Below are 47,369 nucleotides of genomic sequence, written 5' to 3' on the forward strand. Positions count from 1 at the left end.
GTTTCTTTGCCGCCAATGTAAAATCCCACGCCAAGCTGGTTTATGACCGCGTATCCGACTGGATTGAAGGCCAGGGTGACTGGGCACCGGCTGAGGATATTGCTGAGCAGCTCCATGCCCTGCGGGACCTCACCGAAGCACGTACCGCCTGGCGTAATGAGCATGCACTGGTATTCAAAGACCGCCCAGACTACGTTTTCGACCTTGACGATGCGGGTAACGTACTGGCAATCCGCACTGAAGATCGTCGCATTGCCAATCGCATGATCGAAGAGTCGATGATCGCTGCAAACGCCTGCTGCGCGGACTTCCTCGCCCAACATATCGGCCACGGTATCTTCAACGTACACCGCGCTTTCGAGCCTGAGAAAGCCGAAGCCGCCCAGGAGTTTCTGGCCACCCAGGAGATTGAGGTAGCTCAGGAGGCACTCACCGAACTGGCTCATTACAAAGCGTTGAAGCGTGCCCTGGAAAGCCGTGACGATGCCTGGCTGGATGCGCGCCTGCGCCGTTTTCAGGGCTTTACCAGTATGTCGGCTCAACCTGGCCCGCACTTCGGCCTGGGGCTGCCTGCTTACGCCACCTGGACCTCGCCAATTCGTAAGTATGGCGATATGGTTAACCATCGCTTGATTAAGCGCGTACTCAAGGGCGAGCAGGCCCCGGCTGAAGCCAGCCAGCAGCTCACCGAACAGCTGACTGAGCGCCGTCGCCTGAACCGTATGGCTGAGCGTGATGTGAAAGACTGGCTCTATGTGCGCTACCTGACACCCGCCGCCCAAAACCAGCAGTCGTTTGAAGCCGAAATCATGGCGATCAACCGTGGTGGCATGCGGGTTCGGTTAGTGGAAAACGGCGCCACAGCCTTTGTACCCGCTCCGTTGATGCATAGTGACCGCGATAAAGTGGTCATTGATGATAAAGAGGGTCGTATTCAAATTGAAGGCGTAGAGCGCTACAAGCTGGGGGATAGCCTGCGCGTTGCACTGACTGAAGCGCGGGAGGAAACCCGTTCGCTGGTGGCCAAACCCGCCGCGTAACCTTGATGAATCCGCGCTAAACCAGTCATCATTCTTAAGTTGAGCGGCGCTTGCAAAAGCGCCGTTTTTTTATGTATGAAGGTATCGAAATAGCGCCCAACAAAAAGAGCACCCGAAGGTGCTCTTTTCAGTCAGCGGTGTCTGGCGTGGTGTTACCAGCCAGTCACTTCTTTCAGCGCATCGCCAATCTGTGCCAAAGAGCGTACGGTTTTAACACCGGCATCTTCCAGGGCAGCAAATTTCTCATCAGCGGTACCTTTACCACCAGAGATAATAGCGCCAGCGTGGCCCATACGCTTGCCAGGAGGTGCGGTTACACCGGCAATGTAGGAAACCACTGGCTTGGAAACATTGGCTTTGATGTAAGCCGCCGCTTCTTCTTCCGCGGTGCCACCGATTTCGCCGATCATCACGATCGCTTCGGTTTTCGGGTCTTTCTCGAACATCTCAAGGATGTCGATAAAGTTGGAACCCGGGATCGGGTCGCCGCCGATACCTACGCAGGTAGACTGACCGAAACCGTGATCAGTGGTCTGTTTAACCGCTTCGTAGGTCAGCGTTCCAGAGCGGGAAACGATACCCACTTTACCCGGCTGGTGAATGTGGCCCGGCATGATGCCGATTTTACATTCGCCTGGAGTGATAACACCTGGGCAGTTCGGGCCGATCAGGCGCACGCCCAACTCGTCGCATTTTACTTTTGCTTCGAGCATATCCAGCGTTGCGATACCTTCGGTGATGCACACGATCAGTTTGATGCCAGCGCTGGCGGCTTCAAGGATAGAGTCTTTACAGAACGGTGCCGGTACGTAGATTACGCTGGCTTCTGCGCCGGTTTTCTCGACCGCTTCTTTCACGGTGTTGAAAACAGGCAGGCCCAGGTGAGTCTGACCACCTTTGCCCGGCGTTACACCGCCGACCATTTGCGTGCCATAGGCAATCGCCTGTTCGGAGTGGAACGTGCCCTGGCCACCAGTGAAACCCTGGCAGATGACCTTGGTGTTCTTATCGATCAGGATGCTCATTACTTGCCCTCCGCTGCTTTTACAACCTGCTGAGCCGCGTCGGTCAGACTGGTAGCAGCGATGATGTTCAGACCGCTGGACGCCAGTTTTTCAGCGCCCAATTCTGCGTTGTTACCTTCCAGGCGTACAACTACCGGTACGTTAACACCGACTTGCTCAACGGCACCGATGATACCTTCAGCAATCATGTCGCAACGAACGATACCGCCAAAGATGTTAACCAGAACGGCTTTAACGTTGTCGTCGGAGAGAATGATCTTGAACGCTTCAGCCACGCGCTCTTTGGTTGCGCCGCCACCTACATCCAGAAAGTTAGCGGGCTTGCCGCCGTTCAGGTTGACGATGTCCATGGTGCCCATGGCCAGGCCAGCGCCGTTCACCATACAGCCGATGTTACCGTCGAGAGCAACGTAGTTAAGCTCCCACTTCGCTGCGTCGGCTTCACGCTGATCTTCCTGGGAAGGATCGCGCATCGCCTGCAGGTCCGGGTGACGGTACAGGGCGTTGCTGTCGAGGCCCAGCTTGGCATCCAGGCAGTGCAGGTTGCCTTCATCAGTGATAACCAGCGGGTTGATCTCCAGCAGCGCCAGATCCTTGTCGTGGAACAGCTTGGAGAGGCCCAGGAAAATCTTGGTGAACTGCTTAACCTGATCGCCTTCAAGACCCAGGGCAAAGGCCAGCTCACGCGCCTGGTAGGGCTGTGCGCCGACCAGCGGATCAATCTCTGCTTTGAGGATTTTTTCCGGTGTTTCTTCTGCAACCGTCTCGATCTCAACACCGCCTTCCGTAGAGGCCATGAAGACAACACGACGGGTGGTGCGGTCTACTACCGCGCCCAGGTAAAGCTCGTCTGCGATATCGGTGCAGGTCTCTACCAAAATCTTGGCAACCGGCTGACCTTTTTCGTCAGTCTGGTAAGTCACCAGGTTTTTACCCAGCCACTGCTCGGCGAAGGTTTTCGCTTCCGCCGGATCTTTAATCAGTTTAACGCCGCCCGCTTTACCGCGGCCACCAGCGTGAACCTGGGCTTTAACAACCCACATGTCACCGCCGATTTTTTTACACGCTTCTACTGCTTCTTCGGGAGTGTCCACGGCAAAGCCTTTAGACACTGGTAGACCATAATCAGCAAACAGTTGTTTGCCCTGATACTCGTGAAGGTTCATCGATTCATGCCATTGGTTGCATGTGACTCGAACGATGATCAGGTTCCATAAAAGAGCTGATCACCACCGTGCTTTCGATACTTGTAACTTACCTGACAAGGCCGAAAGTGTTGCGCCACCTGTCGGTGGCGCCTGGTTGTTGCTTAGCGAATTACTTACGCTTCTTGCGGTTAGCCATATGAATTGCATGGCCTTCCACCGCAAGTGCCGCTTCATGCACCGCTTCCGACATCGTCGGGTGGGCATAGCAGGTCAGGGCGAGATCTTCAGCGCTGGAGCCAAACTCCATCGCAATCACACCCTGGGCAATCATTTCGCCTGCGTGCTGACCGACAATGTGCATGCCAAGGATTCGATCAGTTTCCGCATCTGCGATGATCTTTGCGCTACCTTCAGTGGCATTGTTAGCCATCGCACGGCCGCTGGCCGCGAAGGGGAAGCTACCGGTTTTAACTTCGATACCTTTGGCCTTCGCATCCTGCTCGGTCATGCCAACCCATGCCACTTCAGGGAAGGTGTAGATGACGCTGGGAATAGTGTCGTAGTTCATCTCGGCTTTATGGCCAGCGATGATATCAGCCACCATAACGCCCTCTTCAGACGCCTTGTGCGCCAGCATCGGGCCACGTACGCAATCACCAATGGCATAAACACCCGGTACGTTGGTACGGCACTGGTCATCAACAAAGATGAAACCACGCTCGTCCAGCTCGATACCCACACCATCAGCAATCACGCCTTTGGTGTAGGGACGGCGGCCCACGCACACGATTAGCTTATCGAAAGTGATTTCCTGTTCGCCATTGGCATCGGTGTACTTGACGATGACTTCTTCGCCGTTGGTTTCCGACCCAGTCACACGGGCACCCAGCTTAATATCCAGGCCCTGCTTCTTGAGCAGCTTCTGGGTTTCCTTGGCGATAGTGGTGTCGACCATCGGCAGGAAAGCGTCCATCGCTTCCAGTACTGTTACTTCAGAACCCAGACGGTTCCACACGCTACCCAATTCAAGGCCGATAACACCAGCACCAATCACGCCCAGGCGTTTCGGTGTTTCCTGGAATTTCAGTGCGCCAGTTGAATCAACAACCAGACCTTCAGTCAGCGGTGTCGGCGGAATTTCAACCGGCACAGAGCCTGCGGCGATCACAATGTTATCAGCATCATATGTCGCGGTGTTGCCATCCAGGTCAGTCACTTCAACCTGTTTACCGGAAACCACTTTCGCGGTGCCTTCGATAGCCGTTACGCCATTGGCTTTAAAGAGGCCAGAGATGCCGCCGGTCAAGTTTTTAACGATCTTGTCCTTACGAGCCATCATCTTCTTGACGTCCATGGTGACGTCGCCAGCCTGGATGCCCATATCGTCGAAGTCATGTTTGGCTTCAACGAACTTGTGTGATGCTTCAAGCAGTGCTTTAGACGGGATACAGCCTACGTTCAAGCAGGTACCGCCGTGAACAACGTTACCTTCTTTACCAATCCATTTTTCAACACAGGCGGCTTTCAGACCCAGCTGCGCAGCGCGGATAGCCGCTACGTAGCCACCAGGGCCTGCACCAATAACGATCACATCAAACTTGTCAGCCATGTTGGCTCCTTTAGCTTGGTGCCTCCTCTCGATTCAGATAAAAACCGGAAGGAGGCTGTGTGCAATTGCATAAGAACGCTAGTTAGCGTGCTGGCGTGTATCAACGCGATAGTTTAAACGTCCAGCAGCAGGCGTGCAGGATCTTCCAGCAGTTCTTTAATGGTCACCAGGAATTGCACTGCGTCTTTGCCGTCGATCATGCGGTGGTCGTAAGAAAGCGCCAGATACATCATCGGGCGAATCTCGACCTTACCGTTAACGGCCATTGGGCGCTCCTGAATCTTGTGCATGCCCAGAATGGCGGTTTGCGGCGGATTGATAATCGGCGTTGACATCAGCGAGCCGAAAATACCGCCGTTGGTGATGGTGAACGTACCGCCCTGCATTTCGTCGATGCCGAGCTTACCGTCACGGGCACGCTTACCAAAGTCGACAATAGTCCTCTCGACGTCGGCGATTTTCATGCTGTCGGTATCACGCAGCACCGGCACCACAAGGCCACGGTCGGTAGACACCGCCACGCCGATATCCTGATAGCCGTGGTAAACGATATCGGTACCATCGATGGAAGCGTTAACATCCGGGAATCGCTTCAGCGCTTCAGAAGCCGCCTTAACGAAGAAGCCCATAAAACCGAGCTTGGTGTCGTGGGCCTTCAGGAAGGTGTCTTTGTACTGCGCGCGCAGCGACATGACGGCGCCCATGTCCACTTCGTTGTACGTGGTAAGCATGGCGGCAGTTTGCTGAGCCTGTACCAGCCGCTTGGCAATGGTCTGACGCAGGCGACTCATCGGTACACGCTTCTCAGTGCGCTCACCTTCTACTGCGGGTACTGCGGCCGTTTTTGCCGGAGCGGAAGACTTGGCTGCTTTCTTGGCAGAGCCATCCTTCACTGCTTTTTGTACGTCTTCTTTCAAGATACGGCCACCTTTACCGGTGCCTTCGATCCTGGCAACGTCCAGATCATGCTCAGCGACCATTTTGCGGGCTGCCGGGGCGAGGATTTTATCGCCAACTTTCTCATCGGCGCCTTCATCATCGCTGGAAGCAGAAGCGCTGCTGCTTTCTCCACCGCTGGCACCACCGGCACCTTCAGTAAAGATGGCCAGAATCGCTTCGGATTCCACCTGGCTGCCCTCTTCTGCTTTGATTTCCTCCAGCGCACCGTCAGCAGGTGCGACGACTTCAAGCACCACCTTGTCGGTTTCGATATCGGCCAGTACTTCATCACGCTTAACCGCTTCGCCCACTTTCTTGTGCCAAGTGGCTACGGTGCCTTCCTGGATCGACTCAGGGAAGCTTGGTGCTTTTACATCGTGCTTCTTGCCACCGCCACTGGCTTTTTGCGCGTCTTTCTTTTCGTCACTCTTCTCTTCAGCTTTTTCAGCGCCGCCATCACCAGAAGATTTCTCTTCTTTATTGCCAGAGGCGCTGGCTTCACCAATTTTACCCAGAATTTGCTCGGACTCGACGGTGTCGCCCTCTTCGGCCATTACGTCGGTCAGGGTACCCGCTTCCGGTGCGACGACTTCAAGCACCACTTTATCGGTCTCAATTTCAACAATCAGTTCGTCACGCTCAACGCTGTCACCCGGCTTTTTATGCCACGCGGCAACAGTGCCCTCGGCAACGGATTCCGGAAAGGTTGGCGCTTTGATCTCGGTAGCCATGTCGTTTCCCTTATATGTTCTCTAAATCCAGTGGGCGCTTTTATAGGTTAAAAGCGTCTTCCACCAGCTGGCGCTGCTGTTCAGTGTGGACGGACATGTAGCCCGCTGCCGGAGCAGCCGAGGCAGGACGTCCTGCAAATTTCAACTCGCGTCCAAGGCCATCTTTCAGCATATCGGCCACTGCACGCATGTGGTGCTGACTGGAGTACCAGGCGCCCTGATTCAGCGGCTCCTCCTGACACCACACAATGTCTTCCACATTGGCATACGCCTGGAGCACTTCCAGAAGCTCTTCTTTCGGGAAGGGATAGAGCTGCTCAAGACGGATAATCGCTGTATCGTTGCGCTCGTTTTCAGCACGCCAGTTGGCCAGGTCGTAGTAAACCTTGCCGGCGCACATGATAACGCGCGTAACCTGTTCAGCCGAGAGGTCTGCCTGATCAGGCAGTACCATATGGAACTTGCCATAGGCGAGATCTTCAAGACTGGAGACCGCTTCTTTATGACGCAACAGCGATTTGGGCGACATTACCACCAGCGGCTTGCGCAACGGGCGGATCACCTGACGACGCAACAGATGATAGATCTGCGCGGGTGTTGTCGGTACGCACACCTGCATATTGTGCTCAGCACATAGCTGCAGGAAGCGCTCCAGACGCGCAGAGGAGTGTTCGGGACCTTGGCCCTCATAACCATGGGGTAACAGCATGGTTAAGCCACACAGACGCCCCCACTTGGTTTCACCGGAGGAGATGAACTGATCAACAACCACCTGGGCACCGTTAAAGAAGTCACCAAACTGGGCTTCCCAAATAACCAGGTCATTGGGTGCTGTCGTCGAATAGCCATACTCAAAGGCCAGCACGGCTTCTTCTGACAGGAAGGAGTCGTGAATAGTGAAACGCGGCTGACTGTCAGCCATGTTCTGCAACGGTACGTATGTGGAGCCATCTTTCTGGTTATGCACCACAGCATGGCGGTGAGAGAACGTGCCACGCCCCACGTCCTGACCAGTAATACGAATCGGATGGCCCTGATCCAGCAATGTGGCGTATGCCAGGGTTTCTGCAAAACCCCAGTTAAGCCCCATACCACCCGCCTGCATTTTGCGGCGGTCTTCATAGATTTTGGCAACCTGACGCTGTACATCAACACCGTCAGGGATCTCACACATTTTTGCGGCCAACTGCTGCAGACGCTTCATATCGAAGGTGGTGTCTGCATCACCCGTCCACTCATGACCGAGGTAAGGAGCCCAATCGACAAACAGCGAAGTGTTTGGCTCCTGCACCAATGCGTTAGCCACGTGATTACCGGCCACCAGATCATCGCGATAGGTTTCGATCATCGTCTTGGCAGCTTCTTCAGAAATAACGCTCTGCTCTACCAAACGCTGCGCGTAAAGCGTACGCGAGGAGGGGTGGTCTTTAATCTTGGCGTACATCATCGGCTGGGTGCCGGACGGCTCGTCTGCCTCGTTATGGCCACGACGGCGGTAACACACCAGATCGATAACAACGTCTTTCTTAAACTGCTGACGGTAGTCCAGCGCCACCTGGGTAGCGTGAATCACTGCGTCGGGGTCATCGCCGTTGACATGGAAAATCGGCGCCTGAACCATCTTGGCAATGTCAGTACAGTACTCCGTGGAGCGTGCATCCAGTGGGTTCGAGGTAGTGAAGCCCACCTGATTGTTGATGACGATATGGACGGTGCCACCCGTTTTGTAGGCACGGGTTTGAGACATCTGGAATGTCTCCATGACCACGCCTTGACCGGCAAATGCAGCGTCACCGTGAACGTTGATCGGCAGTACTTTGCTGCCCTCATCGTCATTGCGGCGATCCTGTCGGGCACGCACCGAGCCTTCCACCACTGGCGCCACAATTTCAAGGTGAGAGGGGTTAAACGACATGGCCAGGTGAACTTCACCACCGGGAGACATGACGTTGGAGCTGAAACCCTGGTGATATTTAACGTCGCCAGAACCACGCTCAATGACTTTCTTGCCATCAAACTCATCGATCAGATCAGCCGGGTTTTTACCCAGAATATTGACCAACAGATTGAGACGCCCACGGTGAGCCATGCCAATAACGACTTCTTTGGTGCCATAACCACCAGCACGCTGAATCAGTTCGTCCATCATGGGTACAAAAGATTCACCGCCTTCCAGACCAAACCGTTTGGTACCTGGATATTTGGATGCCAGATAGTTTTCCAAACCTTCAGCCGCAGTCAAGCGCTCAAGGATGTGCTTGCGCACGTCATCACTGAACTTGGGGGCACTGCGAACCGACTCAAAACGCCTTTGTAGCCAGCGCTTCTCTTCTGTATCAACAATGTGCATGATCTCGCAACCAATAGAGCGACAATAAGTCTGCTCTAGCGCATCGACGATTTCACGCAACGGGGCTTTATCAATACCCAAGAAAAATGAGCCAGTTTGAAACTCGGTGTCAAGATCAGCTTTTGAAAGCTGGTGAAATGACAAATCGAGATCAGGGACGGGGGTGGGATTACGCAGTCCCAGCGGGTCGATATTGGCCTTCTGATGGCCACGGAAGCGGTATGCGTTGATCAGCTGCAGGACTTTTACCTGCTTTTTGCTCTCACCACTGTCGGCTGCAACGGCTACCCGACCTGGGCGGTTTTCACGGCCCAGCTGGTAAAACTGATCACGAATGGGGCTCAGTGGAACATCGTGGGAGGCACTGCCCTCAGGACGTGGCAACTGGTCAAAATAGTTGCGCCATTCGTCAGGGACAGCATCGGGATCGGCGAGGTACTGCTCATAAAGCGCTTCCACGTAGTGGACATTGCCGCCACTAACGTGAGAGGAACGCCACATCAACTCCATTATGCCTTGTTGCATCTCTCGGTCACCCTGCACTGATGGGGTGGTATCGGCATCGCTGCACTAACGCAACGACATCGCTATTGCCCTGCCGGCGGGGCGGGACATTTGCCGGCGGCGCCGACCGGAGGCCGGAAGCCCTATTCATAATACTTTTGCATGACGCGTTTCATTATCAGTTCATGCTCAAAAGCCGGTACTCACGGCACCGGCTTTTAAACTTGGCTGATTATGTAGTGCGGCGCGTCGCCACACTACAAACGGCCCCTATGATAACAAGCGAAGCGCCACGATTTAAGTAGCTTTGTAGCACAACTTAAGTGGCACTCGTTTTTTTCTCATACATTAGGCATTTACGTTGCGTCTGCAAGCAACATTTCACGAATTTTACCAATTGCACGCGTCGGATTCAGTCCTTTTGGACACACTGCAACGCAATTCATGATGCCGCGGCAACGGAATACCGAAAACGGATCTTCCAGGCTGGTCAGCCGCTCACGGGTTGCTGTGTCTCTCGAATCCGCCAGGAAGCGATAAGACTGCAGCAATCCTGCAGGCCCTACGAACTTGTCCGGATTCCACCAGAACGATGGGCACGATGTGGAACAGCATGCACAAAGGATACACTCATACAGACCATCCAGCTTGTCGCGCTCTTCCGGTGACTGCAGACGCTCGATGGCTGGTGCTGGGGTATCGTTCTGCAGGTACGGCTGAATGCGCTCGTACTGCTTATAGAACAAGCCCATATCAACCACCATGTCGCGGATAACCGGCAGACCAGGCAGCGGACGCAGCGTCAGCTTGTTGTTTTTTACGACATCGGACAGTGGCGTAATACACGCCAAGCCGTTTTTGCCGTTCATATTCATGCCGTCGGAGCCGCAAACGCCTTCACGGCAGCTGCGACGATAGGCCAAACCACTATCCTGCTCTTTCATCAGATGCAGTACATCCAGCACCATCAGGTCGCGGCCTTTGGTATCAACCTGAAACTCCTGCATGTAAGGCGCGGAGTCGGTTTCCGGATTATAGCGGTATACGGATACCTGAAGATTGGACATTGTGACTCCCTCTCGTCAGTGCGGAGATTAGTAGGTACGAACCTTAGGCTCGAATGTATCAACGGTTTTCGGCTTGAAGTTCACGTCGCGCTGCTTCAGCTCTTTGGTCGCAGGGAAGTAGAGCGAGTGTTTCAGCCAGTTGACATCATCACGGTCTGGATAATCATAGCGCGAGTGGGCGCCACGGCTCTCTTTACGCTCAAGGGCAGCAATCGCCGTTGCTTCCGCCACTTCCATCAGGTTGTCCAGCTCAAGCGCTTCTACACGTGCAGTGTTGAAGGCATTGGACTTGTCAGGCAGGTGAGCGTTAGCAATACGACCACGCAGATCAGCCAGCTTTTTGACACCTTCCTGCATATTTTTCTCTTCACGGAATACACCGAAAGAGTTCTGCATAATATCCTGGAGTTCCGCTTTGAGCTCTGGAATGCTTTCACCGCCTTCCGACTCGTTCCAGCGGGTAATGCGCTTCATCGCAGATTCAATATCTGACTCTGACGCATCCAGGTATTCAATACCTTCATTCAGCGCGCCTTCGATAAACATACCAGCCGCACGCCCAAAGACGACCAGATCCAGCAGCGAGTTACCGCCCAGACGGTTGGCACCGTGTACGGATACACACGCTGCTTCACCACACGCAAACAGCCCATTAACGATCTGATCGTTACCGCTTTCATCCTGCATAATGGCCTGACCATGCACGTTGGTCGGAATACCGCCCATCATATAGTGGCAGGTGGGTACTACTGGAATCGGGTCTTTCGCAGGGTCAACGTGAGCAAACGTTTTGGATAGCTCTACGATACCCGGCAGTCGTTTACCCAGCACCTCTTCACCCAGGTGGTCAAGCTTCAGGAAGACGTGATCGCCTTTCTCGCCACAACCACGGCCTTCCAGGATTTCCATAACCATGGAACGCGCCACTACATCGCGGCCTGCCAAATCTTTGGCATTCGGCGCGTAACGCTCCATGAAGCGCTCGCCATCCTTATTGATCAGATAGCCACCTTCACCACGGCAACCTTCAGTGACCAACGTGCCCGCACCGTAAATACCGGTCGGGTGGAACTGCCACATTTCCATATCCTGCATGGGGAAGCCAGCACGCAGCGCCATGCCGATACCGTCGCCCGTATTGATCAGGGCATTGGTAGTGGATGCATAAATACGACCTGCTCCACCGGTCGCCAGTACCGTTGCCTTGGATTTAACATGTACGACTTCACCAGTCTCGATGCACATGGCGATACAGCCAACGACATCACCGTTGCCATTCTTCACCAGATCAACCGCATACCATTCGTTCAGGAACGTGGTGTTGTTCTTCAGGTTGTTCTGGTAAAGGGTGTGCAGCAGCGCATGGCCTGTACGGTCAGCCGCAGCACAGGTGCGAGCGGCCTGACCACCCTCACCGAAGTTCTTCGACTGCCCACCAAACGGGCGCTGGTAAATGCGGCCATTATCAAAGCGGGAGAACGGCAACCCCATGTGCTCTAGCTCAAAGACCGCTTTGGGGCCTTCTGAACACATATACTCTGCAGCATCCTGGTCAGCGATATAGTCGCCGCCCTTTACTGTGTCGTACATGTGCCAGCGCCAGTCATCGTTCGGGTCTGCTGATGCAATCGCACAGGTAATACCACCCTGGGCAGAAACAGTGTGAGAGCGCGTCGGGAACACTTTTGACAATACGGCTGTCTTTTTACCGGACTTGGCCAGTTCCAAAGCAGCACGCAGGCCAGAGCCACCGCCACCGACAATGATGGCGTCAAACGTCAGGCTACGAAGGTTAGACATTTATTAAGCTCCCCACAGAATTTGAATGCCCCACACCAGATATACGAAGATGGCCAGAATAATCAGCGTCTGGGCACCTACGCGCAGGCGGGTGGACTTGAGATAATCGGTGGTGACAGTCCACAAACCGATCCAGGCATGCGCTGCAATGGAAATAAATGCCAGCAGCGAGAAAATACGCATCCAGGTCTGGCTAAACAGTCCACTCCAGGCGTAGTAATCCAGGTTTGGATTGAACAGCAAATAAGCAACGATGAAAATCGTATAAAGTGCCAGAATCACCGCAGAAACACGCTGCATCAGCCAGTCAGACAGCCCGCTACGACCAAAGCTAGTAATATTGGTTACCATACCCAAACTCCTGCCAGAATGATCAGAACCGCACTGATCACGACGGTGATCTGTGCTTTTTTCACGCCACCCTCAAGGGTCACGCCGATATCCGCATCCATCAGCAGGTGTTTGATGCCTGCCACAAAGTGGAATGCCAAGGCGGACAACAATCCCCAAGCGACAAACTTGGCAAAAAAGTTGTTGGCCAATGCATTGCTGACTGCATCGAAGCCAGCGGGAGACGACAGTGATTTACCCAGCGCCCAAAAAGCGAACATCAGGCCAACGAACAGGATGACACCCGTGATACGGTGTGTAATCGACGTTAGCGCCGGAAGTGGGAAATGTATCGTAGTAAGATCTAAATTTACGGGTCGTTTGCTATTCACGGCGTTATACACACTCTCTTGGCCCGCTCTGCGACAGGTCGGGCATGGCCCGAGCGGGCAGTGGTTGCTGGAAGGGGCTCGGCCGTTGCCAAGTCGGGCACGACCACCTACCTGCCGGTCGCGCGCCGTGGATTATAAGAACCTTCGCCCTCGCTGACAAACCGAACTCGGGATTAACTCGACCATGGTGCAAGAAAATTGCCATAAACCCGAGTCGATTTTGCGTTGCAGCATGGTTATAGTGACAGGAGTTTGGTGGTTTGATAAGCCTATTAACGTTCGTCAACTCTCTGGCACTTCGCTACTATGAACACCAAACCAATCATATACAAAAATTATTCACATAAAAACACTTGTACAACCAAACCTAGCGCTTAGGCTAATTGACAAAATGTTGCACACTTCTATAGTGGGCAAGCCTTTTCGCCGGCGCGGTATGCGAAACACCGACTTTAACGTCCCAAACCGAATTCGAAAGGAGGCCAGCATGGCTGACAGGAAAGCGACATTGACGGTAGACGGTCTAGACAAAACGATCGAACTACCCATGTATTCCGGCACACTTGGCCCCGACGTCATCGACGTACGCAGCTTGGGTGCTGAAGGCCTGTTTACCTACGACCCCGGCTTTATGGCCACCTCTTCCTGCCAATCCGCCATCACTTATATTGATGGCGGCAAGGGCGTACTGCTGCACCGCGGCTACCCCATTGAACAACTGGCCAAAGAGTCTAATTTTGTCGAAGTGTGCTACACCTTGCTATTCGGTGAGCTGCCTAATGACAAGCAATACGCCGATTTCGAATCGCGGATTCGTAATCACACCATGGTTCACGACCAGATTAACAATTTCTTCAAAGGGTTCCGTCGTGACGCGCACCCGATGTCGATTCTGTGCGGTGTTGTCGGTGGGCTTGCAGCCTTCTACCACGATCATATGGACATCACCCAGGAAGAAGATCGTGTTATCAGCGCTATTCGCCTGATTGCCAAAATGCCCACGCTGGCAGCGATGTCGCATAAATATAATGTCGGCCAGCCGTTTAACTATCCGCGCAATGACCTGAGCTATGCAGAGAACTTCCTCTACATGATGTTCAGTAATCCGTGTGAAGAGTACGAAATCAACCCTGTTTACGCGAAAGCCATGGACCGCATTTTCATGCTACACGCGGACCACGAACAGAACGCCTCCACCTCTACAGTGCGTCTGGCTGGCTCCACCGGCGCCAACCCCTTCGCCTGTATTAGTGCCGGTATCGCTGCTCTATGGGGTCCGGCCCATGGCGGCGCGAACGAAGCTGTTCTGAATATGCTTGATGAAATCGGTGACGATTCTGAGGAAAATATTCAGCGCTTTGTCGATAAGGCAAAGGATAAAGAAGATCCGTTCAAGCTGATGGGCTTTGGTCACCGTGTTTATCGCAACTTTGACCCTCGCGCCAAAGTGATGAAAGAGACCTGCGATGAGGTGCTCGCCGAGCTTGGCATGGCTGATGATCCACAGCTCAAAATTGCCAAACGCCTTGAGCAGATAGCCTTGGAAGACGAGTACTTCATCGAACGCAAGCTCTACCCGAACGTCGACTTCTACTCTGGCATCATCCTCAAAGCCATGGGCATTCCCACCAATATGTTTACCGTCATCTTTGCGGTATCACGCACCATTGGCTGGATCTCTCACTGGCACGAAATGCTCAGCGAAAGCTATAAGATTGGCCGCCCGCGTCAACTCTATATCGGCCATGACCAGCGCGATTACCCCAAAAAATAAATTTCAGCTTACGCGCTTATTGATTGGATGACACAAGGCCACCCCAGTGGTGGCCACAGACTGCTGACGAGCCCCACATTTTGTGGGGTTTTGTCGTTGCAAAGCAGTGATAGGCGCGATGAGGGCACGCTGGACTGAATAGGTATAAGGAGGGTCAATATAACTCCAAAGAGGCCACAGAGCCGAATTACCACCTAGTAGACGACTCATCCCTGCTGTATGGGTGACCATCTCCGCTACAGATGACAGCTCATAGGCCGGCTACCATTGGGATACATTTTCTCTGTTTAAATGACTTCGAAAACCTGAATAGCGCTTGACTTTCCCCCACTACCAGCCTGAAAAAGGTTTTCCACACTATCTGTGGATAACCCTGTTTACAACCATTAGAAAACGTCTCGAAATCGCCATGAACAGTGACTCAGTCTTAAATTGGTCATTTTTTGATCTAACGCAACTTATTGTTTTAATTGAAATTATTTTAAATGACTGATTTTTTGGGTAAACACTGGAGAGTTGTACACACCCCTCATAACAAAGAAACAAAAGTGGACAAGTCAAGCACAAAATCACTCAAAAAAGTGACTCAAAAGGGGTAAATGGCCTGACAACAGACAGGAGCTGCCACCCAACTGCCAAGAGCAGTCTGGCATATAAGATAGGAGCAATCTAAGGTGGCGTCCCATAGGGGGTTCGAACCCCTGTTCCCGCCGTGAAAGGGCGGTGTCCTGGACCACTAGACGAATGGGACGTATCTGATTAGAGCAATAACGTACGAGGCCGTTATTGGTGGAGCCTAGCGGGATCGAACCGCTGACCTCAACACTGCCAGTGTTGCGCTCTCCCAGCTGAGCTAAGGCCCCACATGTCGCGAAGACGGAACGTATACTACTGATTACGCTTACCTTCGTCAACCCTCTTCTCTATGTGAAACGCCAACCCCTGGCGACTATCTGCGGTTGGCGTTTCGGTTACAACGACCTATAACGCACGATACTCTTTTTCAAAGCGCTTCGCTTGTTTCTTGGAAACACCGCCCAGCACCTCAATGGCATTGCGAAGACGCGCCCGCGTCACATCTGATCCTAAAATAGCCATGGCATCCATTACCGAGGTGCTTGATGCACTCCCCGTGATAGCAATGAAAACGGGCGCCAGAAATACTTTCATTTTAAGCTCAAAGTGCTCTGCAAGCGCTTTTACCTCTGCTAGCAGTGCCTCTTTATGCCATGCAGGCACAGCCTCAAAACGCCATACCAGAAACTGGAATAGCTTCACCAGCTCTTCTTTCTCCAGTTTTACAGCGTCAAAATCACTTTCCGTGATCGCAGGTAATCCGGAGAAGAAGTGTCCGGCCAGGGGAACCACTTGCGATAGAGTTTCAACTCGCGGACGCACCTGGGGAAGAATCTGCTTCACATAGGCATCGTTAAATGCCCACTCACACAATGCTTGCAGCAGAGCGTCATCGTCAAGATCTTCACGAATATAAACACCGTTCAACCAAGTGAGTTTTTCCAGATCAAACACCGGCCCCCCCAGCGATACACGCTGAATATCAAACTCAGCCATCATATCTGATAGGCTAAATTTCTCCCGCTCATCGGGCATTGACCACCCCATGCGACCTAAATAGTTGGTCACAGCCTGGGGCAAAAAACCCATTCGACGGTAGTAATTGATTGATGTAGGATTTTTACGCTTCGAAAGCTTGGATTTATCGGGGTTACGCAGCAGCGGCATATGGCATAGCTGCGGCATTTCCCAGCCAAAGTACTCATAAAGCAGTTGGTGCTTGGGTGCAGAGTTAATCCACTCTTCACCCCGTAACACATGGGTAATGCCCATTAAGTGATCATCAACCACATTCGCCAGATGGTATGTGGGCATGCCGTCGGATTTCATAAGGATTTGTGCGTCTACCTGCGCCCAATCCACCTCAATAGTGCCGCGCAGCATATCGCTTACCACGCATACACCATCGCTGGGTACGTTCATACGTACGACATAGGGCCACCCTTCCTGCTCACGGCGCGCGTGCTCGGCCGCATCCAGAGCCAGATCCGCAGGCTTTAACGCTAAATGCATGCCGGCAGCTTTGCGTGACTCGCGCAACTCATCCAGTTCCTCGCTAGTGCGGTAACACTTAAACGCATACCCACTATCCAGCAACTGCTGCGCATACTGAGCGTAAATATCGCCACGCTCGCTTTGGCGGTAGGGGCCGTGAGGACCACCTACATCAGGACCTTCATCCCACTCAAGCCCCAGCCAACGCAGCGAGTCCAGAATCATCTGCTCTGACTCAGGTGTAGAACGCACCCGATCGGTATCTTCAATGCGCAGAATGAACTGCCCACCATGCTGACGTGCGAAGCAAAGATTAAACAGCGCAATGTAGGCGGTACCTACATGGGGATCACCCGTTGGAGAAGGTGCGATACGAGTACGTACGGTCATCAAAATATCCTTTTGCCATTAAGCGTGGCGCCATTATACGCACCCAACGTCCAACCAACAGCACCGATCAGGGAACGAGTTTGCCTTAAAAGCGTCAGACCGAATGCTTAACGGTTATAGATGGGAAGATGCGCGTTAAAGCACAATCGCTTAGTATGGCGCAGTACCTATGATTCGTGTTCATGTCTGAAAATGCGTCGCACTATTTTCAGTATGTTCAGAGCGCCACCTGATGCGGTGGAAGTACATTCAACGAGCTTGTTTGGCTCATCGACAGGAAAATGAAATGGAATCGCTAGGCTCACGTATCAAGCAACTGCGGCTTAGGGCCAAGCTCAATAAAGCTGCCCTTGCACGTAAAGTTGGCGTGTCAGATGTCACCATTTCTTACTGGGAGTCTGGGGCGATCAAACAGATCGGCCATGAGCGGTTAGTTGCGCTCGCCGATGCCCTTGATTGCTCATTAGCTACCCTTTTGGAAGGTGACAGCGCGCCACAACTTTTAACACTGACCCACACCGGTCCTCTCCCCTGGGAACAGGTGCAGGCAACGACGATTACGGTACCGCACCATCTGCCGTTACAAATCGATTGGAAAGCACCCTGTGTTATGGCAACACCCGGTAAAGAGACGGATTTCTCGCCGGTTGGTGCAGGTGACCTTTTGCTGCTAGGCCCTACGCATGTGTTTCACAAAGCAGGGCATTACTTAGTTCAGCGTGAAGACCGTTTTGTTATTGAGCACTTTACCAAAGCGCCCAGTGACACGACTATCCATGCTGTTCTGCTAGCTCATTGGTGCCCTGCCTAAAGCATCTTATCTCCCCAACATCCTTAATTGTCCTCAACTACGTCCACCTGGTCACGTGTGCGTCTTGGTTCACTGCCAACCAAGAAGCGGCGTGAGTAGGTGGCAACCTGCCCCAAGCCATGGCGGGACTGAGTCACCAACTCCCCCGTCAGGTGTTCCCCTTGAGACCCTATGCGCTCTTGCACAGCGTTTGGCTGGACACTGGCTTCAGAAAGCTGAACGCGAACAATATATCCACCGTCAGGCAAGCCACTGCCTGAGCCAAAAGGGCCGGTGCTGAACTGGCCAGACAGCACACTGGTTCTCGACTGCCAGCGGACACTACTCAGCTCTCGCTCAACGATGACCTGAATTCGAGCGCCATCCGGCAGGTTAGTTTCACCTTCAATCATTAACCGACGGTCAGGACGTAACATGGCCGAAGTGGAAATGACCACCTCTAAAGGCTCGATAACTTCCTCAACATCATCCATGCGCTCCTGGGAGACGGTTTCCTCGCTAACCGTTTCAGACTGCTCAACGGGTTGCTCCTCCTCCTGGCCTCCACACCCCGCCAGCAGCAATGTACTTACTAACACTATGCTGATACCACTTACTGTTTTATGCATAGAAACTCCTCAACAGCGAAACTCAAGCTTACCACCGCATAGCATCCATCACAGTGATTTAGACCTCGTAAAATGCTCATCACAGCCACAGATGCGGAAATGACAGCAATTTGTTACTCTTCTCACACTCATGGAGGTTCGCCTGCTTCAACCATTCCGGGGAAATATCGAACCGGTATCATGGATTGAAGTTAGTGATACTGGCTGTCTCCCATGCCCCACGTATCTATCGAGTGGCATTAGCCCCTTTCTACGCAGTCTAAAATGACATATCACACTGAAAAAGTTAGCCCAACGTATGCCAACCAGGCACGCTTATTCTCCGTCGCCCCCATGATGGATGGGACCACAAGACCAGTAAAATAGGGCTTTCTGGCTAGCTTGGTACACTGGTGGTGCACTTAGTGACCTCTAAACCTTTCCTCCATTACCATGACAACACCAGGGAAAACTCTACGGGTAAATTCATTAATGTATCGGTAGCCATCAGCAGGAAAGTGAAAAGCATACTGAACTGGCTTCTTACGCAGTTTTTGAAAGTCCTCAATTTCATCTAACCAATTAAGAATTCTCTTTTTTATCTGTTCGCTATTGATTTTATTTGAACCCTCGTCCCAAACCTCTGAGATCGGAAGATAAGGCACGATAAAAGTTACGGCAAAGCGTCTGTCAGCCTCATAAGAATGTAGGTATCCAGCGTCATCCCAAGCCTCCTGCAACTTCTCATTAACGTTACTAGTAATATCGTTGACCCTAACCCCGATACCTTGCCAAGATTGCTTAGCCTCTATAGCAAGCGACACCTCTTTATTACACACGTACAGATCACAACGCCCTACCCTGTCAGTACGCTCTTCATTTTCCCTGTGGCCACGCTTGGTTGCGCCGAATTCCTCAAGTGCTACCCACCCGGACTTCCAGGCAGCACCTGCTAATAAACTGATTGATGCTCTTTCGTTATGCCACCAACCATTCTCAACCAGGTCAAAGCTTGAATGCAGTGCTGAGTACTCATGCTGAGCATCAATCCATGCACGAAGGAGAGCATGCAACTCTTGATCTCCTAGTGATTCAATTTTTTCGATATTTTCTTCTTGAGTAAAAGACATTTAACATCCTGTGCAAGCAAAAACTAAAAGCATAAGTAACGATCTTTAATATTGAGTAAGTCTGCATGAAAATGCATAAAAATACATACCATTATAACCGCCCTTCCGCCCAGCATTGGCGCGGCTTGAGGCACTACCGCAGGGGTGCATAAAAACCTCTACATTTAGCGCGCGGGCGGGGCGGGGTGACGATGGCGCGGCGCGGGTCGCCGCCGGGGTGGGTAGGCGGGCCGTACAGCCGCCACAAGGCGCGTTCTCGGTTCGCGTGAGGTCGGGATAGGGCTATAATTGCGGCGATTACATCGAATAATAGAGCTAATAAAAAGGCTAATGCGTATTATTTTAAATTTGTTTCATGTGTGCGCGCACAAAAAAGCCACCTGAGGCGGCAGCTTATTTAGTCCTTGGGTTCTATCAGCAGTTCGTGATGATCAGCTCACCGCGTGGCTCGGTTGCCTGTTGGCCAACAGTGTAACGAACTAGGGTGGTGCGGATCGTTAACCCCGCGAAGGCATCACGCATTTCGGGTGTGTCGTTGACACTGATTACGAACTGCCCCTGACCTGTTCGTACCAGCTCCCCCATGCGGAAGTACTCTTCTAGCGGGAAGTCGCGGCCATAGCCAGCAGTGCCCCAATACGGTGGGTCGAGGTAGAACAGCGTGCCTTCCCGATCGTAACGCTTGATGCACTCTGCCCAGTCCAGGTGCTCGACCACTGTACGAGCCAGGCGCAGGTGGGCGGCGCTGAGATCTTCCTCAATGCGTAGCAGGTTCATACGTGGTGGGGACATGGCAGAGGTGCCAAACGTCTGGCCGCTGACCTTGCCGCCGAAGGCGAGCTTTTGCAGGTAGAAGAAGCGCGCCGCCCGCTGGATATCGGTCAGGTGGCGCGGATCGATCTCGCGTTGAGTGAGGTACTCTTCCCGGCTGATCAGCCCCCAGCGGAACTGCTTCACCAGCTCATCCGGGTGGTGCTTCACCACGCGGTATAGGTTGACCAGCTCCCCATGGGCATCGTTGATGACTTCCACTTTGCTGGGGGCTTTCATAAAGAAGAGCGCAGCGCCGCCGCAGAAGGGCTCCACGTAGGCGGTGTGCGGTTTGAAGAGCTGTAGGATCTGTTTAGCCAAGCGGCGCTTGCCGCCCATCCAGGGCAAAATCGGTCGATTCATCATCCATGATACCTGTTCAAACATACAGTATTAATATACAGTAATGGGTATCGCTTGCGGGGCCGGGACGCTCCCACTGCTTTCAGGGATGAAACGAGCGATATGCGCCTGGTCATGCCAGGCGCTTTTTTATTGTGGGTCTAGCGAATACTCCCGAAACCGAATCACCTCCTCCCCCAGCACATCATTGATCTCACTGAACACCGCCTGCACCGGCTCCAGCTCGTTGGTGACGAACACCTTGGCGGCTTTCTCCACGTCGCCGAAGCCGCCAGTATTGTTGGGGATAATGCCCATGAGCTGCGGGGGGATGCGATGGCCCGCCAACTGGTCGTCGCGGGTGATGTTCTTGATCGCGGCGAAGTCGTCCTTCGCGGCCACCTCAGAGATCGGGATGATCTGGATGCCGTCTTTCTTCCCGTTGGGGCTATAAAGGAAAAGGTTGCGGAAGTTGCCCACGCCCTTCGACTCTTTCAATGCTGTACGCATGGCATCGATGTCAGTCATATCGTGGGCAGGATCTGAGACGTACATCACAAAGCCCGCATGAGAACCGTTCAGGTAATACTTGCGCCGGAACAGCGTGGAGTTTTCGTTCAAGTAGATCGATTGCAGCGCACCCAGGTAATCCGGCACGCCATACACCTCCTGGTTAATATCCGGTTCCAGCAGGTGGATAATGCTGTCCTCGTCGAACTCGCTGCGCTCCGACCAGTTGGGCACCCAGAAGTAGCGGCTAAGATCCGCCCCGCGGCGAACATACTTCGCCCGCGCCGGTTTCAGTGCCAGCAGTCGGTTCAAGCGTCCATAGATCTTCTCCAGGTAGCAATTGCCAAACACCAGGTAATCGGTGGCCAGCGCACTAAACGCCTGGCGGCTAAGTAGTGGATGAGGAATGAAGGAACGCACCAATATATTGCGCTTCACCTGAATAGCCGAGCCATGGTGCGCCGTGGCGCGGTAGGTCTGGGCCAGCGCCGGAAAATCTACCGGTGGCTCGTACCACTCATTGCCCAGCATCCAGCAGCCGGTATAGAAAAAATCATAGCCATCGATCACCGGCGTCGACTCGCCAAAGCTGAACGCCTCCGCCTTGGCAGGCGCTGCTGTCTCGCCCGCTTCATTCACAACGTAAGCGGGCACGCGCACCCGCGGCTTTTCTGCCGCTTCGCTCATCCGTACATCTCCATTAGGGAACGGCCCATGCCGTGATCGACCGGGCCATCGAGTGGCTCATTGTGTAAGGCGTGCATAGTCGCCCACGCCAGGTCAGCGTGGCCGGTCTGGTTATTGCGCCCGGCGGTGTAGGTCATCTGGCGTCCGGAGGCAGTCAGCTCCCGGCGGATCGCCATAAAAGACTGAGCAAGATCCACCCACCCCGCATCGAATTCAAGACGCCCCTTATTGATGATCTGCTGCGCCTGCATCACCAGGCGCGACTTCATTTCCGGGGTATAGCGGTAACGGGTGACTGTGGGGAAGAACTTCGCCACCAACTGGGCCACGGCCTCCCCCAGGCCCGAGGTATCAATGCCGATAAAGGTCACGTTATAGCGGCGGGTCATGCTGCGGATAAACTCTGATTGGGCCTCATAATCGCGGCCCTTGAGGCGATGGCGTTCCAGAATGCGGTGCTTGCTATCGGTGTTTTTTGGCGGTGCGACCACCACCAGACCCGCCCCATCGCCCTCTTCACCATCGCCGGCCGGATCGTAACCAATCCATACCGGATGCTCGCCATACGGCCTTGGGGCGAAGGGTTTCAGATCCCGCCAGGCATCCCAGCTGTCCACCATGCAGCGTTGCATCATCGCCAGCGGGAAGGCACTTTGCGTATCGTCCACGAACTCGCACATCAGCAGGTTCGCAAACTCATCATCGCTGTACTCAAGGCGCAGCTGGTCGATGTCGAACAGATCACAGCCACCGGCGATAGCATCTTCAATGGTCACGATCTGCCGCCACTGGCCATCCGGCCCCCGCGCTCCATTCTTCAGCGCTGCGTGGCTGATATCGATCTTTACCCGGTCGGCTTTCTTCTGGCGTTTATTGAACCGGTCACCGGTCCAGAACGGGTAAGCCTCATGGGCTACCGACGATGGCGTACTGAAGTAGGTTTGCTTCCACTTCTTGTGCATCGCCATGCCCGACGTCACCTTGCGGAACGTCTCGAAACCATGAATCCAGAAGTATTCGTCTAAATAGGTATCGCCGTGATAGCCCTGCGCCGTCTTGGCGTTGGTGCCTAGAAAGTGAAGCTCAGCGCCGTTGGCGAGAATAATGGGGTCGCCCTTCAGTTCCACCCCGGTGACTTCCTTTACGAACTGCACGATGTAGTGCCGGAAGATGTGCGCCTGGGCCTTCGAGGCGGACATGAATATCTTGTTCTTACCCGTCTCCATCGCATCGGCAATGGCTTCCCGAGCGAAGTACCAGGTAGCACCTATCTGGCGGCTTTTGAGCAGGTTACGAATGCGCTCATGCTGCCCAGCGCGGTACCAACCCCGCTGGTAATTAAATAGCGACGCCTCAAACGCCTCGACAATCTGAATAACGCCTTCATCACCCACATCATTACGTGCAGGCTTACGCTTCGGCCCCGCATTGCGGCGTTCGATGTTGGGATTTAGATCGCTCTCCTTCCCGCTACCCTGGTACTTATGCACCCGCGCTAACCGCTCGATCTGGCGGCCCAGCAGGTCAATCTCCTTAAAATCCTTGCCCTCTTTTTGCTCCTTCCAAATCAACTGCACCAGGCGCGCTTCCAGCGCCCCCTCTACCCGCTGGGTCGGCGTCGCGTCATCCCATGCGTCGCGCTTTTTCCACGAATCAATGGTCGTCCTGGGGATATCCAGGAACTCAGCAATGCGCGCAATCCGCCACCCCATCCAAAAAAGATGGCGGGCAGAAAGGCGGTAGTGATCGTCGTCGATGTGCGCTTGGGGAGTCATGCCGCCAGCGTACCCGCGCAGGCACGGCGGATATCGTCCTGCCCGGTGTAAGTAGCGCTACTTACACCCAGCGCTCATTGAGCCAAGCCGCGTGTGCGGGGAACCTGACCGCAGCCAAACGCCCAACCCACACACCGAGGCCCGCTCATGCCCTGGCACCGCATCGCAAAAGAAGGCGCAACCACCGATGGCCGCACCATCAGCGCCGAATGGCTAACTCAAATGGCCGCTAATTTCGACCCCGACAACTACGGCTGCCGGGTCAATATGGAACACATCAAAGGCATGCTGCCGGATGGCCCCTTCAAAGCCTACGGCGATGTCACCGCGCTCAAAACCGAAAAAGGCGACGACGGCAAGCTGGGCCTATACGCCGAGATCGACCCGACCGATGAGCTAAAAGCGATGGTCGAGAAACGGCAAAAAATCTACACCTCCATGGAGATTGATCTCGACTTTGCCGACTCTGGCGAAGCCTATCTGGTAGGGCTGGCGGTGACGGACTCACCCGCCTCGCTGGGCACTTCCATGCTCAAGTTCAGCGCGTCCGAGGGTAAAAACTCCCCGCTGGCCGCCCGCAAGCAGCGCCCGGAAAACCTCTTCTCTGAAGCTATCGAAACCGAGCTCTCATTCAGCGAGGAAGAAGCACCACAAGACAAAGGCCCGTCCCTGGCCGATCGCGTCAAGGCGCTTTTCAAAAAACAGGACGCCAAAACGGAAGCTGGCTTTGCAGCTTTCCGCGCCGATCTGGAAGAGACCCTCGGCCTTTTCGTGGAAAAACACCAGGCACTCAGCGAAGCACTTAAAAAGCGCCCCACCCAGGCCGCCTTTGCAGAGCTCAAACGCGCCCACGAAACGCTGAAAGAAGAGTTCGACGCGCTCTACACCCAGCTCGACACCACCCCCAATCGCTCGCCGCGCACTCCCGCCACTGGCAACGACGGCTCCATCGAAACCGACTGCTAAGAGACGCCCCTCACTATGCGTACAGAAACTCGCAAGCTCTTCAACAAATACGGCCAGCGCCTGGCACGCCTCAATGGGGCTGAGAATGCTTACTCCTCGTTCGATATCGAGCCGAGTGTGCAGCAAACGTTGGAAACCAAGATCCAAGATTCCAGCGACTTTCTCAGCCGAGTCAATGTGATTGGGGTACGCGATCTTGTCGGCCAAAAGCTTGGCTTAGGCATCAACGGCCCTATTGCCGCCCGCACTGATGTCACTCAGCGAGATCGTAGTCCTATTGATCCCACCACAATGGACAACCATGAGTATCGTTGTGAATCCACTGAATACGATACCTACCTGACCTGGGCAAAGCTCGACGCCTGGGCAAAGTTCCCGGATTTTCAAGCACGTATTCGCGACGCCATTATCAAGCAGCAGGCACTCGACCGTCTCATGATCGGCTTTAACGGTAAAACAGCCGCCAAACAGACAGATAGAGCGGCCAACCCACTGCTACAAGACGTCAACATTGGCTGGCTGCAGAAATACCGTAACCACTCACCTGCACGTGTTACCGGCGGCCACGTGATTGGTAAGGGTCGAGAATTTAAAAATCTCGATGCGCTTGTGTTAGAAGCCGTAAATACAATGATTGAGCCCTGGCACCGCGATTCAACAGATCTGGTAGCGATCGTTGGCCGGACACTCATGACCGAAGAGTACCTACCCAAGGTCAATAAATATGAGCAGCCAACTGAAAGCCGTGCGCTGGACATGATCATGGCGGCAAAACGAATTGGCGGCTTAAACAGCTATCAAGCCCCCTTCATGCTGGAAAAAGGCATCTTCATCACCTCTTTCGAGAACCTGTCGATCTATTGGCAGGAAGGCTCACGACGCCGCTATCTCAAAGATAAACCAGAGCGCAAACGCGTCGAAAACTACGAATCCTCGAACGATGCCTACGTCATTGAAGACTATGGGTTTGGCTGCCTGATCGAGGACATCACGCGAGAAAACGTACCCACCGACGAACCGGCAGGGGAATAAAGCATGACGAGTTCTATCCGCCGTCACTTTGAACGCGTCAGCGCCGCCCAAGCGGCCGCTGATGCGGGCACCCAACCCATGCAAGGCGAAGCTTACGAGCTTATGCAAGCCGCGCTGTTTGAAGACTACCGCCGTCTCAAATCCACCCAATCCATGGAGCGCAAGGCCGAGATCAAACGCGAGATCCTGCCCAACTACACCGACTACGTGGCTGGCGTATTGGAAGCCGGCCAAGGTGCCCAGGACGATGTGCTAATGCGCATTATGCTCTGGCGAATCGATGCCGGAGACCTTGCCGGTGCTATTGCGATCGCCAAATACGCGATCAAGCACGGCCTTACGCCGCCAGATCAATTCGAACGCGGAACAGCCGCCATCATTGCCGAAGAAATCGCCGAGCAAGCGCTTAAGCAGTTGGATGAAGAAGGTGCCGATACCACCGCCCTGCTTACCCAACTGATCGACGTGGAATTACTCACCCGCGATGCCGATATGCACGACCAGATACGCGCAAAGCTGCACAAAGCGCTGGGCTACGCCTGCCGTGCCACCGGCCAGTTAGAAGATGCCCAGGTCAATCTAGAACGCGCCCTGTCACTCAACGACCGCATTGGCGTGAAGAAAGACCTCGAACGCCTGGAACGAGAAATGAAACAAAACGCTGCGCAGCCAAAGGCTGACAGCTAACCGAGTCGACCGCCGACGTCAGGGGGCGCGACATGAGAGCCAGGCGTTAAATTTGCCTGCCGCCCACCCCCTTCTTATTCATCGCGCCCGACCCCGCGCGAAAAACGTTTATCCGCTACCAGGAACCATGATGAGCAGCTTTATCTCCGCAGGCACCCCGTCTAGCGAAACGGCTGAACAGGCAATTCAAAACAACGGATTCTGGCCGGACATTCAGCCCGGCGACTTCCGTGAACGCCACCGGCTGGATAGCACCATCACCAGCGCCCGCATTGAAAGCGCTCTGCTCGCCGCCATGGCCACGGTCAACCGGGTACTGCGTCACTGGCAGCAGGCCAAAGTCGACGCTGGCTACCCCACCATGGAAGCGCTGCCCATTCCCGTTTGGCAAGTGCCGGAAGTGTTTAACGTTCTCTACCTGCGCGCCGTTTACTCCACCGCCCACGCCAACCTGCTGGACCGCTACGCGGATTATGACGCCACCAACAGCGGCCGGGAACGCGGCGAACGCCTGCAAGACCCCGCCGACGGTTACCGCCGCGATGCCGCCTGGGCGATAAGTGAGATCGAAGGCCGGCCGCACAGTACCGTTGAGCTGATATGAGCACCCGGATCACGACTGTCCGCGCTCAGCAAAACGACACCCTGGATGCCCTTTGCTACCGGGTTTACGGCTACACGCAGGGCATAACCGAACAGGTACTGGCTGCCAACCCCGGGCTTGCCGAAAAAGGGCCTTTGTTGCCCCACGGCACGCCGATCAACCTGCCCGCCATCACGCACTCCCCCCAACGCGCGCCCACCGTGCAGTTGTGGGATTGACACGTTTATCCATTGAGGCCCGCATGAGCCACTCCTTCGAAATCACTACCGAAAGCGTCAAGGTCGCCCCGCCGGCCGTGGTCTCGCTGCTGCATGTAGGCGGCATGACGCCTGCTGACTGGGTGACCTTACTCACCCTGCTCTATCTAGCACTGCAAATTGGCCTGTTAGTACCGCGCTACCTAAAACGTATTCGAGAATATTGGGGTCGTCGCCATGAGTCTTAAAAGCCGCATTGCCATTGGTGCCACTGCCGGTGCCTTAAGTATCGCCACCGCGGTGGTCTCTTATTACGAAGGTTATCGCCCCACCGCCTACCGTGATCCTGTGGGTATTCCCACGATTTGCTATGGACACACCGCCACCGTACGCATGGGGCAAACCCTTAGCCAGGAACGCTGCACTGAACTACTGCAGGCGGATCTCGGCATTGCCTTTGCCGCAGTTGATCGGCGCGCCCGTGTTGACCTTCCCCCACCTACCCGTGCCGCGTTGGCATCCTTCGTTTACAACGTGGGGGAAGGCAACTTTGCCCGCTCCACCCTGCTACGCAAGCTTAATGCCGGTGATGTTCGCGGTGCCTGCCATGAGCTATCCCGCTGGGTTCATGCCGGTGGCAAACGGTTAAACGGCCTGGTGAAACGCCGTGCCACTGAAAAAGAACTCTGCCTGGCAGGGCTTGAGAAAGAGCTAGAGAAACGAGTAGATCAGGAGCTCACACCATGAACCGCCTACTCGCCGCGCTGATTATTTTAGCGCTGGTGATCGTGGTCACCTGGGCGCTCTGGCAGCGCACGAATGCTGCCGAGGCCCGCGCCGACCTCGCCGAACAGCAGCTGGCCGAATCCCTGCAGCGCGAAGCGCAACACCAGGTGGTCATCAACGCCCTATGGGCAAACGCCCGCCGCCAAGAAAGCCAGCGCCGTGCCCTCGCTCAGCAGCAGGCAGCCCTCACCCGCACCGCCGCCAACCGCCTCACCACCATCGAGGAGCTACACCGTGAAAACGACACCCTGCGCGCTTGGGCTAACACTCGCCTGCCTGATGCTGTTAGCCGGTTGCGCAAGCGCCCCGCCGTCACCGGCGCCGCTGCTTACCATCAATCAGTGCGCGACGCCGAGCCCCTGCACCCTCCCGGCCAGCCAACCGACCACTAACGGTGAAATGCACCTACAGTTGGAACGCACCGAAGCCGCCTGGGCACAGTGCGCCGCCGAGGTCGACGCCGTTATCGCCTGCCACGCCACCGCAGATGAACAGGAGCCCCCATGAAAAAGCTGCACCTGCTACGCGCCCACCTGATGAACGCGGTGCCCGCGCTTGCCAACGATCCCGAACGGCTGCTCACCTTTGTAGAAGAAGGCAGCATCGAATTTCACCGTGGCCACAATTTTTCTCATGAGTACCAGTTCACCGCCCAACTAGTGCTCACCGACTTTAGTGCGGATCTCGACACCATCATGGTGCCCCTGTTGCAGTGGCTGGCCGAATACCAACCGGATGCCGACCCCACGGAAGCCATCAGCTTCGAAGCCGAGATCCTCAGCCACAACGCCGTGGATGTCGCCCTGCGGGTCAAACTGACCGAACGGGTACTGGCAAAAGTGGACTGCGCAGCGGGAGAGATCCGGGTCGACCACGCCTTGCCCCGTTTTCCTACGACAGGCTGCCCCGACACGCGCTGGCAGCTGCTAATTCGTGATAGCGAGGCCCAGGCGGATTACACGCTGGTCGCCGAGTGGGAAGGCCCGCATGGCTGATAATATGCAGGCGTTGGAAGAGTGGGTTGGCCCGCTACTCGCCAAGCTGGATGTTAAACAGCGCAGGGCATTAACCCGCAACGTGGCCCGGGATCTTCGCCGCCGACAGCGTGACCGCATTCGCGCCCAAACCAACCCGGATGGCACGCCCTACGCCCCGCGTAAGCCGCAATCGTTTCGGGCCAAGCAAGGCAGCATCCGCCGCCGGGCCATGTTCAGCAAACTCTCCACCGCCAAGTGGCTCAAGGCCACCACCCAGGGCGACACCGCCGTGGTGGGCTTTTTCGGTAATGTCGCCCGCATCGCCACCACTCACCAGCGTGGCCTGATGGATCGCGTTAGCCGCGACGGCCCCCGCGTGGAGTACGCCCAGCGGGAACTACTCGGTTTTACCACGCTGGATCGTGAGATGGTTATGGAGTCGGTGCTTAGGCATTTGGGAGAGGAGTAGAGATCTATTTTTCAGATCTGGTACACATATTGTGCGTACCAGCTTTTTTACTTGTCAGGCTTGGACTCTGATTCCGAATCTATCGGCTCCGAGAGCGAGCGGCTGCCAACAAATGCCCTAACGGCTTCTTCAACAGCCAGAACACGCTCTTTCCAATCGGCAGCTTCTTCCGGAGATATCTCGGCGCTTAGTCGATGACCAGCCACGAGATAGTCATCAAAGCTTTCCTCCAGACGCGCAAGTATTTCAGCATTTAATGAGCGGTGATTTTGCTCTGCTGTTTTTTGCAGTGCTTGCCGCAGCTTCTCCGGCATTCGCAGCGGATAGGGCTTCGTTTGATGTCTATCTGTCACGCTATTTCCTCCAAAAAACATTATCAGATTGCACGTGGATTCTATTTGAGTCAAAGAATCCACTTGACATCCACATTAAGTGGATATCAAAATGAATCCACAAGTATTGATAGGAGCCCACATGTCTGAACGTCATCAAAGAGCCCCCTTTCCGCTTCGCGTTAAGGAACCCACCAAGGAATGGTTAAAAAGGAAAGCAGCTCAGGAAGACCGGAGCTTGAACTGGATCATCAATAATTTGATAGAAGCGGCCATACACCGTGAACAGCAAGCAGAAACCTCGAAAGAAGAAGCCCTCGGCGCTGCCACGCCAAGGGCTTCAGAACACAGCCCCAACCTCTATGAAAGGAACTGCCCATGAATCATAGCACTGCAACTGCCGAAATTCTGCCCTTCCGCTTCGAGACTCGCGAAGTGCGTACCCTACTGATTGATGACCAGCCGTGGTTTTGTGCTTCTGATATTTGCCACATCCTTGGTTATCGTAACTCTCGCGATGCACTTGCAAAGCATTGCCGTACAGAAAGTATAGAAAAATACGATACTCCTTCTGTGAAATCTGATGTAGCGAAACGCGACATCACATCTCGGGCTCGGCGCTCGCAAGCAATGACCTTCATCAACGAAGGCAACCTATACCGCCTAATCATCAAGAGCCGTAAAGAAGAAGCGCTACGCTTTGAGTCTTGGGTGTGTGATGAAGTCCTGCCCGCCATACGTAAGCACGGCCATTACCGTGATGCCGAAGGCAGAATGAATACCCTGATCGGCCAGACGATTGGTACCGATGGGTTCCACTGTTTGGCTGCCGTGGTAGAGGGTCGGTTACGCCGCTACCCAAAAGCTACTCAACAGCGCACTCGCTCACACCTCTGGTCACAGGTACGCAAAGCCTTCGGTGTTAGCCGCGGCGAAGACATCCCCGCCAGCCAACTGGATGCCGCTCGCCAATTTATTGCCGCTTATGCCCTGGAAGGCGAATGGCTACCGGCCTCTCCATGCACCCCGGTGGACGCTCCCCTCCCCCTGCCCGATACGCCGGATGAAGCCGATTACGTTAATCTGAAATCGCTATGTCACCACATGTTGCAGATCCGTGAACTCTACCGCCACTACCATCTATACGATGCCCTTACCCAGCTTGGCTCGCCTGCTGGAAAGCGGCTCTATGGTCATGTGGTAGATGGAGCGGCAATTGCCCAACGTTATCAATCAAGGCTTCAGCCTCGTCTACATTGAAACGCCTTCACCCCAAACAAAATGCCCCACCGTAAACGGTGGGGCATTTTCACATGGTGTCGTTAACCCTTAAGCGTTAAGACGCTTCAGCATGTAACGTAAAGCCAAGGGCTTTTGTGACCTTCATAATCGTTGCAAAACTCGGGTTTCCATCAGCAGAAAGCGCCTTGTACAGCCCTTCGCGAGTCAACCCAGTATCACGGGCAAGTTGTGCCATACCACGGGCGCGGGCAATATCGCCAAGCGCTGCCGCCACAAGGGCAGCGTCGCCCTCTTCAAGGCAGGCTTCAAAGTACAAAGCCATATCCTCTTCGGTATTTAGATGGTCAACGACATCCCATTTACGCAGTGTGCTCATGGTGCCTCCTTCAAATCGCGTGCTAACTGCTTCGCGATATCAATATCTTTTGCCTGGCTGGATTTATCACCGCCGGCCAGCAAAATAACCAGCTCGTAACCCCGTTGAACAAAGTAGACGCGATAACCCGGCCCGTAGTGAATCCTCAATTCCGAGACGCCTTCCCCCACCGGCTCACAATCCCCGAAATTCCCCAATTCAACGCGGCGCAGCCGGGCCAGGATTTTTGCCTTGGCCCTGCGGTCTCGCAATTTATTGAACCAGTCCGAATAAGTGTCGGTTTCGCTAATCATCTTCATAGTCTTAATGTAAACCACAGTTTACACCGACGCAAGTAGCCCCTTCGGTGTAAATAGCCCCACTCACACCCGCCGCCGCTTCGCCTTCGCCCAGCGCCGCCGCAGGATAGCGGCTATGAACATTCCCGAACTCCTCCGCCTGCTGCACAACCTGATCCGCCTCGGCACCATCGCCGAGGTGGATCATAACGCTGCCCGCGTGCGTGTGAAGGCAGGTGAACTACTGACCGATTGGCTGCCCTGGATTGAAGGCCACGCAGGTACCACGCGGGATTGGGACCCGCCCACACAAGGCGAGCAGGTGATCCTCTTTTCACCCGGGGGTGATCCGGCTGCTGGGGTCGTGCTTAGCGGCTTGTTCTCAAACGCCCACCCCGCCCCGGCCAACAGCGCAGACCTATGGCAAAGGCTGTTTCCCGATCAAGGGCTGTTTGAGTACGACCACGCTAATAGTGTGCTGCGGATTCATCTACCCGGCTCAATCGAGATCGTCGCCCCAGGCGGCACCACCTGGCAGGGCAACATTCAACACACCGGTGAACTCAACCGCGAAGGCGGCTACGCCCAGCAAGGCGGCGGGCTAAATCACAACGGTAAGAATGTCGGCCATGACCATGTTCACGGTGGTATTCAGCCCGGCCCCGCCAATACCCAAGGGCCCATCTAATGGCAGGCATGAACGCACACACCGGCCGCCGGCTAGATTCGCTGGCCCATATCCAGCAATCGGTGGCGGACATCCTCACCACCCCGCTTGGCTCCCGGGTGATGCGCCGGGAGTACGGCTCGCTGCTGCCAGAACTGATCGACCAGCCTTTGAACGGCCCCACGGCACTACGTGCTTACTCCGCCACGGTAGTGGCCCTGATGAAATGGGAGCCACGCATTCGCGTTCAGCAAATCACTCGCCAGGTTTCTACCCAGCGCCCTGGCCGTTTCGATCTGATCATCACCGCCCGCCGTGTGGATAGCGGTGAAAGCGTAACGCTAGAGGTACCCGTGACATGAGCATTGCCATTGACCTCTCTCAATTACCGGTACCCACCGTTGTAGAAGCCATCGACTTTGAGGCTATTTTTGCCGAGCTGCTCGCCGACCTCATCTCACGTTATCCCGCGTTTGATGTGCCCGCCGAGTCCGACCCGATTTATAAGGTATTGGAGGTCGCCGCATATCGGGAGATGCTGGTGCGCCAACGCGTCAATGAAGCCGCACAGGCCGTCATGCTGGCGTATGCCACCCACGAAGACCTCGACCAGTTGGGCGCGTTGTTCAATGTACGGCGGCTGCTTATAACGTCCGGCGCCCCCAACGCCATTCCCCCTCAACCCGCCGAGTACGAAAAAGACGCCGACTTTCGCCGCCGCATTTTGCTATCGCTCCAGGGGCTCTCTACTGCCGGGCCAGAAGGGGCTTACATCTACCATGCACTCTCCGCCGCCGGGGGCGTTCTGGATGCCAGTGCCACCAGCCCGCAGCCCGGCGAAGTCGTGGTCACGGTACTGGCCCGCGAAGGCAACGGCAGTGCCTCCGCCTCGCTGCTCACGGCCGTCGAACAGGCCGTCAACGCCGAGCACGTGCGCCCTCTGACCGATTACGTCATCGTGCAGAGTGCTGAGATTCTGCCCTACGCCATTGCCGCCACGCTTTACTTCTACCCTGGCCCCGATAGCCAGGTCGTTCTGGCCGAAGCCCAGCAAATGGCTCAGCACTACGCCAACGAACAGCACCGGCTAGGCAAGGACATCACCCTCTCCGGGTTTTACGCCGCGCTGCACCGCCCCGGCGTGCAGCGCGTCGAGCTGGCCAGCCCCACGGCCACACTCACGGTCAACCGACAGCAGGCCGCCTACTGTACTCACATCCACCTGACCGACGGGGGCATCGATGAGTGACCCCAGCCTGCTACCCCCCAACGCCACGCATCTGGAACGCAGCACGGCCAGCACCACCGCCCGCATCACCCAGGTACCGACCCCGCTGCGTGACCTATGGAACCCCGACACCTGCCCCGCCCACCTGCTGCCCTGGTTAGCGTGGACACTGGGCGTGGCCGCCTGGAAAGCCTACTGGCCCGAACGCATCAAGCGCGAACGCATCCGCCAGGCCGTGGAAATCCACCGCCGCCGAGGCACCGCCCAATCCGTGCGCCGCGTGGTGGAGTCATTTGGTGCCGGGGTCGCGATCCGTGAATGGTGGCAAACCGAACCGAAGGGCACGCCCCACACCTTCGAGCTGACCCTCACCATTCGAGACGACAACTACGCCGCCGAACTCCAGGAAGACATCGTGCAGGAGGTCATGCGCGTCAAGCCCGTGCGCAGCCATTTCAACCTGGTCGCAGGCATTGCCGCCACCGGCGCCATCGGCACCTGTGGCACCACCCGACCGGCCATCTACCGCCGCTTACAATTCGAGGAATGACATGGCGTTCAACATCATCATCACCGACGCTGGGCGTGCCGAACTGATCAACGCCAACCACACCGGCACCGCCCCGGTGGCCATCACCCACGTCGCCCTCAGCGCACAGCCCTTCACCCCCACCAAGGGCCTCTCCGCGCTACCCCATGAAAGCCGTCGGCTCAGCAGCATCGCCGGGGAAACCGTCGCCCCGGATACCATCAGCGTGACCGTCAAGGACGAAAGCAGCCACGCCTACACCGTGCATGGCTTCGGACTCATCACCGAACACGGCACCCTGCTGGCGGTCTACAGCCAGGCAGAGCCCATCATCGAAAAGTCCGGCCCCACCACGCTGCTGCTCACCACCGACATCGTGCTGGCCGACATCGATGCCGCCCACCTGAGCTTCGGCGACATCTCCTTCAGCAACCCGCCCGCCAGCCTCACCACCCCAGGGGTAGTCACGCTCAGCAACTCGACCGAGAGCAACGCGCAGAACCAGGCCGCCACCCCTCGCGCGGTGAAGGCCGCCAACGACAACGCCAACACTCGTTTGGCCAAAAGCCAGAACCTCAGTGATATACCAAGCCCAGGCCAGGCGCGCAGCAACCTCGGCCTCGGTGCCTCCGCCACCATGAGCACCACCGCCAGCCGAACCTCGACCAGCACCACGACGGTGCTGCAGGCAAAGGCCATGAACGATCACCGCCAGAGCGGTGATCACGATGGACGGTATGTCCAGCGTAGTCAGAACCTCAGCGATTTAACTAACGCTGCCACTGCTCGAAACAATCTTGGATTAGGGGCCGCCGCGACCAGGGGTGTCGGCGAAAATACACATGACGTAATGGCCGTTGGCGCGTTCGGATTGGGTGATCGCGCAGTGAATCCAGGCAATCGATTTTCGAACGATTTTAACTTTAGCGATATACCATCGGGTTTCTACACAATTGCAGGCGAGTGGGTTAATGGCCCGCTAGGTAATGCGATCCACACTGGCATGTTGTTCCATTTAAAAAGATCATTTAACAATCAAGATATCCAATGGTTTTTTAGAAATGGCAGCGCGGCACATATCTATTACAGAAGTGGTAATGCTAATACAGGAGCATGGGGAGACTGGCAGGAACTCTACCACAACGGCAACCTCTCCCCGGTCGAAACCGAAAGGGTAATCACTACTGGCGATGGTCTCACGGGAGGCGGTAATTTATCGAGTAACCGTACTATCAGCGTTGACGGCACAGTCATAAGGACAACGGGCAGCCAAAGCATATCTGGAGAAAAGCGCTTTACTGGTGGAGTCAACATCTCTAATGCAGGATTCAATCAGCACTTATCCTTACGTCGAGGCGACCTGGGGACTAATGTAACAATCACCACGGCAGGAAACGGTAGACTGCAATTCAACCCTATAGGGGGGGTGGAAGGAGTAGAATTCGCAAACATGTCAGTAGCTGCGGATTCTTTTAGTGGCAACCTGAACGCCTCGGATTTATCGAGCGGTTTGGTATCAATGGCACGATTACCCGTGGGGAGTAGCCGCGGGGAACTAATGGAAGTGGGTGCATTCGGCCTGGGAGAGCCGTGGATGCAACCAGATTATCCACGTAGCAACATAAACGCAGATCCCTCTCTTATACCTAGTGGGATATACCGTGTTACGTCAGGGGTATCAAATACCCCGCTAAATGCCACGGGCGTAGTGCTGGTTGCTCAGTATAATAGTGATACAACTGAGATGATGTTTTTCGCTCGTGGCTCAAGTCCGCGACTATATACGCGCTGGTACAATAACGGTTGGGGGGATTGGGTAGAGCAATACAATACAGGCAATCTAAACCCTGTCGAAACGTCACGCCAGATCAACGCTGGAAACGGCCTGACAGGTGGCGGAAATCTTACAGCCAACCGAACGATATCACTGGATGGCGCAACCATTACGAGCCTTGGCAAAGCAGATAGCGCCGTTCAGCCCGATCGGAGTATTACCGCAGGCAATGGACTCGCGGGGGGCGGCAACCTTGCCGGTAATCGCACAATCAGTATGGGAACCCCAGGTACCATTGGCCATGATACGAATAACAATGCCAGTGGCAGCACCCACACTCATACTGTTAAACAGGCAGCGTTTGGAAACACAAGAGATGGCGTGAACGATGGCGGATTCGTTACCCCGGAAACGCTCCACGGAGCCTTTCTAGGCCCATCCGCATCACATAGCGCTCGCGGTTACCAACGCCTGCCGGGCGGCCTTTTATTTCAGTGGTCCTTCACCAACGCTATCGCCGCCGGTCAGTCACAAACACTCAACTTCCCTATCACCTATCCCTCAGAAGTGTTTTGCATTGGCCTCGCGGTGTACCGCACGGCGAATGCCGCGCACGAAAACAACAGCTGCTCGTTTGCCTTTAACGGCCGCTCATCGGTCATTGTGCGCAACAATGCTGATACCAATAAAACCATCTATGTCACCGCGCTGGGGATTTAAACATGCTATATAGCGCTACTGAAAATGGCTTTTACCCTGAAGAGTTCAAGACCAGTTACGTTACTGCCGGTAACTGGCCAAACGACCTTATCGAGATTACTCCTGATGAGTGGGAGACCTTTCAAAGCTTACCACCGGAGGGCCACGAGCTAGGCAGCGATCCAGAAGGGCGACCAAAGTGGGTACCTCTCCCGCCCGAAAATTTACGCGACCTGGCCGAGCGAAAACGCCGTGAGCTAGACGCCGCCCGCGATGCCGCGTTCGCGGCGGGCCTGGAATACGACTTCAACGGTGAGATCGACGTGGTACAAACCCGCCCCGAAGATCAAATCAATCTGCTGGGCCTCTCCGCCCAGGCCCAACGCCTTATTGCTGCTGGCCAGCCAGATTCCACGCTCACGTTTCGCGGTCTGAAAAACGTCAATCGTGAGCTAACCGCAACAGAGATCGACTCGCTTACGTTGGCGGCACTGGGTCACATTGAAGATATCTACCAGCACAGCTGGGAATTGAAAGATATGTTGCAAGCGGCACTACTGGACGGGGATCGAGAAAAAATCGAGCAGCTTTTTTGGTGAATGTCGTCCAGGATGCCCTTAAGGGCATCGCCGGGGTCGGAGGAAACAAGCACAAGCATGGGAAAATCACGGCTCACCCATCAAAAAAAGGAGTACCGTTATGAACATGCTTGCCGCGATAGTGATTGCAGTCACCATCATTTTCACGTTTTTGTTCGGGCATTTTCCCTTCTAAAAAAACTGACAGCCCGCCTCACCGGCGGGCTTTTTTATGCCCGCTCACACCCCAGGGTGTAAACCACCCCATCCACACCCACCACCGCTACCACCCTCCCCCCAGCCCCCGCACGATACCTGCGTGAATTCACCCTTTTCGTTACTCGAACAGTGAACCTGCGCAGGAGCCACCATGGCACTCGATCAATACCACCACGGCGTACGCGTTGCGGAAGTTAATGACGGCACACGTACTATCCGCACGGTCTCCACCGCCGTTATTGGCGTGGTCTGCACCGCACCGGATGCGGATGCCGCCACCTTTCCCCTCAACCAGCCCGCGCTGGTCACCAATGTGGACACCGCCATTGGCAAAGCGGGCACCCAAGGCACGCTGAAAGACACCCTCACCGCCATTGGCCAGCAGGCCAAGCCCATCATCGTGGTGGTGCGAGTAGAAGAAGGCGACGATGCCGAAGAAACCACCGCCAATGTGATTGGCACCACTACTGAGCTAGGCCAGCGCACCGGGCTGCAAGCGCTGCTGACCGCCAAGCAGAAGCTGGGCGTGACACCACGCATTATTGGCGTGCCTTATCTGGATACCCAACCGGTGGCCACCGCCATGGTGCCGGTGCTGGAGCAGTTGCGCGCCTTTGGTTACGTGTACGCCCACGACTGCGACACTATTACCGATGTGCTGGCCTACCGCGATAAGTTTGGTGCCCGTGAGCTGATGGTGATCTGGCCCCAGTGGCTAGCGTTTGATACCGACGACGCCAAAACAGTGGATATCAGCCCAATAGCGGTTGCCCTGGGCCTACGCGCCAAGCTGGATCAAACCGTGGGCTGGAACAAAACCCTCAGCAACGTGGCCGTGAACGGTGTCACTGGCATCAATAAAGATGTGTTCTGGGATCTGCAATCCCCCACCACCGATGCTGGCCTGCTTAACGCCGCCGATGTCACCACCCTGGTCAACCAAAGCGGCTACCGCTTCTGGGGCTCGCGCACCTGCGCCGGGCCGGAAAGCCTGTTCCCGTTTGAGAACTACACCCGCACCGCGCAGATCCTCGCCGACACCGTGGCCGAAGCGCACCTCTGGGCGGTGGATCTGCCCCTGCACGCGTCACTCGCTCGGGACATCATCGAAGGGCTGAACGCCAAGTTCCGCGAGCTAAAAACCCTGGGGCTGATTGTCGATGCAAGCGCCTGGTTAAACGAAGAGCTCAACACCCAGACCTCGCTCAAGGGCGGCAAGCTACGCATCGACTACGACTACACGCCGGTACCGCCGCTGGAAGACCTCGGTTTTCAGCAGCGCATCACCGATTCCTATCTGGCCGACTTCGCCGAGCGCGTCGCGGCCACCGCCTGAACGGATTAGCGAGAGACTCCATGGCACTCCCCAAAAAGCTCAAAGACCTGAACCTGTTCAGCAACGGCGAAAGCTGGCAGGGCATTGTTGGATCAATCACCTTGCCCACCCTCACCCGCAAAATTGAAGAGTGGCGCGGCGGCGGTATGGACGGCGCCGTGGGTATCGATATGGGCCAAGACGGCCTGCTCACCTGCCAATGGAAGGTGGGCGGCTTGGTCGAAAGCCTGTTCGATAACTTCGGCAGTGCCCGCATCGATGCCGACATGCTGCGCATGACTGGCAGTTTTGAGCGCGACGATATCGAAGACGCCTCTTCAGTAGAGGTAGTGATGCGCGGCCGCCACACCGAGATCGATATGGGTGAAGCCCAGGCCGGCGAAAACACCGAGCACCAGGTCACCAGCACACTCAGCTACTACAAGCTGACCATCGACGGCACCACCAAGATCGAGATCGATCTGGTCAACGGCGTGTTCAAGGTCAACGGCGAAGACCGTCTGGCCGCACGCCGCCGACGCTTGGGTATTTAAAAAACCACGTATAGAACCCGCCCTTAACCTCTTAACCCCCAACACCCAACAGGAACACCACCATGACTAAAGCCACCGTTACTCAGGCTATCGCTGCACCCATTTCCCTCGACACCCCGCTAACACGTGGAGATACCGAGATCACCGAGCTACGCCTGCGCAAACCGAAGTCTGGCGAACTGCGCGGCGTATCGTTGGCCGATGTACTGCAGATGCAAACCGACGCCCTGATCACCCTGATCCCGCGTCTCTCCAACCCCTCGCTCACCGCCACCGAGGTGCGCCAGATGGACCCGGCGGATCTCGTCCAGTGCGGCGGTGAAATCGCCGGTTTTTTGCTGACGAAGCGGGCCAAGGGCGAGAGCGAATAAACCTCCCAAGCCAAGTAGAAGATGCGATGGCGGATCTCGCCATCGTCTTTCACTGGTCACCGGAAGACTGCGCCATGTTCAGCCTGCGCGAGCTAATGGAATGGCGCGAACGAGCGCGTAAGCGCAACACACCAACGGAAAGCGGGAACCAGCGTGGCGCGTAATCTTAGGTTGCAGGTAATTCTAAACGCCGTTGATCAGGCGACCCGACCGCTCCGGTCGATTGACCGCGCCTCCCAAGGCGCGTCTCAGGCCATGCGCGAAAATCGCGATCGCCTAAAGCAACTGCAAACCACCCAAAAAGACGTCAGCTCTTTTCGCAACCTCTCCCGGCAATCCACCAGCACCGCCACGGCACTACGCGAGCAACAAGAGCGCATTCGCCGCCTCTCCCAGCAAATGCGCTCCAACCAGGGCGACACCACAGCCCTCGCCACTGAACGCCAAAAGGCCATCGCCCAGGCCCGCAGGCTTACCCAACGTTACGACAATGAACGCCAACAGCTGCAACGGCTACGCACCTCGCTCAACAATAACGGGGTAAGCACCGCCCACCTCGCCCGTGATCAGCGTCGGCTTTCCAGCGATATACAACAAGCCAACACCGCGGTGGATGAACAACGTCACCGCTTAAAACGCCTGGCAGAACAGCAGCGCAACACAGCGCGGGCACGAGGCCAGTACGACCGCACCATGAACCTGCGCAACAGCATGGCCGGTACCGGCGCAGGCATGATGGCAAGTGGCGGTGCCGCGCTGTATGCAGGTGCACGGCTAATGGCCCCCGGGGTAGCGTGGGCCGAACAGATGAGCACGCTGCAGGCCGTGGGTCGCTTTACCGCAGAAGATGAGCGCTACCAGGCCCTACGCCAACAATCCCGCGACCTGGGCGGCTCCACCGCCTTTAGTGCCAGTGAAGTCGGTAGCGGCCAGGAGTTTCTACTTCGCGCCGGTATGAGCAGCGAGGCGATCCGCGCCTCCATGCGCGATGTACTCGACCTGGCGTTAGCTAATAACACCGAATTAGGCCGCGCAGCGGATATTGCCTCCAACATTGCCGGGACATTCAAAGTGGATATGGAAGCCGATGGCGCCATGGCCCGCGTCGCGGATATCCTCTCCGGCACGGCTAGCCGAGCCAACGTGAATCTGGAGATGCTCGGTGAAACCATGAAGTACCTGGGCGGTGCAGAAGATCTCAAGCTCACCATGGAACAAGCCGCCGCCATGTCGGGCATGCTTGGCAACATCGGCATTCAAGGCAGCCAATCGGGCACCACCATGCGCACCATGATGAACCGGCTCACTAACCCCGCCGCCAAGGGGGCCGCTGCCATTGAAAACATTGGACTGCAAGTAGCCGATGCCACCGGCAATATGCGCGCCATGCCCGAGATATTGCGTGATATCAGCCAGGCCACCGCCGACCTGGGCAACGTTGAACGTAAAGCCATCATGCAGGATATCTTCGGCGTAGAGGCAGGCTCGGGCATGGCGGAACTGGTGGATGCCATGGGTGGCGGCCAGCTAGACGCGATCATCAATGCCCTGGGCGATAACATGGGCGAAAACGCCCGCATGGCCAAAACCATGGCCGACAACATCGGTGGCGATCTCAAAGGGCTGCGCAGCGCCTGGGAAGAGGTGGGCATCTCCATCACCGATACTAACAACGGCCCGCTACGCGATCTTATCCAAAACGTGACCGCCATTACCCGTGGCGTCGGCCGCTGGATCAATGAAAACCCACGGCTGGCCGGTACCATCACCAGAGTGGCGGCTATTCTGGCGGTACTGGTAACCGCAGGTGGCATGCTAACGCTGATGCTCGCCTCCATTCTCGGCCCCATCGCTATGGTGCGGTTTGGTATGGCGATGGTCGGCCCGCAGATCCTTATGGCAGGTAAAGCCATGCTATGGCTGGGCGGTGTGTTCCGCACGGTGAGCATGTTCTTCCTCGCCAACCCCATAGGCATCGCCATTGCCGCGATCGCCGCCGCAGCCTACCTGATCTACCGCTACTGGGAGCCGATCAAAGCTTTTTTTCAAGGCCTGTGGCAGCAGGTAAAGGAGGCGTTCGATAACGGCATTAGCGGCGTAGCGCAGCTGCTGATGAACTGGTCACCGCTCGGCCTGCTTTACCAGGGCATTACCAGCGCGCTCACCGCATTGGGCGTCGAGATCCCCACCCAGTTCCGCTCACTCGGCAGCGCGATGGTGGACGGCCTGATTGGCGGGCTAACCGGCAAGCTGGGCGAGCTGCGCGACCGCGTGACGGGCATGGCAGGTAACGTGCGCGGCTGGTTCGCCAATGTGCTGGATATCAACAGCCCTTCGCGGGTATTCACCCAGCTAGGCGGCTACACCGTAGATGGCCTAAACAAAGGGTTAGATGCCCAGCGCAACGAACCCGCCAGGCGTATTCAGGATATCGCCCGCCGCGTTACCCGCGCAGGCGCCGGGTTAGCGTTAGGTGCTGCTGCGCTACCCGCAGCGGCGATGCCCCACATCGAACATCAGGCACCTATCCAGTTCGATACCCGCCCACCGCTCAGCGCGCCCAGCACACAGGCTGGCGGCGGGATTACGATCGAAGGCGGCATCAATATCCACGTCACCCCCGCCCCCGGCATGAATGAACAGCAGTTGGCCAAATACGTCGCCCAGGAAGTACAGCGCGCCCTGGCCAACGCCCAGCGTGATGCCCAAGCGCGGCGGCGCTCATCACTGCGCGACCTCGACTAACCGGAGCTCTTAAAATGTTAATGGCCCTTGGCATGTTCGTGTTTGAAACCCGCACACTGCCCTACCAGGAACTCAAGCGCATTACCGAATGGCGGCACCCCAGCCAATCCCGCGTGGGGGAACGGCCCGCTTATCAGTTTGCTGGCCCAGGCACCGATAGCATTACGTTAACCGGCACCCTGCTGCCCAGCTTTACCGGTGGGCGATTCAACCTGGACCAGATCCGAGAGATGGCCAACCAGGGCAACGCCTGGCCACTGATCGAAGGCACCGGCCGCCTATACGGCCTGTGGGTCGTTACCCGCGTAGAGGAAACCTCCAGCGTCTTCTTTCGTGACGGCGCCGCCGAAAAAATCGAATTTATCCTTACGCTAGAACACGTCGACGACGAACGCACCGGCCTGATTGGCAGCTTGGTGGTACCCGCCATTGCACGCCTGGCCGGGGGGTATGTGTGAACGTTAACCAGCGCTACCCACGCCCAAGCTACCGCATTACGCTAAGCGGCACCGACATCACCCCACGCATTAATGGCCGCTTAATCAGCCTCACCCTACGTGAACAACGCGGCCTGGAAGCCGACCAGCTGGATATCACCCTGGCCGATCACGATGGCCAACTGGCCATTCCCCCAAACGGCGCCGAGCTGCACGTATCGTTTGGTTGGCAGGATGAAGGGCTAATTGATAAAGGGAGCTTTACGGTAGATGAAGTACAGCACAGCGGCACACCCGACCAACTCACCATCCGCGCCCGCTCGGCAGATATGCGCGGCCAACTACCCGGCAAGCGCACCCAGAGCTGGCATGATCTAACGCTTGGGGAGATCGTCCGCACCATCGCCGGCCGCAATAATTTAGAGCCAGTGGTAGCCGCAGCGCTCAACGGCATCCGCATTGGCCATATCGACCAAACGGAAGAATCGGATTTGAATTTTCTCACCCGCCTGGGCGAACGATACGATGCCATTGCCGCCATCAAAGCCGGGCGCCTGCTGTTCACCGTAGCGGGCGAAGGCCTCACCGCCAGCGGCCAAGCCATGCCCGCCATTACCCTCACCCGCCGCGACGGTGACCAGCACCGCTACAGCGTTACCGATCGCGACGCTTACGATGGCGTAAAAGCCTACTGGAATGACACAAGAGGCGCAGAACGCAAAACCGTACTAGCAGGCAGCGGCGACAACGCCAAACAGCTACGCCCCACTTACGCCACCGAAGCCGACGCCAGCGCCGAATGGCAACGCATTCAACGTGGGCTAGCAGAATTTGAGCTAACGCTCTCCCTCGGCCGAGCAGACATACTGCCCGAAACACCGCTAACGCTTGCAGGCTACAAGCCCCAAATTGATGCCACTGCCTGGCTGGTGAGCGAGGTCACGCACTCGCTGAATGATGGTGGGTTTGGGACGCAAGTGAAGTGTGAGGTGAAAGGCAATTAGCAGCACTGGGGTTATCAGGGTTATAAAATTTGACCTAAAAAACTATCAGAGTTATAGTAACCCCACACTTATATGACAGGGGCAGGAGGTGGATAGCAGAGCACTGATAAAAGAACTGAAGAAGGATGGATGGGAGCTGGTCAGAGTTAACGGCAGCCACCACCACTTCAGGCACCCCGCCAAGCCCGGTACGGTAACCGTGCCACATCCTAAAAAGGATTTAAAAACAGGGCTGGTAAGGGGAATCAGAAAAAGCGCTGGCCTCTTATGAGGCCAGCCACTGCTGCCCCACACCAAAGGAGATCACGAATGTTGTTTCCCATTGCCATTGAACGCGGTGACGAGCAGCACGCCTATGGTGTGGCTGTTCCCGACCTACCCGGCTGCCATTCAGCAGGCGATACGTTTGAAGAAGCCATGACCAACGTGAAAGAAGCGATCGAAGGATGGCTGGAAGTCGCCGTGGATTACGGCGACCCTATACCGGAAGCCACCAGCATCGAAAATCATATGGACAACCCAGATTACGAGGGCTGGATCTGGGCCGTGGTCGATATCGACCTCACCCCGTACCTAGGCAAAAGCCACAAGATCAACGTTACCCTGCCCGATCTACTGGTTAAGCAGATTGATGACTTTGTGGCCAGCCACCCAGGCGACAAAACCCGCTCCGGCTTTCTGTCGCGTGTCGCCATGGCCGAACTGGCTAGGGCACGCAAAGGCGCTTAGTTACGCCTACCACAAGCCCCGGCCACTCCATGGCCAGGGCTTGGTTGCCTACGGTTTTAATCGAAACAACCACCAAAATGACACCTTTCGTGACGGATATCCCTTGCGCTGTTCACTTAAAGTGTCAGACTATAGATATGTATAACAGAGTGAAATACATCAAAAGACATGGAATAATCCGTGTCCCGATGGTTCACAAAGGCTGCAAAAGGAGGCCAAGACCATGAAGACATTATCTTCACGCCGTCAGCGTCTGCTACGCGCCGTTGGTAGTCTTATCGACATCCAGCCCAGTACTAACTATCGTGATTTGATAGACGCTCATAAAACTGATCTTGATCGTCTCAGCTCTGACTGGGATCGTATTGGCAAAGACATGGAACGCGCTGTTGAACGATATGACCAAACCTTCATCAAGCCAACAACCCGCCAGCGGGTCGCAGAAGTCTGATCAAACAGATCACGACAGCGAGCAAATCCCCCCTTCTCAAGATCTTGGAGCGGATCAGGAAACTGATTCGCCCGAAGACCAGAAAGAGCTAGCCCAGCTTGGCACTCTGCTAAGCAAGGAAGACTTGTCAGATGAAGAGCAACAGGCACTAACCCAGCTATTACAACGCCATAAAACAGACGTGGCAGTTGCCATTAGCCGCCGCACAACCGCCGCTTTTCAAGGGCCGCTCCCACCGCCCAGTATCCTACGTGGTTATGAAGATATTGTACCTGGCTCAGCAGCCAAAATTATTGACTGGGCGGATAGCGAACGCGAACACCGCCACCGCACAGAAACGACCATAGTCCGCGCTGAAACCACCCGTGATTTACGCGGGCAAATATTAGCCGCCATTGTGGCTTTAGCGGGTTTTGGCATAGCAGGGTTAGCACTGCTGCTAGATCATGCGGGTGTTGCTGCGCTTATTACAGCCATGGACATAGGTGGCATGGTAGCCGCCTTCATCTACGGCCGCCGCAACACGGAAGAGTGAGCCGTCACTGTTTAAGCACCAAGCGCTAATTACCAAAAATCCCCAGCCATACCACATGGCCAGGGATTTTTATTGCCGCAACCTTCTGGCGAAGCCATCAGCCACGCGTGCTATTAGGCGACACCATCACTATGACAACTATTAGCTCAGTTTAATGTAAGCCATCGTCGATAGAATTTGTAAGAAATAACCTACACCGCCCAGCACCGTGCCTGCCTAACCACCACACCTTTGAACTGCTGCACATTGACGAAATATCCCTGCCCGCCTTCCGGGGGCAGCAACCGACAACGGCTGCCCACTCTGTGGGCTTTGAATAAACGGTACTCCCCTTCCACCTCCGCCACTACCAAATCGGCGTGGCCGAACGATCGCGCTTCATCCACCACCAGCACATCACCCTCCATCCATGGCCCGCCTGGGCGCGCCTCCTCGCTTACTTCCACCAGAAAGCAGCTGGGCGGAAATTTTCGGCTATCCATTTCGGCCACCGCTGGGTGCTCCACGCCCACTACTGCTGGCCCCAAGTAGGTCACTCTCATGCTCTTACCCCGTGCTTGCTCCACATTAAGCGACGTACATTAGCGTTTGCCTGTCGCTTTCCTTGGGGCTAATACTGTATAAACAAACAGCATTTAACAAGGGTTATGGTGACAACATGATTGGCTTGGTGGACTGCAATAACTTCTACGTTAGCTGCGAACGGGTGTTCAATCCCAAGCTGATCGGGCGTCCGGTGGGCATTATGTCTAATAACGATGGCTGTATTATCGCCCGATCGGAAGAGCTGAAAGCGCTGGGTATCGAGATGGGCACGCCGGCCCACAAGGTGCGTCACCTGGTCGAGCGTGGCGAGATCGTATTGCACTCCTCCAACTACGAGCTTTACGGCGACATGTCTCACCGGGCGCAAGTTCTCGGTCAACATGGAGCGCACAGTGCTGGAGCTGCGCGGTATCAGTTGCCTGGAAATGAACGACTTCAACGAACCGCGAAAACGCATCATGACTAGTCGCTCCTTTGGTCGCCCCACGCCACACCTGCGCGATCTACAAGGCGCTGTTCGACAACACGCCCAACGGGGCGCTGAAAAACTACGCGAGCAAAAAAGCCTAGCCCGCGCCGTGCTGGTGTTTCTCAAAACCGACCGCTTCCGGCCCGACCTGCCCCAATACTCCCCCAGCCTGGCAGTGGAAATGGAGCGCCCGAGCCAGGACACCCGCGACATACTCCACGCCGCCCAGGAAGCACTGTGCAAGATCTACCGGCCAAAGTACGGCTATAAGAAAGCGGGCGTGATGCTGATCGATCTTATCGACGAGAACCGCCAACAGCTCAGCTTAATGGACACACCGCAAACGGAAGAGGAACGCCAACGCAGCCAAAAGCTGATGACCACCATGGACGCACTGAACGAAAAGATGGGCAAGGGAACGGTACGCCTGGGCCTACCAGAAAAGAACGCCCCCTGGCACCTACGCTGCGCGAACCGAAGCCCGCGCTACACGACGAACTGGGATGAGTTGATGGTTGCGCATGCCAAATAGCGTCGGGTCGTGCCACAATCAAAATACTTAAGAAATACTAAAAAGGTGTGGAATGGCAAAGAACAAGCCCTGGTCTCGGGATGAGCTAATCCTGGCGTTGAGCCTGTAGAAAAACCCCGCTGACGGCTAAGTTTTGGTAGGATCGAGAAAACAGACGAGGAGTGGTCAGCATGCCGCGCTTCAAGCCTTATAACCACGATCAAAATGCCATGGTGGTGAT

Annotated in this window: 54 protein-coding genes and 2 tRNA genes; 35 read left to right on the forward strand and 21 right to left on the reverse strand. The window is 55.6% G+C overall.

The window, feature by feature from the left end:
* On the forward strand, window positions 1–1,040 hold a 1,040-nt coding region (locus tag HP566_RS12365; protein WP_249977573.1), incomplete at its 5' end, for an RNB domain-containing ribonuclease.
* A 152-nt stretch (window positions 1,041–1,192) separates the two neighbouring features.
* Here the strand turns inward: HP566_RS12365 and sucD are convergent.
* From sucD to sdhC, 9 genes are all read right to left on the reverse strand, one after another.
* Complete coding sequence (sucD, locus tag HP566_RS12370) at window positions 1,193–2,065, reverse strand: succinate--CoA ligase subunit alpha (protein ID WP_249977574.1); 873 nt, start codon at window positions 2,063–2,065, stop codon at window positions 1,193–1,195.
* Window positions 2,065–3,231 carry an ADP-forming succinate--CoA ligase subunit beta gene (sucC, locus tag HP566_RS12375; protein WP_249977575.1) on the reverse strand — a complete coding sequence of 389 codons (1,167 nt, stop codon included), beginning with the start codon at window positions 3,229–3,231 and terminating at the stop codon, window positions 2,065–2,067. The genes sucD and sucC overlap by 1 nt, the downstream gene beginning before the upstream one ends.
* A 151-nt stretch (window positions 3,232–3,382) precedes the next feature.
* Complete coding sequence (gene lpdA, locus HP566_RS12380) at window positions 3,383–4,822, reverse strand: dihydrolipoyl dehydrogenase (RefSeq protein WP_249977576.1); 1,440 nt, start codon at window positions 4,820–4,822, stop codon at window positions 3,383–3,385.
* Window positions 4,823–4,935: 113 nt separating this feature from the next.
* Window positions 4,936–6,492 (reverse strand): 2-oxoglutarate dehydrogenase complex dihydrolipoyllysine-residue succinyltransferase, encoded by a 1,557-nt coding sequence (gene odhB / locus HP566_RS12385; RefSeq protein ID WP_249977577.1) that lies wholly within the window; start codon window positions 6,490–6,492, stop codon window positions 4,936–4,938.
* Between the two features lie 40 nt (window positions 6,493–6,532).
* Window positions 6,533–9,367, reverse strand: a complete 2,835-nt coding sequence (locus HP566_RS12390; RefSeq protein ID WP_249977578.1) for a 2-oxoglutarate dehydrogenase E1 component — start codon at window positions 9,365–9,367, stop codon at window positions 6,533–6,535.
* A 335-nt stretch (window positions 9,368–9,702) separates the two neighbouring features.
* Entirely contained in the window at window positions 9,703–10,413 is a 711-nt protein-coding gene (locus HP566_RS12395) for a succinate dehydrogenase iron-sulfur subunit (protein ID WP_016914530.1), read from the reverse strand.
* Window positions 10,414–10,440: 27 nt separating this feature from the next.
* Window positions 10,441–12,213 carry a succinate dehydrogenase flavoprotein subunit gene (gene sdhA / locus HP566_RS12400; RefSeq protein WP_249977579.1) on the reverse strand — a complete coding sequence of 591 codons (1,773 nt, stop codon included), beginning with the start codon at window positions 12,211–12,213 and terminating at the stop codon, window positions 10,441–10,443.
* Window positions 12,214–12,216: 3 nt separating this feature from the next.
* Window positions 12,217–12,564, reverse strand: a complete 348-nt coding sequence (gene sdhD / locus HP566_RS12405; RefSeq protein WP_249977580.1) for a succinate dehydrogenase, hydrophobic membrane anchor protein — start codon at window positions 12,562–12,564, stop codon at window positions 12,217–12,219.
* On the reverse strand, window positions 12,558–12,935 hold the full coding sequence (sdhC, locus tag HP566_RS12410; RefSeq protein WP_249977581.1) for a succinate dehydrogenase, cytochrome b556 subunit: 378 nt from the start codon (window positions 12,933–12,935) through the stop codon (window positions 12,558–12,560). The genes sdhD and sdhC overlap by 7 nt, the downstream gene beginning before the upstream one ends.
* Window positions 12,936–13,422: 487 nt before the next feature.
* On the opposite strand from sdhC, the gene gltA reads away from it, so the two are divergent.
* Entirely contained in the window at window positions 13,423–14,709 is a 1,287-nt protein-coding gene (gene gltA / locus HP566_RS12415; RefSeq protein WP_249977582.1) for a citrate synthase, read from the forward strand.
* Window positions 14,710–15,384: 675 nt separating this feature from the next.
* On the opposite strand, the gene HP566_RS12420 is transcribed toward gltA, so the two are convergent.
* The 3 genes from HP566_RS12420 to gltX form a co-directional block, all read right to left on the reverse strand.
* Window positions 15,385–15,460 (reverse strand) — tRNA-Glu (locus tag HP566_RS12420).
* 36 nt (window positions 15,461–15,496) lie between these two features.
* Window positions 15,497–15,572 (reverse strand) — tRNA-Ala (locus HP566_RS12425).
* A 118-nt stretch (window positions 15,573–15,690) separates the two neighbouring features.
* The gene (gene gltX, locus HP566_RS12430; RefSeq protein WP_249977583.1) at window positions 15,691–17,169 is read right to left on the reverse strand and encodes a glutamate--tRNA ligase; all 1,479 of its coding nucleotides are present in this window, start codon (window positions 17,167–17,169) and stop codon (window positions 15,691–15,693) included.
* A gap of 286 nt (window positions 17,170–17,455) precedes the next feature.
* Between gltX and HP566_RS12435 the strand changes: the two genes are divergently transcribed.
* Window positions 17,456–17,980 carry a helix-turn-helix domain-containing protein gene (locus HP566_RS12435; protein ID WP_249977584.1) on the forward strand — a complete coding sequence of 175 codons (525 nt, stop codon included), beginning with the start codon at window positions 17,456–17,458 and terminating at the stop codon, window positions 17,978–17,980.
* Window positions 17,981–18,003: 23 nt separating this feature from the next.
* Here the strand turns inward: HP566_RS12435 and HP566_RS12440 are convergent, their stop codons facing one another.
* From HP566_RS12440 to HP566_RS12460, 5 genes are all read right to left on the reverse strand, one after another.
* The gene (locus HP566_RS12440) at window positions 18,004–18,588 is read right to left on the reverse strand and encodes a hypothetical protein (RefSeq protein ID WP_249977585.1); all 585 of its coding nucleotides are present in this window, start codon (window positions 18,586–18,588) and stop codon (window positions 18,004–18,006) included.
* Window positions 18,589–18,989: 401 nt separating this feature from the next.
* The gene (locus HP566_RS12445; RefSeq protein WP_249977586.1) at window positions 18,990–19,697 is read right to left on the reverse strand and encodes a hypothetical protein; all 708 of its coding nucleotides are present in this window, start codon (window positions 19,695–19,697) and stop codon (window positions 18,990–18,992) included.
* A gap of 414 nt (window positions 19,698–20,111) precedes the next feature.
* Entirely contained in the window at window positions 20,112–20,873 is a 762-nt protein-coding gene (locus tag HP566_RS12450) for a DNA adenine methylase (protein WP_249977587.1), read from the reverse strand.
* A 126-nt stretch (window positions 20,874–20,999) separates the two neighbouring features.
* A complete protein-coding gene (locus HP566_RS12455) occupies window positions 21,000–22,046 on the reverse strand; it encodes a phage portal protein (protein WP_249977588.1) in 1,047 nt (348 codons plus the stop codon).
* Window positions 22,043–23,821, reverse strand: a complete 1,779-nt coding sequence (locus HP566_RS12460; RefSeq protein ID WP_249977589.1) for a terminase large subunit domain-containing protein — start codon at window positions 23,819–23,821, stop codon at window positions 22,043–22,045. Before HP566_RS12460 ends, HP566_RS12455 begins: the two co-directional genes overlap by 4 nt.
* Before the next feature lie 147 nt (window positions 23,822–23,968).
* Between HP566_RS12460 and HP566_RS12465 the strand changes: the two genes are divergently transcribed.
* The 11 genes from HP566_RS12465 (at window position 23,969) to HP566_RS12510 (ending at window position 29,539) form a co-directional block, all read left to right on the forward strand.
* The gene (locus tag HP566_RS12465; protein ID WP_249977590.1) at window positions 23,969–24,787 is read left to right on the forward strand and encodes a GPO family capsid scaffolding protein; all 819 of its coding nucleotides are present in this window, start codon (window positions 23,969–23,971) and stop codon (window positions 24,785–24,787) included.
* A 15-nt stretch (window positions 24,788–24,802) separates the two neighbouring features.
* Window positions 24,803–25,819, forward strand: coding sequence for a phage major capsid protein, P2 family (locus tag HP566_RS12470; RefSeq protein WP_249977591.1), 1,017 nt, complete (start codon window positions 24,803–24,805; stop codon window positions 25,817–25,819).
* A gap of 3 nt (window positions 25,820–25,822) precedes the next feature.
* Window positions 25,823–26,506, forward strand: coding sequence for a phage terminase small subunit (gpM, locus tag HP566_RS12475; protein WP_249977592.1), 684 nt, complete (start codon window positions 25,823–25,825; stop codon window positions 26,504–26,506).
* Between the two features lie 130 nt (window positions 26,507–26,636).
* Entirely contained in the window at window positions 26,637–27,110 is a 474-nt protein-coding gene (locus HP566_RS12480; protein WP_249977593.1) for a head completion/stabilization protein, read from the forward strand.
* Window positions 27,107–27,328 carry a tail protein X gene (locus tag HP566_RS12485; RefSeq protein ID WP_249977594.1) on the forward strand — a complete coding sequence of 74 codons (222 nt, stop codon included), beginning with the start codon at window positions 27,107–27,109 and terminating at the stop codon, window positions 27,326–27,328. Before HP566_RS12480 ends, HP566_RS12485 begins: the two co-directional genes overlap by 4 nt.
* A gap of 23 nt (window positions 27,329–27,351) precedes the next feature.
* Window positions 27,352–27,555 (forward strand): hypothetical protein, encoded by a 204-nt coding sequence (locus HP566_RS12490; RefSeq protein ID WP_249977595.1) that lies wholly within the window; start codon window positions 27,352–27,354, stop codon window positions 27,553–27,555.
* Window positions 27,545–28,054 carry a lysozyme gene (locus HP566_RS12495; RefSeq protein ID WP_249977596.1) on the forward strand — a complete coding sequence of 170 codons (510 nt, stop codon included), beginning with the start codon at window positions 27,545–27,547 and terminating at the stop codon, window positions 28,052–28,054. Before HP566_RS12490 ends, HP566_RS12495 begins: the two co-directional genes overlap by 11 nt.
* Window positions 28,051–28,485 carry an Rz-like lysis system protein LysB gene (gene lysB, locus HP566_RS12500; RefSeq protein WP_249977597.1) on the forward strand — a complete coding sequence of 145 codons (435 nt, stop codon included), beginning with the start codon at window positions 28,051–28,053 and terminating at the stop codon, window positions 28,483–28,485. Before HP566_RS12495 ends, lysB begins: the two co-directional genes overlap by 4 nt.
* Window positions 28,376–28,600, forward strand: coding sequence for an Rz1-like lysis system protein LysC (gene lysC, locus HP566_RS21880; RefSeq protein ID WP_425348196.1), 225 nt, complete (start codon window positions 28,376–28,378; stop codon window positions 28,598–28,600). Before lysB ends, lysC begins: the two co-directional genes overlap by 110 nt.
* The gene (locus tag HP566_RS12505) at window positions 28,597–29,088 is read left to right on the forward strand and encodes a phage tail protein (protein WP_249977598.1); all 492 of its coding nucleotides are present in this window, start codon (window positions 28,597–28,599) and stop codon (window positions 29,086–29,088) included. Before lysC ends, HP566_RS12505 begins: the two co-directional genes overlap by 4 nt.
* Window positions 29,081–29,539: a phage virion morphogenesis protein gene (locus HP566_RS12510; protein WP_249977599.1), complete on the forward strand. Its 459-nt coding sequence runs from the start codon at window positions 29,081–29,083 to the stop codon at window positions 29,537–29,539. The genes HP566_RS12505 and HP566_RS12510 overlap by 8 nt, the downstream gene beginning before the upstream one ends.
* A 47-nt stretch (window positions 29,540–29,586) precedes the next feature.
* On the opposite strand, the gene HP566_RS12515 is transcribed toward HP566_RS12510, so the two are convergent.
* Window positions 29,587–29,892, reverse strand: a complete 306-nt coding sequence (locus HP566_RS12515) for an Arc family DNA-binding protein (protein ID WP_249977600.1) — start codon at window positions 29,890–29,892, stop codon at window positions 29,587–29,589.
* Window positions 29,893–30,013: 121 nt separating this feature from the next.
* Between HP566_RS12515 and HP566_RS12520 the strand changes: the two genes are divergently transcribed.
* Together HP566_RS12520 and HP566_RS12525 are read left to right on the forward strand one after the other, a co-directional pair.
* The gene (locus HP566_RS12520) at window positions 30,014–30,253 is read left to right on the forward strand and encodes a CopG family ribbon-helix-helix protein (protein WP_249977601.1); all 240 of its coding nucleotides are present in this window, start codon (window positions 30,014–30,016) and stop codon (window positions 30,251–30,253) included.
* On the forward strand, window positions 30,250–31,131 hold the full coding sequence (locus tag HP566_RS12525; RefSeq protein WP_249977602.1) for a BRO family protein: 882 nt from the start codon (window positions 30,250–30,252) through the stop codon (window positions 31,129–31,131). The genes HP566_RS12520 and HP566_RS12525 overlap by 4 nt, the downstream gene beginning before the upstream one ends.
* A 76-nt stretch (window positions 31,132–31,207) precedes the next feature.
* Here the strand turns inward: HP566_RS12525 and HP566_RS12530 are convergent, their stop codons facing one another.
* A complete protein-coding gene (locus HP566_RS12530; RefSeq protein ID WP_249977603.1) occupies window positions 31,208–31,489 on the reverse strand; it encodes an addiction module antidote protein in 282 nt (93 codons plus the stop codon).
* Window positions 31,486–31,782: a type II toxin-antitoxin system RelE/ParE family toxin gene (locus HP566_RS12535; protein WP_425348195.1), complete on the reverse strand. Its 297-nt coding sequence runs from the start codon at window positions 31,780–31,782 to the stop codon at window positions 31,486–31,488. Before HP566_RS12535 ends, HP566_RS12530 begins: the two co-directional genes overlap by 4 nt.
* Before the next feature lie 121 nt (window positions 31,783–31,903).
* Between HP566_RS12535 and HP566_RS12540 the strand changes: the two genes are divergently transcribed.
* From HP566_RS12540 to HP566_RS12620, 17 genes are all read left to right on the forward strand, one after another.
* The gene (locus HP566_RS12540) at window positions 31,904–32,455 is read left to right on the forward strand and encodes a phage baseplate assembly protein V (RefSeq protein ID WP_249977605.1); all 552 of its coding nucleotides are present in this window, start codon (window positions 31,904–31,906) and stop codon (window positions 32,453–32,455) included.
* Window positions 32,455–32,796 carry a GPW/gp25 family protein gene (locus HP566_RS12545; RefSeq protein WP_249977606.1) on the forward strand — a complete coding sequence of 114 codons (342 nt, stop codon included), beginning with the start codon at window positions 32,455–32,457 and terminating at the stop codon, window positions 32,794–32,796. Before HP566_RS12540 ends, HP566_RS12545 begins: the two co-directional genes overlap by 1 nt.
* On the forward strand, window positions 32,793–33,683 hold the full coding sequence (locus tag HP566_RS12550) for a baseplate assembly protein (RefSeq protein ID WP_249977607.1): 891 nt from the start codon (window positions 32,793–32,795) through the stop codon (window positions 33,681–33,683). Before HP566_RS12545 ends, HP566_RS12550 begins: the two co-directional genes overlap by 4 nt.
* Window positions 33,676–34,212, forward strand: coding sequence for a phage tail protein I (locus tag HP566_RS12555; RefSeq protein WP_249977608.1), 537 nt, complete (start codon window positions 33,676–33,678; stop codon window positions 34,210–34,212). The genes HP566_RS12550 and HP566_RS12555 overlap by 8 nt, the downstream gene beginning before the upstream one ends.
* Before the next feature lies 1 nt (window position 34,213).
* The gene (locus HP566_RS12560; RefSeq protein ID WP_249977609.1) at window positions 34,214–36,685 is read left to right on the forward strand and encodes a tail fiber protein; all 2,472 of its coding nucleotides are present in this window, start codon (window positions 34,214–34,216) and stop codon (window positions 36,683–36,685) included.
* Window positions 36,686–36,687: 2 nt separating this feature from the next.
* On the forward strand, window positions 36,688–37,263 hold the full coding sequence (locus HP566_RS12565) for a tail fiber assembly protein (protein ID WP_249977610.1): 576 nt from the start codon (window positions 36,688–36,690) through the stop codon (window positions 37,261–37,263).
* 349 nt (window positions 37,264–37,612) lie between these two features.
* Complete coding sequence (locus HP566_RS12570) at window positions 37,613–38,797, forward strand: phage tail sheath protein (protein ID WP_249977611.1); 1,185 nt, start codon at window positions 37,613–37,615, stop codon at window positions 38,795–38,797.
* A gap of 20 nt (window positions 38,798–38,817) precedes the next feature.
* Window positions 38,818–39,330 (forward strand): phage major tail tube protein, encoded by a 513-nt coding sequence (locus tag HP566_RS12575; RefSeq protein ID WP_249977612.1) that lies wholly within the window; start codon window positions 38,818–38,820, stop codon window positions 39,328–39,330.
* Between the two features lie 62 nt (window positions 39,331–39,392).
* On the forward strand, window positions 39,393–39,701 hold the full coding sequence (locus tag HP566_RS12580) for a phage tail assembly protein (RefSeq protein ID WP_249977613.1): 309 nt from the start codon (window positions 39,393–39,395) through the stop codon (window positions 39,699–39,701).
* A gap of 26 nt (window positions 39,702–39,727) precedes the next feature.
* A complete protein-coding gene (locus tag HP566_RS12585; protein WP_249977614.1) occupies window positions 39,728–39,865 on the forward strand; it encodes a GpE family phage tail protein in 138 nt (45 codons plus the stop codon).
* A complete protein-coding gene (locus HP566_RS12590) occupies window positions 39,855–42,446 on the forward strand; it encodes a phage tail tape measure protein (RefSeq protein ID WP_249977615.1) in 2,592 nt (863 codons plus the stop codon). Before HP566_RS12585 ends, HP566_RS12590 begins: the two co-directional genes overlap by 11 nt.
* Window positions 42,447–42,460: 14 nt before the next feature.
* The gene (locus tag HP566_RS12595) at window positions 42,461–42,904 is read left to right on the forward strand and encodes a phage tail protein (RefSeq protein WP_249977616.1); all 444 of its coding nucleotides are present in this window, start codon (window positions 42,461–42,463) and stop codon (window positions 42,902–42,904) included.
* Window positions 42,901–43,887: a phage late control D family protein gene (locus HP566_RS12600; protein WP_249977617.1), complete on the forward strand. Its 987-nt coding sequence runs from the start codon at window positions 42,901–42,903 to the stop codon at window positions 43,885–43,887. Before HP566_RS12595 ends, HP566_RS12600 begins: the two co-directional genes overlap by 4 nt.
* A gap of 88 nt (window positions 43,888–43,975) precedes the next feature.
* Window positions 43,976–44,158 carry a type II toxin-antitoxin system HicA family toxin gene (locus HP566_RS12605; protein ID WP_249977618.1) on the forward strand — a complete coding sequence of 61 codons (183 nt, stop codon included), beginning with the start codon at window positions 43,976–43,978 and terminating at the stop codon, window positions 44,156–44,158.
* 38 nt (window positions 44,159–44,196) lie between these two features.
* On the forward strand, window positions 44,197–44,616 hold the full coding sequence (locus HP566_RS12610; protein ID WP_249977619.1) for a type II toxin-antitoxin system HicB family antitoxin: 420 nt from the start codon (window positions 44,197–44,199) through the stop codon (window positions 44,614–44,616).
* A gap of 223 nt (window positions 44,617–44,839) precedes the next feature.
* Entirely contained in the window at window positions 44,840–45,067 is a 228-nt protein-coding gene (locus HP566_RS12615) for a hypothetical protein (RefSeq protein WP_249977620.1), read from the forward strand.
* Window positions 45,015–45,602, forward strand: a complete 588-nt coding sequence (locus HP566_RS12620) for a DUF2335 domain-containing protein (protein WP_249977622.1) — start codon at window positions 45,015–45,017, stop codon at window positions 45,600–45,602. The genes HP566_RS12615 and HP566_RS12620 overlap by 53 nt, the downstream gene beginning before the upstream one ends.
* A 191-nt stretch (window positions 45,603–45,793) precedes the next feature.
* On the opposite strand, the gene HP566_RS12625 is transcribed toward HP566_RS12620, so the two are convergent.
* Window positions 45,794–46,144, reverse strand: a complete 351-nt coding sequence (locus HP566_RS12625; RefSeq protein WP_249977621.1) for a hypothetical protein — start codon at window positions 46,142–46,144, stop codon at window positions 45,794–45,796.
* A gap of 116 nt (window positions 46,145–46,260) precedes the next feature.
* Here HP566_RS12625 and HP566_RS21755 point away from each other — a divergent pair, with 116 nt between their 5' ends.
* On the forward strand, window positions 46,261–46,614 hold the full coding sequence (locus HP566_RS21755) for a hypothetical protein (RefSeq protein WP_340163074.1): 354 nt from the start codon (window positions 46,261–46,263) through the stop codon (window positions 46,612–46,614).
* On the forward strand, window positions 46,607–47,149 hold the full coding sequence (locus HP566_RS21760; RefSeq protein WP_340163075.1) for a DUF4113 domain-containing protein: 543 nt from the start codon (window positions 46,607–46,609) through the stop codon (window positions 47,147–47,149). The genes HP566_RS21755 and HP566_RS21760 overlap by 8 nt, the downstream gene beginning before the upstream one ends.
* Window positions 47,150–47,369 lie beyond the last annotated feature (220 nt).

The sequence above is a fragment of the Vreelandella olivaria genome, from assembly GCF_023507745.1.
Taxonomy (GTDB): Bacteria; Pseudomonadota; Gammaproteobacteria; order Pseudomonadales; family Halomonadaceae; genus Vreelandella; species Vreelandella olivaria_A.

Excerpts from the sequence above, each read along its gene's own strand:
- sucD (WP_249977574.1), bottom strand. The coding sequence starts at position 2,065 with ATGAGCATCCTGATCGATAAGAACACCAAGGTCATCTGCCAGGGTTTC.
- sucC (WP_249977575.1), bottom strand. The coding sequence starts at position 3,231 with ATGAACCTTCACGAGTATCAGGGCAAACAACTGTTTGCTGATTATGGT.
- lpdA (WP_249977576.1), bottom strand. The coding sequence starts at position 4,822 with ATGGCTGACAAGTTTGATGTGATCGTTATTGGTGCAGGCCCTGGTGGC.
- odhB (WP_249977577.1), bottom strand. The coding sequence starts at position 6,492 with ATGGCTACCGAGATCAAAGCGCCAACCTTTCCGGAATCCGTTGCCGAG.
- HP566_RS12390 (WP_249977578.1), bottom strand. The coding sequence starts at position 9,367 with ATGCAACAAGGCATAATGGAGTTGATGTGGCGTTCCTCTCACGTTAGT.
- HP566_RS12395 (WP_016914530.1), bottom strand. The coding sequence starts at position 10,413 with ATGTCCAATCTTCAGGTATCCGTATACCGCTATAATCCGGAAACCGAC.
- sdhA (WP_249977579.1), bottom strand. The coding sequence starts at position 12,213 with ATGTCTAACCTTCGTAGCCTGACGTTTGACGCCATCATTGTCGGTGGC.
- sdhD (WP_249977580.1), bottom strand. The coding sequence starts at position 12,564 with ATGGTAACCAATATTACTAGCTTTGGTCGTAGCGGGCTGTCTGACTGG.
- gltA (WP_249977582.1), top strand. The coding sequence starts at position 13,423 with ATGGCTGACAGGAAAGCGACATTGACGGTAGACGGTCTAGACAAAACG.
- gltX (WP_249977583.1), bottom strand. The coding sequence starts at position 17,169 with ATGACCGTACGTACTCGTATCGCACCTTCTCCAACGGGTGATCCCCAT.
- HP566_RS12435 (WP_249977584.1), top strand. The coding sequence starts at position 17,456 with ATGGAATCGCTAGGCTCACGTATCAAGCAACTGCGGCTTAGGGCCAAG.
- HP566_RS12440 (WP_249977585.1), bottom strand. The coding sequence starts at position 18,588 with ATGCATAAAACAGTAAGTGGTATCAGCATAGTGTTAGTAAGTACATTG.
- HP566_RS12445 (WP_249977586.1), bottom strand. The coding sequence starts at position 19,697 with ATGTCTTTTACTCAAGAAGAAAATATCGAAAAAATTGAATCACTAGGA.
- HP566_RS12450 (WP_249977587.1), bottom strand. The coding sequence starts at position 20,873 with ATGATGAATCGACCGATTTTGCCCTGGATGGGCGGCAAGCGCCGCTTG.
- HP566_RS12455 (WP_249977588.1), bottom strand. The coding sequence starts at position 22,046 with ATGAGCGAAGCGGCAGAAAAGCCGCGGGTGCGCGTGCCCGCTTACGTT.
- HP566_RS12460 (WP_249977589.1), bottom strand. The coding sequence starts at position 23,821 with ATGACTCCCCAAGCGCACATCGACGACGATCACTACCGCCTTTCTGCC.
- HP566_RS12465 (WP_249977590.1), top strand. The coding sequence starts at position 23,969 with ATGCCCTGGCACCGCATCGCAAAAGAAGGCGCAACCACCGATGGCCGC.
- HP566_RS12470 (WP_249977591.1), top strand. The coding sequence starts at position 24,803 with ATGCGTACAGAAACTCGCAAGCTCTTCAACAAATACGGCCAGCGCCTG.
- gpM (WP_249977592.1), top strand. The coding sequence starts at position 25,823 with ATGACGAGTTCTATCCGCCGTCACTTTGAACGCGTCAGCGCCGCCCAA.
- HP566_RS12480 (WP_249977593.1), top strand. The coding sequence starts at position 26,637 with ATGAGCAGCTTTATCTCCGCAGGCACCCCGTCTAGCGAAACGGCTGAA.
- HP566_RS12485 (WP_249977594.1), top strand. The coding sequence starts at position 27,107 with ATGAGCACCCGGATCACGACTGTCCGCGCTCAGCAAAACGACACCCTG.
- HP566_RS12490 (WP_249977595.1), top strand. The coding sequence starts at position 27,352 with ATGAGCCACTCCTTCGAAATCACTACCGAAAGCGTCAAGGTCGCCCCG.
- HP566_RS12495 (WP_249977596.1), top strand. The coding sequence starts at position 27,545 with ATGAGTCTTAAAAGCCGCATTGCCATTGGTGCCACTGCCGGTGCCTTA.
- lysB (WP_249977597.1), top strand. The coding sequence starts at position 28,051 with ATGAACCGCCTACTCGCCGCGCTGATTATTTTAGCGCTGGTGATCGTG.
- HP566_RS12505 (WP_249977598.1), top strand. The coding sequence starts at position 28,597 with ATGAAAAAGCTGCACCTGCTACGCGCCCACCTGATGAACGCGGTGCCC.
- HP566_RS12510 (WP_249977599.1), top strand. The coding sequence starts at position 29,081 with ATGGCTGATAATATGCAGGCGTTGGAAGAGTGGGTTGGCCCGCTACTC.
- HP566_RS12520 (WP_249977601.1), top strand. The coding sequence starts at position 30,014 with ATGTCTGAACGTCATCAAAGAGCCCCCTTTCCGCTTCGCGTTAAGGAA.
- HP566_RS12525 (WP_249977602.1), top strand. The coding sequence starts at position 30,250 with ATGAATCATAGCACTGCAACTGCCGAAATTCTGCCCTTCCGCTTCGAG.
- HP566_RS12530 (WP_249977603.1), bottom strand. The coding sequence starts at position 31,489 with ATGAGCACACTGCGTAAATGGGATGTCGTTGACCATCTAAATACCGAA.
- HP566_RS12535 (WP_425348195.1), bottom strand. The coding sequence starts at position 31,782 with ATGATTAGCGAAACCGACACTTATTCGGACTGGTTCAATAAATTGCGA.
- HP566_RS12540 (WP_249977605.1), top strand. The coding sequence starts at position 31,904 with ATGAACATTCCCGAACTCCTCCGCCTGCTGCACAACCTGATCCGCCTC.
- HP566_RS12545 (WP_249977606.1), top strand. The coding sequence starts at position 32,455 with ATGGCAGGCATGAACGCACACACCGGCCGCCGGCTAGATTCGCTGGCC.
- HP566_RS12550 (WP_249977607.1), top strand. The coding sequence starts at position 32,793 with ATGAGCATTGCCATTGACCTCTCTCAATTACCGGTACCCACCGTTGTA.
- HP566_RS12555 (WP_249977608.1), top strand. The coding sequence starts at position 33,676 with ATGAGTGACCCCAGCCTGCTACCCCCCAACGCCACGCATCTGGAACGC.
- HP566_RS12560 (WP_249977609.1), top strand. The coding sequence starts at position 34,214 with ATGGCGTTCAACATCATCATCACCGACGCTGGGCGTGCCGAACTGATC.
- HP566_RS12565 (WP_249977610.1), top strand. The coding sequence starts at position 36,688 with ATGCTATATAGCGCTACTGAAAATGGCTTTTACCCTGAAGAGTTCAAG.
- HP566_RS12570 (WP_249977611.1), top strand. The coding sequence starts at position 37,613 with ATGGCACTCGATCAATACCACCACGGCGTACGCGTTGCGGAAGTTAAT.
- HP566_RS12575 (WP_249977612.1), top strand. The coding sequence starts at position 38,818 with ATGGCACTCCCCAAAAAGCTCAAAGACCTGAACCTGTTCAGCAACGGC.
- HP566_RS12580 (WP_249977613.1), top strand. The coding sequence starts at position 39,393 with ATGACTAAAGCCACCGTTACTCAGGCTATCGCTGCACCCATTTCCCTC.
- HP566_RS12585 (WP_249977614.1), top strand. The coding sequence starts at position 39,728 with ATGGCGGATCTCGCCATCGTCTTTCACTGGTCACCGGAAGACTGCGCC.
- HP566_RS12595 (WP_249977616.1), top strand. The coding sequence starts at position 42,461 with ATGTTAATGGCCCTTGGCATGTTCGTGTTTGAAACCCGCACACTGCCC.
- HP566_RS12610 (WP_249977619.1), top strand. The coding sequence starts at position 44,197 with ATGTTGTTTCCCATTGCCATTGAACGCGGTGACGAGCAGCACGCCTAT.
- HP566_RS12615 (WP_249977620.1), top strand. The coding sequence starts at position 44,840 with ATGAAGACATTATCTTCACGCCGTCAGCGTCTGCTACGCGCCGTTGGT.
- HP566_RS12620 (WP_249977622.1), top strand. The coding sequence starts at position 45,015 with ATGACCAAACCTTCATCAAGCCAACAACCCGCCAGCGGGTCGCAGAAG.
- HP566_RS12625 (WP_249977621.1), bottom strand. The coding sequence starts at position 46,144 with ATGAGAGTGACCTACTTGGGGCCAGCAGTAGTGGGCGTGGAGCACCCA.
- HP566_RS21755 (WP_340163074.1), top strand. The coding sequence starts at position 46,261 with ATGATTGGCTTGGTGGACTGCAATAACTTCTACGTTAGCTGCGAACGG.
- HP566_RS21760 (WP_340163075.1), top strand. The coding sequence starts at position 46,607 with ATGACTAGTCGCTCCTTTGGTCGCCCCACGCCACACCTGCGCGATCTA.